The sequence below is a fragment of the Micromonospora sp. NPDC005298 genome (assembly GCF_040607375.1).
GTDB lineage: Bacteria > Actinomycetota > Actinomycetes > Mycobacteriales > Micromonosporaceae > Micromonospora.
In genome coordinates, this window is record NZ_JBEXGP010000009.1 from 57,672 (window position 1) to 115,342 (window position 57,671).

Annotated in this window: 33 protein-coding genes, 1 tRNA gene and 2 pseudogenes (2 of these 36 cut by a window edge); 20 read left to right on the top strand and 16 right to left on the bottom strand. The window is 69.7% G+C overall.

Translation table 11 applies throughout. The annotated features are described in order from the left end of the window. The 4 genes from ABZS77_RS16210 to wrbA all read left to right on the top strand — a co-directional run. Nucleotides 1-123, top strand: the 3' end of a protein-coding gene (locus ABZS77_RS16210; RefSeq protein ID WP_354823197.1) for a TetR/AcrR family transcriptional regulator. The gene continues 468 nt to the left of window position 1, outside the view; 123 of the gene's 591 nt are visible here — the last part of the coding sequence; the start codon falls outside the window, past its left edge; the stop codon is at nucleotides 121-123. Between the two features lie 54 nt (nucleotides 124-177). Then, nucleotides 178-936, top strand: a complete 759-nt coding sequence (locus ABZS77_RS16215; RefSeq protein ID WP_354823199.1) for a HipA family kinase — start codon at nucleotides 178-180, stop codon at nucleotides 934-936. Then, nucleotides 933-1,301 carry a DUF3037 domain-containing protein gene (locus ABZS77_RS16220; RefSeq protein WP_354823201.1) on the top strand — a complete coding sequence of 123 codons (369 nt, stop codon included), beginning with the start codon at nucleotides 933-935 and terminating at the stop codon, nucleotides 1,299-1,301. The genes ABZS77_RS16215 and ABZS77_RS16220 overlap by 4 nt, the downstream gene beginning before the upstream one ends. Nucleotides 1,302-1,608: 307 nt before the next feature. Next, nucleotides 1,609-2,229 (top strand): NAD(P)H:quinone oxidoreductase, encoded by a 621-nt coding sequence (gene wrbA, locus ABZS77_RS16225; RefSeq protein WP_354823203.1) that lies wholly within the window; start codon nucleotides 1,609-1,611, stop codon nucleotides 2,227-2,229. Nucleotides 2,230-2,316: 87 nt separating this feature from the next. Here wrbA and ABZS77_RS16230 read toward each other — a convergent pair whose 3' ends face one another. After that, the gene (locus ABZS77_RS16230; protein WP_354823205.1) at nucleotides 2,317-4,239 is read right to left on the bottom strand and encodes an anthranilate synthase family protein; all 1,923 of its coding nucleotides are present in this window, start codon (nucleotides 4,237-4,239) and stop codon (nucleotides 2,317-2,319) included. A 207-nt stretch (nucleotides 4,240-4,446) separates the two neighbouring features. On the opposite strand from ABZS77_RS16230, the gene ABZS77_RS16235 reads away from it, so the two are divergent. The 3 genes from ABZS77_RS16235 (at nucleotide 4,447) to ABZS77_RS16245 (ending at nucleotide 8,903) form a co-directional block, all read left to right on the top strand. Continuing rightward, entirely contained in the window at nucleotides 4,447-5,859 is a 1,413-nt protein-coding gene (locus ABZS77_RS16235) for an FGGY family carbohydrate kinase (RefSeq protein ID WP_354823207.1), read from the top strand. 99 nt (nucleotides 5,860-5,958) lie between these two features. Next, on the top strand, nucleotides 5,959-8,484 hold the full coding sequence (locus tag ABZS77_RS16240) for a nitrate- and nitrite sensing domain-containing protein (protein ID WP_354823209.1): 2,526 nt from the start codon (nucleotides 5,959-5,961) through the stop codon (nucleotides 8,482-8,484). A gap of 5 nt (nucleotides 8,485-8,489) precedes the next feature. After that, entirely contained in the window at nucleotides 8,490-8,903 is a 414-nt protein-coding gene (locus ABZS77_RS16245; protein ID WP_354823336.1) for a roadblock/LC7 domain-containing protein, read from the top strand. Between the two features lie 85 nt (nucleotides 8,904-8,988). Here the strand turns inward: ABZS77_RS16245 and ABZS77_RS16250 are convergent, their stop codons facing one another. After that, on the bottom strand, nucleotides 8,989-10,332 hold the full coding sequence (locus tag ABZS77_RS16250; protein WP_354823211.1) for a GH1 family beta-glucosidase: 1,344 nt from the start codon (nucleotides 10,330-10,332) through the stop codon (nucleotides 8,989-8,991). A gap of 843 nt (nucleotides 10,333-11,175) precedes the next feature. Between ABZS77_RS16250 and ABZS77_RS16255 the strand changes: the two genes are divergently transcribed. Further along, entirely contained in the window at nucleotides 11,176-14,085 is a 2,910-nt protein-coding gene (locus ABZS77_RS16255; RefSeq protein ID WP_354823213.1) for a glycoside hydrolase family 48 protein, read from the top strand. 310 nt (nucleotides 14,086-14,395) lie between these two features. On the opposite strand, the gene ABZS77_RS16260 is transcribed toward ABZS77_RS16255, so the two are convergent. Next, nucleotides 14,396-15,022 (bottom strand): DUF3159 domain-containing protein, encoded by a 627-nt coding sequence (locus ABZS77_RS16260; RefSeq protein WP_354823338.1) that lies wholly within the window; start codon nucleotides 15,020-15,022, stop codon nucleotides 14,396-14,398. A 181-nt stretch (nucleotides 15,023-15,203) separates the two neighbouring features. Between ABZS77_RS16260 and ABZS77_RS16265 the strand changes: the two genes are divergently transcribed. Further along, on the top strand, nucleotides 15,204-16,091 hold the full coding sequence (locus ABZS77_RS16265; RefSeq protein ID WP_354823215.1) for a phosphatase PAP2 family protein: 888 nt from the start codon (nucleotides 15,204-15,206) through the stop codon (nucleotides 16,089-16,091). A gap of 21 nt (nucleotides 16,092-16,112) precedes the next feature. On the opposite strand, the gene ABZS77_RS16270 is transcribed toward ABZS77_RS16265, so the two are convergent. Both ABZS77_RS16270 and ABZS77_RS16275 read right to left on the bottom strand, forming a co-directional pair. Further along, a complete protein-coding gene (locus tag ABZS77_RS16270; RefSeq protein ID WP_354823217.1) occupies nucleotides 16,113-16,976 on the bottom strand; it encodes a DUF1028 domain-containing protein in 864 nt (287 codons plus the stop codon). Between the two features lie 51 nt (nucleotides 16,977-17,027). After that, on the bottom strand, nucleotides 17,028-18,248 hold the full coding sequence (locus ABZS77_RS16275) for a low temperature requirement protein A (protein ID WP_354823219.1): 1,221 nt from the start codon (nucleotides 18,246-18,248) through the stop codon (nucleotides 17,028-17,030). Between the two features lie 154 nt (nucleotides 18,249-18,402). On the opposite strand from ABZS77_RS16275, the gene ABZS77_RS16280 reads away from it, so the two are divergent. Both ABZS77_RS16280 and ABZS77_RS16285 read left to right on the top strand, forming a co-directional pair. Then, complete coding sequence (locus ABZS77_RS16280; protein ID WP_354823340.1) at nucleotides 18,403-19,386, top strand: LLM class F420-dependent oxidoreductase; 984 nt, start codon at nucleotides 18,403-18,405, stop codon at nucleotides 19,384-19,386. Beyond that, nucleotides 19,383-20,174, top strand: coding sequence for an SDR family oxidoreductase (locus tag ABZS77_RS16285; protein ID WP_354823221.1), 792 nt, complete (start codon nucleotides 19,383-19,385; stop codon nucleotides 20,172-20,174). Before ABZS77_RS16280 ends, ABZS77_RS16285 begins: the two co-directional genes overlap by 4 nt. A gap of 46 nt (nucleotides 20,175-20,220) precedes the next feature. Here the strand turns inward: ABZS77_RS16285 and ABZS77_RS16290 are convergent, their stop codons facing one another. From ABZS77_RS16290 to ABZS77_RS16325, 8 genes and pseudogenes are all read right to left on the bottom strand, one after another. Beyond that, nucleotides 20,221-20,991 carry a MerR family transcriptional regulator gene (locus tag ABZS77_RS16290; protein ID WP_354823223.1) on the bottom strand — a complete coding sequence of 257 codons (771 nt, stop codon included), beginning with the start codon at nucleotides 20,989-20,991 and terminating at the stop codon, nucleotides 20,221-20,223. A gap of 46 nt (nucleotides 20,992-21,037) precedes the next feature. Further along, entirely contained in the window at nucleotides 21,038-21,799 is a 762-nt protein-coding gene (locus ABZS77_RS16295) for an ABC transporter permease (protein WP_354823225.1), read from the bottom strand. Continuing rightward, nucleotides 21,799-22,611 (bottom strand): ATP-binding cassette domain-containing protein, encoded by an 813-nt coding sequence (locus ABZS77_RS16300; protein WP_354823342.1) that lies wholly within the window; start codon nucleotides 22,609-22,611, stop codon nucleotides 21,799-21,801. The genes ABZS77_RS16295 and ABZS77_RS16300 overlap by 1 nt, the downstream gene beginning before the upstream one ends. 45 nt (nucleotides 22,612-22,656) lie before the next feature. Next, nucleotides 22,657-24,961: pseudogene (locus tag ABZS77_RS16305) on the bottom strand (transglutaminaseTgpA domain-containing protein); the annotation flags it as partial. Further along, nucleotides 24,955-26,115: a DUF58 domain-containing protein gene (locus ABZS77_RS16310; protein WP_354823227.1), complete on the bottom strand. Its 1,161-nt coding sequence runs from the start codon at nucleotides 26,113-26,115 to the stop codon at nucleotides 24,955-24,957. The pseudogene ABZS77_RS16305 and the gene ABZS77_RS16310, both read right to left, overlap by 7 nt. A gap of 14 nt (nucleotides 26,116-26,129) precedes the next feature. Further along, on the bottom strand, nucleotides 26,130-27,125 hold the full coding sequence (locus ABZS77_RS16315) for a MoxR family ATPase (protein WP_354823228.1): 996 nt from the start codon (nucleotides 27,123-27,125) through the stop codon (nucleotides 26,130-26,132). A gap of 27 nt (nucleotides 27,126-27,152) precedes the next feature. Then, entirely contained in the window at nucleotides 27,153-29,756 is a 2,604-nt protein-coding gene (locus ABZS77_RS16320; protein ID WP_354823344.1) for a fibronectin type III domain-containing protein, read from the bottom strand. 191 nt (nucleotides 29,757-29,947) lie between these two features. After that, nucleotides 29,948-32,245, bottom strand: coding sequence for a tetratricopeptide repeat protein (locus ABZS77_RS16325; RefSeq protein WP_354823230.1), 2,298 nt, complete (start codon nucleotides 32,243-32,245; stop codon nucleotides 29,948-29,950). A 231-nt stretch (nucleotides 32,246-32,476) separates the two neighbouring features. On the opposite strand from ABZS77_RS16325, the gene ABZS77_RS16330 reads away from it, so the two are divergent. Beyond that, a tRNA-Leu gene (locus tag ABZS77_RS16330) sits at nucleotides 32,477-32,560 on the top strand. A 19-nt stretch (nucleotides 32,561-32,579) separates the two neighbouring features. Here the strand turns inward: ABZS77_RS16330 and ABZS77_RS16335 are convergent. After that, entirely contained in the window at nucleotides 32,580-33,980 is a 1,401-nt protein-coding gene (locus ABZS77_RS16335; protein WP_354823232.1) for a recombinase family protein, read from the bottom strand. Between the two features lie 447 nt (nucleotides 33,981-34,427). Between ABZS77_RS16335 and ABZS77_RS16340 the strand changes: the two genes are divergently transcribed. Then, complete coding sequence (locus tag ABZS77_RS16340) at nucleotides 34,428-35,717, top strand: RelA/SpoT domain-containing protein (protein WP_354823234.1); 1,290 nt, start codon at nucleotides 34,428-34,430, stop codon at nucleotides 35,715-35,717. A 556-nt stretch (nucleotides 35,718-36,273) separates the two neighbouring features. Here the strand turns inward: ABZS77_RS16340 and ABZS77_RS16345 are convergent. Next, a complete protein-coding gene (locus ABZS77_RS16345) occupies nucleotides 36,274-37,149 on the bottom strand; it encodes an integrase core domain-containing protein (protein ID WP_354823236.1) in 876 nt (291 codons plus the stop codon). 562 nt (nucleotides 37,150-37,711) lie between these two features. Here ABZS77_RS16345 and ABZS77_RS16350 point away from each other — a divergent pair. Together ABZS77_RS16350 and ABZS77_RS16355 are read left to right on the top strand one after the other, a co-directional pair. Next, the gene (locus ABZS77_RS16350; protein ID WP_354823345.1) at nucleotides 37,712-39,517 is read left to right on the top strand and encodes a DUF262 domain-containing protein; all 1,806 of its coding nucleotides are present in this window, start codon (nucleotides 37,712-37,714) and stop codon (nucleotides 39,515-39,517) included. Continuing rightward, complete coding sequence (locus tag ABZS77_RS16355) at nucleotides 39,514-40,539, top strand: CBS domain-containing protein (protein WP_354823238.1); 1,026 nt, start codon at nucleotides 39,514-39,516, stop codon at nucleotides 40,537-40,539. Before ABZS77_RS16350 ends, ABZS77_RS16355 begins: the two co-directional genes overlap by 4 nt. A 6-nt stretch (nucleotides 40,540-40,545) precedes the next feature. Here ABZS77_RS16355 and ABZS77_RS16360 read toward each other — a convergent pair. After that, nucleotides 40,546-40,841: pseudogene (locus ABZS77_RS16360) on the bottom strand (IS481 family transposase); the annotation flags it as partial. Nucleotides 40,842-41,144: 303 nt separating this feature from the next. Between ABZS77_RS16360 and ABZS77_RS16365 the strand changes: the two are divergent. The 5 genes in view from ABZS77_RS16365 to ABZS77_RS16385 are tightly spaced (at most 43 nt apart) and all read left to right on the top strand, a layout consistent with a single transcriptional unit that may run on beyond the window. Further along, the gene (locus ABZS77_RS16365; protein ID WP_354823240.1) at nucleotides 41,145-42,212 is read left to right on the top strand and encodes a serine/threonine-protein kinase; all 1,068 of its coding nucleotides are present in this window, start codon (nucleotides 41,145-41,147) and stop codon (nucleotides 42,210-42,212) included. 43 nt (nucleotides 42,213-42,255) lie between these two features. Further along, entirely contained in the window at nucleotides 42,256-45,069 is a 2,814-nt protein-coding gene (locus ABZS77_RS16370) for a DEAD/DEAH box helicase (protein WP_354823242.1), read from the top strand. Next, complete coding sequence (locus tag ABZS77_RS16375) at nucleotides 45,066-50,153, top strand: class I SAM-dependent DNA methyltransferase (RefSeq protein WP_354823244.1); 5,088 nt, start codon at nucleotides 45,066-45,068, stop codon at nucleotides 50,151-50,153. The genes ABZS77_RS16370 and ABZS77_RS16375 overlap by 4 nt, the downstream gene beginning before the upstream one ends. Then, on the top strand, nucleotides 50,141-56,623 hold the full coding sequence (locus ABZS77_RS16380) for a DEAD/DEAH box helicase (RefSeq protein WP_354823246.1): 6,483 nt from the start codon (nucleotides 50,141-50,143) through the stop codon (nucleotides 56,621-56,623). Before ABZS77_RS16375 ends, ABZS77_RS16380 begins: the two co-directional genes overlap by 13 nt. Further along, nucleotides 56,620-57,671, top strand: partial view of a UvrD-helicase domain-containing protein gene (locus ABZS77_RS16385; protein ID WP_354823248.1) — the start only. The gene runs 1,180 nt beyond the window's last position; only the first 1,052 of its 2,232 coding nucleotides appear in the window; its start codon is at nucleotides 56,620-56,622; its stop codon lies off the right edge, out of view. Before ABZS77_RS16380 ends, ABZS77_RS16385 begins: the two co-directional genes overlap by 4 nt.

A 57,671-nucleotide genomic window follows, 5' to 3' on the forward strand; every position in this document is an offset into this window, starting at 1 on the left:
ACGGGTGCCCTCGAACTCATGCGCGGCATCGGCAACCTCTGCATCGGCGGCGACAAGGACCCCCGCTACGACCCCCGCCGCCTGGTCGCCCTGCTCCTGCGCGGCCTCGCCCAACCGCGGTGACCGGTGTCGGCACTCCCGACCGGCACCCGCGGAGATCACAGTAGGGTGGGCGGCGTGCTCCGCCAGGTCACCGCGATCCGCTACGTCACCCCGCTCCGCGAGGGCGGCTCGCTGCCGGGCGTCGTCGAGGCCGACGACCTCGGCACGTACGTGGCGAAGTTCTCCGGCGCCGGCCAGGGGCCCAAGGCGCTCGTCGCCGAGGTGATCTGCGGTGAGCTGGCCCGCCGGCTGGAGCTGCGCGTGCCGCCACTGGTCGTGCTCGACATCGACCCGGTGATCGGGCGTGCCGAGCCCGACCAGGAGGTGCAGGAGCTGCTGCGCAACAGCGGTGGCCCCAACCTGGGGATGGACTTCCTACCCGGGGCGCTGGGCTTCGACCCGGTAGCCCACCCCGTCGACCCGATGCTGGCGTCGCGGGTGCTGTGGTTCGACGCGTACGTGGAGAACGTCGACCGGAGCTGGCGCAACCCGAACCTGCTCGTGTGGCACCGGGAACTGTGGCTCATCGACCACGGCGCCACCCTGTACTTCCACCACAACTGGCCCCGCGCCGAAGCCGCCGTACACCGGCCCTACCGGGCCGACGACCACGTGCTCGCGCCGTACGCCGACCGGCTCGCCGACGCCGACGCCGAACTCGCCCCGCAGGTCACCCCGGAACTGCTCACCGAGGTGCTGGAACTGGTGCCGGCGCGGTGGCTGACCGCCGCCGACTTCGACTCCGCCGACGAGGCGCGGGCCGCGTACGTGGCGCACCTGTCCCGCCGCGTCGCACGGCCGGCGGACTGGCTGCCGACAGGGGGCGTGGCGTGAGGCATCCCTTCGAGTACGCCCTGATCCGGCTGGTGCCCCGCATCGAGCGCGGCGAGCAGATCAACGTCGGGGTGCTGCTCTACTGCCAGCAGCGCGACTTCCTGTCCGCGCGTACCCACCTGGACGTCGACCGGGTCGAGGCGCTGGCGCCCGACGTCGACCTGCCGGCCGTGGCGGCGGTGCTCGACTCGTGGGACCGGACCTGTTCCGGAAACGGGCCGGCGACCCGGATGCGACTCGGCGAGCGGTTCCACTGGCTGGTCGCCCCGCGTAGCACGATGATCCAGACGGGGCCGGTGCACACCGGGCTCACCGCCGACCCGGCGGCCGAGCTGGAACGGCTGATGGCGGTTCTGGTCCGCTGAGCGGACGTGCCGGCTGTGGTCCGCCGAGCGGACGTGCCCGGTTCGGTCTCCCCTGATCGCGCTGCGCCAGCGTCGTTGCCGGCGGAGCGCGATCCCCCGTTCAGGCTTTCGGTGCGGGGCGGCGGATGGCTTCCGTCGGCACCGGTGACATCAGGATCGCTGTCCGCGACGGTGGGGAGGTCCGGGCGACCGGTAACTTGCGGAAAACTTGAGGCCGGAGTGCCCGGGAGCGCCTCCCCGGGCGGCGTTTGCCGCAGCAGGCCACGGGTAGTCGCGGGAGCTGACCCAGACGAGAAGGGGACATCTGATGGCTGCCCAGACGAAGGTAGCGGTGATCTACTACAGCGCCACCGGCATCACCTACCAGATGGCGCAGGCGGTGTGTGAGGCCGCGGGGGACGCCGGTGCCGACGTGCGCCTGCGCAAGGTGCGTGAGCTGGCGCCGGACGAGGCGATCCGCTCCAACTCCGGTTGGCAGGCGCACCACCTGGAGACCCAGGACGTGCCCGAGGCGATGGTCGACGACCTGGCCTGGGCCGACGTGGTGATCCTCGGTGCGCCCACCCGGTACGGCATGGTGGCCGCCCAGCTGAAGCAGTTCATCGACACCACCGGTCCCCTCTGGGCGCAGGGTGCGCTGGCCAACAAGGTCTACTCCGCCTTCACCTCGACGGCGACCTCGCACGGCGGCCAGGAGACCACGCTGACCTCGCTCTTCAACGTCTTCTACCACTGGGGTGGCGTCGTGGTCACCCCCGGATACACCGACACCAGCCAGTTCATCGCCGGTAACCCCTACGGCCCCTCGCACACGAGCAACAACGGGGAGGTCGCCCCGGACGCCGTCGCGCTGGGCGCGTGCGCGCTCACCGCCCGCCGTGCCGTCCAGATGGGCGCCGCGCTGAAGGCGGGCCTGGCCGCCGGCTGACCACTGCCGGGGACCGGCGACGCGGACGGGGGCTCTCGACCCGTCCCCGCCGCCGGTCCATCCAGCCGTACCCGCCCGGAGGGCTGACTACGCCCGACCGCCGGCCGTGGGCAACTCGTCCGGCCGGGGCGCCGGCAGCAGGCCGCCCAGCAGTTCGGCCAGGACGGTGAGGCCGTCCGGGCTGAGCACCGACTCCGGGTGGAACTGCACACCTGCGAAATCCCGCCCGCGCAGCGCGTGCACGGCGCCGTCGCGTACGTCCCGGGCCAGCTCCACCGGCCCGTACGGGGTGTCCAGCCGATCCGCCGTCGCCTGGGCGGTGAACGTCGAGTAGAAGCCCACCCGCCGGGCCCGGCCGAACAGCGACACCTCCCGCTGCAACCCCTGGTAGGGGGCGTCCCGGCGGTGCAGTGGCAGCCCCAGCAGCCCGGCCAGCACCTGGTGGCCGAGGCAGACCGCGAGGGTCGGCCGGCCCTCGGCGAGCAGCCCGGTCAGCAACTCGCGCAGCGCCACCATCTTCGGCTCGTCCCGGCTGCCCGGGTCACCCGGCCCGGGGCCGGCCACCACCAGGTCGTAGTCGTCGACCGGGCCGCCGTCGTGCCACGGCCGCAGGGTGACAGTGAGACCCAGCGCGGCCAACTGGTGGGCCAGCATGCCGGTGAAGGTGTCCTCGGCGTCCACGATCAACGCCCGGCGGCCCACCAGCCCGGGCAGGCCCGGCGCGTCCGGCGCCCGCTGGTCCAGCCAGAACCGTGCCAGCGGCGCGTTACGCGCGGCCAGCGCGTCGCGTACCGCCGGGTCGTCGGCCAGCCGCGCGACCGCCCGCCGGTCGCCGGCGGGCGCCGCCGGGCCGAGACCGAGCGCGGCCAGCACCCCGGCGGCCTTGGCGTGCGTCTCGGCCACCTCGCCGGCCGCCGTCGAATGCCGCACCAGGGTGGCGCCGACCGGCACGCGCAGCTCGCCGGTGGGGGAGATCTCGGCGGTACGGATCAGGATCGGCGCGTCGAGCGTCTGCCGGCCGGCCTCGTCGTGACCGAGCAGGGCGAGTACGCCCGCGTAGTAGCCCCGACCGCGACGCTCGTGGCGGGCGATCACCCGGCAGGCGTTCTCCATGGGGCTTCCGGTCACCGTCGGCGCGAACATCGTCTCGCGCAACACCTCCCGCACGTCGCGGGTGCCGCGCCCGGCGAGCAGGTACTCGGTGTGCGCGAGGTGCGACATCTCCTTGAGGTACGGGCCGATCACCTGGCCGCCGTGCTCGGCCACGGTGGCCATCATCTTCAGTTCCTCGTCGAGCACCATGTACAGCTCCTCGACCTCCTTGGGGTCGGCGAGGAAGCGCAGCAGGGCCGCCCGGTCCGGCACGCCGCCGGCGGGCCGGAAGGTGCCGCTGATCGGGTTCATCATCACCAGCCCGTCGTCGACGCTGACGTGCCGTTCCGGGCTGGCGCCGACGAGCGTCCGGGTGCCGGTGTGCACCACGAACGTCCAGTACGCGCCGCGTTCGGCGACCAGCAGCCGGCGCAGCGCGGCCAGCGCGGCCACCAGCGGCGGGCCCTGCACGGTGGCGTGCAGGGTGCGGTGGATGACGAAGTTGGCGCCCTCGCCGCGGCCGATCTCCTCGGCCAGCACCCGGCCCACGATCCGCGCGTACTCCTCGTCGGTCACGTCGAACGCGGCGTCGACGGCGCGGACCGGCTCGTCGGGCAGGTCGGCCAGGACGTCGGCCAGCGGAATCCGGTGGTGCTCGCGGACCTGGAGGCACTCCAGCGGGGCGCCGTCGTCGACGCAGGCGAAGCCGCGTTCGGCGATCTGCCGGAACGGCACCACGGCCAGCGTCCGCGCCCCCGGCGTGCCCTGCGGCAGGGGAATGTCCGCCAGCCGGTCGACGGTGTCGACGGGGCCGGTGAACAGCTCCAGCTCGTCCGCGCCGTCGCGGCGCAGCAGCGCGAAGGGGCCTGGATCGGCGCCACGGGTCACGGCGGCGAGCAGGTCGGTCAGGTGGGTCATCGGAGTCTCCGTCAGGCCGGGCGCCGCCCTCTCGGGGTGGCCGTCGGGGCCGGAGATCCGGCGGCCGCCTCAAGTGGCGGCCGCGTGGATGGTGCTACGCGCGGAGGGTGGCCGCCGGGTCGGCGGGCCACCAGCAGGTCGGATGCGCGAGCATGGATCCACCCTACGCGCCCGCGGTCGCGTTGGCACCGGGTAACTTGACCGGCGATGAACATTCTCGCGCTCGACCTGGGCACCTCCTCGGTACGCGGGCTGGTGCTGGACGCCGACACCCAGCCGCTGCCCGGTGCCCTGGCCCGGCGCAAGGTCAGCCTCGCCATCGGCGACGACGGCACCGGCACGCTGTCCGGTCCCGGCTACCTCGCGTGCCTGGTCGAGTGCCTCGACGAGCTGGCCGGCGGGGGGCACCTGCGCGACGTCGACCTCGTGGCGGTCTCCGCCCAGTGGCACTCGGTGCTTCCGCTGGGCCGCGACGGCACGCCGCTGGGCCCGGTGCTCACCTGGCTGGACACCCGGCCGGCGCCGCCCGCCGGGGCGACCGGGCCGGCCGACGCGGACGACTTCCACCAGCGCACCGGGTGCTGGTGGCACCGCTCCTACTGGTCGGTGCGGCTGCCGTGGCTGCGGGAGGGGTCCGGCAGCCCGATCGCCCGGTTCGTCGGCCTGCCCGAGTACGTGCTGGGCGAGCTGTTGGAGACAGCGCCCATGTCGGTTTCCCAGGCCTCCGGCACCGGCCTGCTGGACCTGGGCAGCCTGCGGTGGGACGAGGAGGCGCTGGCGCTGGCCGGGGCGCGACCGCAGGATCTTCCGCCGCTGGGAGAGCTGGACTGGCACGGCCGCCTGCGACCCGAGATGGCCCGCCGCTGGCCGCAACTGGCGGGCGCCCGGTGGTCGCCGCCGGTGGGCGACGGCGCGGCCTCGAACGTCGGCTCGGGCTGCGTCGACCCGAGCCGGGCCGCCGTCACGGTGGGCACCTCCGCGGCGGTACGACTGATGCAGCGGGTCCCCGCCGGTGAGCCGCTGCCCCGGCTGCCCGAACAGCTCTGGCGCTACCGGGTCGACCACGACCACGTGGTGACCGGTGCGGCGTACTCCAGCGGCGGCAACCTGTTCGCCTGGGCCGACCGGGAGCTGCGGCTGCCCCGGGGCGCGGAGCTGGACGCGGCGCTGGCGCTGGTGCCGGCCGGTGGTGGCCGGCCGGCCGACCCGCGTTTCGGCGGCGACCGGCCTCCCGGGCTGGCCCCGGCGGGCTCCGGCGAGCTGCGCGGCCTCAGCTTCAGCACCACCGGAGTGGACATTCTGGCCGGCCTGATGCAGGGGCTGTGCATGCTCGTCGCGGACGACCTGGCGGTGCTGGAGTCCACGATCGACGAATCGGTGGCGGTGGTGCTCGGCGGAGGCGCGGTGGCCGCGTCGGTGTGGTGGCGGCAGGCGTTCGCCGCCGCGCTCGCGCCGCGACCCGTGTCGCACCAACGCAACCCGGAGATCGGTGCCACCGGAGCGGCGTTGGTGGCGCTCGGCCGGTTCGGGGACGCGGTGGAGCTGGCCGACATCGGCCGGACGGACGAACTGACGTCACCGACGACGGCAGGACGATCCCACCCGCAGTATCCTTCCTGAACTTCCCCCATGTTCGGGCCGTTGACAGCGCTCCCGAGCCTGGTTGGATGGACTGCGCTCCCCGGACCGCGGTGGACGCGGTAGGACGGAGGAGGCAGGGTGGCGGCAGGTCCCGACCCGGCGAACGGCACGGTGTCGAACCATCGCCGGCGTCGCTTCGACGTCCGCGTCGTTCCCCATCGGCGTCGGTCCCCGTTCCGGCTGCGGGACTGGCGGATGAGCACCAAGCTGGCCACCGTGCTGGTGGTGCCGTCGGTGGCGTTCCTGGTGCTCGCGGGTGTGCAGACCAGCACGCTGGTGGGGCGGACGACGGCGTTGAACGACTTCGCCCGGCAGGTCGGCATCGGCCGGCAGATCACCGCGGCGGTGCACCAGCTCCAGCAGGAGCGGGACCGTGCGGCGGGGGAGTTGGGCGAGCTGCGCCGAGGCGCCGACCGGGAGGCCGCGGCCAGCACCCTCAAGCCGTTGCAGACTGCCGCCGACCGGGCGATGGCCGACCTGAGTCGGGCGGCGCAGCCGCTGGCCGACGCCGACGCGTCCTGGCGGGTGGCCTTCTCCGAGGCGCAGGAGGCGTACGACCAGGTGATCGACATCCGTCCGGCGATCCCGCCGGCGGTGCTCAGCAACGACACCATCCTGAGCAACTACCACCGTGCGGTGGGCGCGCTGCTCGACCTGCTCGCCGAGCCGACGCCGGGGCAGGGCCAGGCGGCGTTGAACGACTCGGTGCTGCGCTACGTGCAGTTGGCGCGGGTCAAGGAGCTGTCCTCCCGGGTCCGGTCCCAGCTGTACGCGGCGTCCCGCGCCGGCAGGTACGGCACCGAGGACCGGGTGATCCTCGCCGACCTGCGCGCCCAGCAGCTGACCGCCCTCGGCGCGTTCCGGGTGGCCGCGACGACCGACCAGATCCGGCGGTACGACGAGACGTCGGTGGACCCGGTCTTCGTGGTCGCCACCCAGTTGGAGGAGCGCAGCCTTCCCGTCGGGAGCGCGGCGCCCGACGTGTTGCCGTCCGAGCAGTGGTGGTCGGCCAGCCAGCAGCGCCAGGAGTTGTTGCGGCAGGTCGAGGCCGGGGTGCTGGACGACGCCGTACGGCAGGCCGACGAGGCGAGTTCCGGGCAACTGCGGACCACTCTGCTGGTCGTCGGCGGGGTCGTCGCGGTGCTTCTGGTCGCCCTGCTGATCTCACTGCTCGTCGGGCGGTCGGTGGCCCGGTCGATGCGGCTGCTGCGCAGCCAGGCGTTGCGGATCGCGCAGGTCGAGCTGCCGGACGCACTGGACCGGCTGCGGACCGTCACCGGCGGGGTGCCGCCCATCGACGTCGCACCGGCGGTGGTCCGGTCGCTCGACGAGATCGGCGAGCTGGCCGAGGCGTTCGTGGCGGTGCACCGCAGCGCGGTCACGGTCGCCGTCGAGCAGGCGATGATGCGCCGCAACGTCAACGCGATGTTCGTCAACCTGGCCCGGCGCAGCCAGGTGCTGGTGGAGCGCCAACTGGAGCTGCTGGACGACCTGGAGCGCGAGGAGAGCGACCCGGACCAGCTGGAGAACCTGTTCAAGCTGGACCACCTGGCGGCTCGTATGCGCCGTAACGACGAGAGCCTGCTGGTGTTGGCCGGCACCGACTCCACCCGCCGCTGGAACCGTCCGGTCGGCCTGGGCGCGGTGCTGCTCGCCGCGGCCGCCGAGATCGAGCAGTACCGGCGGGTGCGGATCGAGCCGGTGGGCGACGTGTACGTGGTCGGGCACGCGGTCGGTGAGCTGGTGCACATGCTCGCCGAGCTGCTGGAGAACGCCACAGCCTTCTCCCGGCCGGACACGGTGGTCGTGGTGGACGTGCGGCTCGAGGCCGCCGGTGCGCTGATCGAGATCGTCGACCGGGGCCTGGGCATGAGTCCGGCGGCGCTGGCCGAGGCGAACGAGGTGCTGGCCAGCCCGCCGGCCGCGGACGTCGCGGCGGTCGAGCGGATGGGCCTGTTCGTGGTGAGCCACCTGGCGGCCCGTCTGGGTGTGCGGGTGCGGCTCGCCGGGGGGCAGGACGGTCTCGTCGCCCGGCTCGCGTTGCCGGCCGCGTTGCTGGCGCCGGCGGGCGGGGTGGAGCTGGATCCGCCGGCCCCGGCCCGGATGGTGGCCGCGGGCGCCGCCCGGCGGGTGGGGGCGCAGCGCCAGCCGGCGAACCAGGCGCCGGTCATGGCCTCTCTGGACCTGCCGGTGGCCGGTCGGCCGCCGGCGAGCGCGGTTCCCCGTCAGACCCGCCCGGTGCCGGTACGGGCCGAGGATGTGCTCACCCCGGCCGCCGCGCCCGGTGCCGGGGGCGGCTGGTGGTCCCGGGAGGGCCCGTCCGCGCCCGCGTCGTCCGGGCCGGCCGTGCCGCCGGCCACTCCGCTGATCGGTGGCACGAGCGAGCGGGGCCTGCCGATGCGGGTGCCCATGGCGCAGCTCTCCGCGGTGACCCGCCCGGCCCGACCCGGTTCGGCCCCGGCGCGTGACGACCTGGACCCGGACGCGGTCGGTGGCATGCTTTCCCGGCTCTACAGCGGGGTACGGCGTGCCGAGGCCGAGGACACCACTGAGATACCCGTGCCACCGTCCATGGGGCACGACGAAGGGGGACGACGACAGTGACGACGTTGAGTCAGGAGGCGCGGGACCTGAGCTGGCTGGTGAGCGCCTTCGCGGACCGGGTGCCGGGTGTGGCGCACGCCGTGGTGGTCTCCTCCGACGGGCTGCTGGTGGCGATCTCCGATCACCTGCCGCGCGACCACGCCGACAAGCTCGCCGCGGTGACCTCCGGGCTGATGAGCATCACCGCGGGCGCGGCCCAGATGTTCGACGGTGACGTCGTCAAGCAGACGGTGGTCGAGATGGGTCGGGGGTACTTCCTGGTGATGCAGGTGCGGGACGGGTCGATCCTGGCGACCCTCGCCGCCGGGGACGCGGACATCGGCGTGGTGGGTTACGAGATGGCGCGGCTGGCCAAGCAGGCGGGGGAGATGCTGACCCCGGCGCTGCGGGCGGAGTTGCAGCAGGCGTTGCCGCGCTGACGAGGTCGACCGCTGCCCGGACGGTCACGGCTCCGCGCCGGAGCCGAGCCGTCCGGGCCCGGCCGTCCGTCCGGGTTGCCTGCCTTCAGAAGCCGCCGTCGGCGATGACGGACCGATACCAGTGGGCGCTGCGCTTGAGCACCCGCCGCTGGCTGGGGTAGTCCACGTAGACGAGCCCCCAGCGCTGGTCGTACCCCTCGGCCCACTCGAAGTTGTCGAGCATCGACCAGACGTGGAAGCTCTCCAGCGGCACGCCGGCGCTGATCGCGCGGTGCGCGGCGGCGAGGTGGTCGCGCAGGAAGCTGATTCGGCCGCTGTCGTCGACGGTGTCGTCGGCGGCCAGGGTGTCGGGGGTGGGCAGGCCGTTCTCGGTGACGGTGAGCGGGATCGGGCCGTAGTCGCGGGTGACCCGGGTCAGGATGTCGTACATCCCGTCGGGGTAGATCTGCTGCCACTCGGCCTCGGAGGTCGGCCAGCGGTGTTCGGTGCCGCCGTCGGCGGTGACGTAGATGGGCGTGTAGTACTGCACGGCCAGCAGGTCGACAGGCGAGGAGATCACCGCCAGGTCGCCGTCCCGGATGCCCCGGACCATCCGGCTCTCGGGGCCTAGGTCGGCCAGGACGTCCTCGGGGTAGCTGCCCTTGAGCAGGGAGTCCAGGTAGAGGCGGTTCTCGTAGCCGTCGTACAGCCGGGCGGCGGCGGCCGCCTGCGGTGAGTCGTCGGCGGGGTAGCAGGGGTGCAGGTTGAGCGCGGGGCCGATCCGGGCGGTGCCGTCGGCGGCGCGCAGCGCGCGTACGGCGAGCCCGTGGGCGAGCTGGAGGTGGTGGGCGACCAGGTACGCGGCGTCCGGGTCCTGCCGGCCGGGGGCGTGGTGGCCGATGAGGTAGCCGTTCTGCACCACGGTCTTGGGTTCGTTGATGGTGAGCCAGACGGGCACCCGGTCGCCGAGGGCGGTGAAGACGGCGTCGGCGTAGTCGGCGAAGCGCAGGGCGGTGTCGCGCGACTCCCAGCCGTCGGCGTCCTGCAACGCCTGGGGCAGGTCCCAGTGGAACAGGGTGGCCATGGGGGAGATGCCGCGGTCGTGCAGTCCGTCCAGGAGGCGTCGGTAGAAGTCGAGGCCGCGCTGGTTCGGTGCTCCGGTGCCGTCGGGTTGGATCCGTGGCCAGGAGATGGAGAAGCGGTAGCTGCGCAGCCCGAGGTCGCGCATCAGGTCGAGGTCCTCGGCGTAGCGGTGGTAGTGGTCGGCGGCGACGTCGCCGGTGTCGCCGTTGCGGGTGCGCCCGGGAGCGCGGCTGAACGTGTCCCAGATCGACTCGCCGCGGCCGTCCTCCTTGGCGGCGCCCTCAATCTGGTACGCGGAGGTGGCCGCGCCCCATCCGAAGTCGTCGGGGAAGCGCAGCGGGCCGGCGGGCCCGGTGGGTATCGACATGGATTCTCCTCGTGGATACGGGGCCACCGCCGAGATTCGGGAGCGCTCCCAGGATAGGGCAGGAGCGGCCGTCCCGGTCAGCCGGCCGTCATGGCGGCCGACGATGTCGGGTTGAGGCGGGTGAGGGCCCCGGACAGCGAACGAGGCCGACCGGGCGGCGCGGTGCGCCTGTCCCGTCGGCCTCTTTTCCCATCGTGTACGGGGGTTTAGTGTGGGGACGGGGGAGGGCAACCCCCGTCCCCACCGTAACTGCACACACACGGGCGGAATTTGGGTCCTGCCGTGCGTGTCGCGCGGGAGCCGGGCCACGCGAGTGGCTCTGGTTCCACCTCCCTCCGTGTGGCGGGACGATGGCTGACGGCGGCGTCCGGGCTGGCCCGCCGTCGGCCTTCGGGTTGGTTCCCCGGGGCCGTCCAGAGACGATCCCGGCGATCTTCTAGTTGGAACCTTGTCGATGGAAGCGCTCCCATCGACCGATGTTGCGACTGTAACGCCCGTCACGCCTTTGTGAAAGACCCAAAACGAGATCGAAACACGGAGCTGATTCGATCCGCTGTGCGCTTGTCGTGGGAGCGCTTCCATGGCACACTGTCGATTCGACGCGACAGGAGCCACATCGCGTGAGCGCGGGTCCGCCGAGGGCAGCCGGCAGCACGACTTCCGGTCACGGCACCCCGAACGCGGCCGACGGGACGCCCTCCCGTGCGACTCGCACCGCCGTACCCCGGCCGGGCCCGGGGGAGACCACCTTCCCGGCGCCTCGAAACCCCCGCGCACCACCACCATCGCGGGCAGGCGCCCCGCCGGGACCATCCCGGCCTGGCCCGAGGAGACACCGCGCACATGAGACAACTGGCACGACGCCGCCGCGTGGCGATCATCGCCGCCGTCGCGCTCGCCGTCGGCGGGGTGACCCTGCCCGCCGGCGCCGCGCAGGCCGCACCCGCCTGCGACGTGGTCTACGCGACCAACGACTGGAACAACGGCTTCACCGCGAACGTCACAATCAAGAACCTGGGCGACGCGGTCAGCAACTGGACCCTCAAGTGGACCTTCCCGAACAGCGGCCAGCGGGTCACCCAGGGCTGGTCTGCCAGGTTCAGCCAGACCGGCAGCGAGGTCACCGCGACCAACGAGTCGTACAACGGCAACCTCGGCACCGGGGCGTCCACCACCATCGGCTTCAACGGCTCCCACACGGGCAGCAACCCGAAGCCCACCTCGTTCACCCTCAACGGGACCACCTGCAACGGCACCGCCGCCAACCAGCCGCCGACGGTCTCCCTCGGCGTGCCGTCCGGGCCGTTCACCGCGCCCGCCGACGTGCCGCTGACCGCCACCGCGAGCGACCCGGACGGGACGATCAGCAAGGTCGAGTTCTACCGCAACGGCCTGCTGATCAACACCGACACCTCCGCGCCGTACGCCTACACGCAGGAGGACCTGCCGGCGGGCAACTACACCGTGCAGGCCAAGGCGTACGACAACGCCAACGGCATCGGGGTCGACGAGAAGGCGTTCACCGTCGGCGCCGCCACCGGCCCGACGCTCGTCGCCACCCCGTCCGCGGTGAGCGTGAGCGAGGGTGGCACCTCCACCTTCAACCTCAAGCTCAGCGCCGCTCCGACGGCGAACGTGCCGGTCACCCTCACCCGCACCGGCGACGCCGACATCACGGTCTCGCCGGCCACCGTCACGCTGACGCCCAGCAACTGGAACACCGGGGTCACCGTCACGGTCGCCGCGGCGGAGGACACCGACACCGCCGGTGGCGCCGCCACCATCACCGCCGCCGCCACCGGCCTGGCCTCGCTGGCGGTCGCCGCCACCGAGATCGACAACGACACACCGGGCGGCGGGGACAACGCCTACATCAAGAAGTTCCTCGACCAGTACGGCAAGATCAAGAACTCGGGCTACTTCAGCCCCGAGGGCGTGCCCTACCACTCGGTCGAGACGCTGATCGTCGAGGCGCCCGACCACGGCCACGAGACGACCTCCGAGGCGTTCAGCTTCTGGCTGTGGCTGGAGGCCTACTACGGACGGGTCACCCAGAACTGGGCCCCGTTCAACAACGCCTGGACGGTGATGGAGAAGTACATCATCCCGACGCACGCCGACCAGCCGACCGCCGGATCCGCCGGCACCCCGCAGTACGCCGCGGAGTACAACCTGCCCAGCCAGTACCCCTCGGCGCTGAACCCCAACATCCCGGTCGGACAGGACCCGCTGCGCTCGGAGCTCCAGTCCACCTACGGCACCGGCGACATCTACGGCATGCACTGGCTGATGGACGTCGACAACACCTACGGCTTCGGCCGCTGCGGTGACGGCACCACCAAGCCCGCGTACATCAACACCTTCCAGCGGGGCACGCAGGAGTCGGTGTGGGAGACCGTCCCGCAGCCGTCCTGTGACACCTTCAAGCACGGCGGTCAGTACGGCTACCTCGACCTGTTCGTCAAGGACACCGGCGCCCCCGCCAAGCAGTGGAAGTACACCAACGCCCCGGACGCCGACGCCCGCGCCGTGCAGGCCGCCTACTGGGCGCTGACCTGGGCCAAGGCCCAGGGCAAGCAGGCCGACGTCGCGGCCACCATCACCAAGGCCGCCAAGATGGGCGACTACCTGCGGTACGCGATGTTCGACAAGTACTTCAAGAAGATCGGCAACTGTGTCGGGGCCAGCACCTGCCCCGCCGGCAGTGGCAAGGACTCGGCGCACTACCTGCTGTCCTGGTACTACGCCTGGGGTGGCGCGTACGACGCCAGCCAGAACTGGTCCTGGCGGATCGGCTCCAGCCACAACCACTTCGGCTACCAGAACCCGTTCGCGGCCTGGGCGCTGACCAACACCCCGGAACTCAAGCCGCAGTCCGCGACCGCCGTCGCCGACTGGACCAAGAGCTTCGAGCGGCAGCTGGAGTTCTACACCTGGCTCCAGTCCGCCGAGGGCGGCATCGCCGGTGGCGCCACCAACAGCTGGGACGGCAGCTACGCCCAGCCGCCGGCCGGCACCAGCACCTTCTACGGCATGTTCTACGACGTCGACCCGGTCTACAACGACCCGCCGTCGAACCAGTGGTTCGGCATGCAGGCGTGGTCGATGCAGCGGATCGCCGAGCTGTACCTCCAGACCGGCAACGCGAAGGCCAAGGCGCTGCTGGACAAGTGGGTGCCCTGGGCGATCGCGAACACCACCCTCGGCGCCAACTGGTCGATCCCCTCGGACATGAAGTGGACCGGCCAGCCGACCACCTGGAACCCGAGCAGCCCGCAGCCCAACACCAACCTGCACGTCGAGGTCACGGTCAAGGGCCAGGACGTCGGCGTCACCGCCGCCTACGCCCGCACCCTGATCGCGTACGCGGCCAAGTCGGGCAACACGGCTGCCAAGGACACCGCGAAGGGTCTGCTCGACGCGCTGTCCGCCGCCAGTGACGCCAAGGGTGTCTCCACCACCGAGTCGCGGGGTGACTACCGGCGCTTCGACGACACCTACGACGCGTCCACCGGGCAGGGCCTCTACGTCCCGCCGGGCTGGACCGGGAAGATGCCCAACGGCGACGCCATCGCCGCGGGCAAGAGCTTCCTGGACATCCGTTCCTTCTACAAGAACGACCCGGACTGGCCCAAGGTGCAGGCGTACCTGAACGGCGGCCCGGAACCCACCTTCAACTACCACCGCTTCTGGGCGCAGGCCGACGTCGCCATGGCGTACGCCGACTACGGCAACCTGTTCCCGAACGGCTGACAACGACCCGGGGTGGGCGGCGCCCCCGCCCACCCCGGGGGTTCGGCCGGGTCCGGGGGAACGACGGGACCCGGCCGGCGGACGGCCTGACACCCACGGTCAGGCCGGGGTGGGCCGGCCATCCGGACAACGCAGCGGAGCGGTCGGCCCGCCCCACCCGCCCGGACTGGAGGAAGCCGCGAAAAAGCCCAGAAATTCGGGCCCTGGCGGGATCACACCAACGACTGTGACGGAGTAACGTACGTCACCGGAGAGGCCGCTCCCCCCGTGGCGGCCTCTCCACTTTTATGCCCCCGGACCGGCGCCCGGCTCACCCTTCGGCAGGGTCCCCAGTGACCGGATGACGCAGCCCCGGATGCCCGGCCGGCAGCGACCGGCGCAGCACCACCCAGCTCACCGCGAGCGCCGCCGCGACCAGCGGCCACGTCAACGCCACCCGCGCCACTACCAGCCCGAGGACCTGCCCGCCCAGGTACAGCGGCACGAACACCGCCACCCGTAACGCGTACGTCGCCGTCCACACCCAACTCGCCCGGCCGTACCCGCGCAGCAGCACCGGGTCGCGCCGCCAGCGGGTCCGCTGACCCAGCGCCGCGCCGACCAGCACCCCGAGCAGCGGCCAGCGCACCACGATGCTCACCGTCCACACCAGCGCGCTCGCGGCGTTGGAGAGCAACTGGATGACAAAGAAGTTCTCCGCCCGGCCGGTCCGCACGGCGACCAACGCCGCGACGCAGACCGCCAGGAGTCCGATCAGTACCGAGCGCGGCCTGCCGCCCCGACGCAGGCGTACGACGGCCACGACCGCGCCGACGCCCAGCGCCGCGCCCACCCCGGCCCACAACGACTCGCCGCCGAGCAGCCAACCCACGGCGAACGCCACCGGCGGCAGCGTGGCGTCGACGGCCCCGCCCCGGCCGCCCAGCAGGTCCGCCAGCGACTCGACCCGCGCCGGACCGCCACCCGGCTCGCCACCGACCGGCTGCCGATCGTCGTGCCCGACCCGGCCGACGTCGCGCTCAGGTGTGTCGCCCACCGCCACCTCCTCGCCTCCGTACCACCTAACCATCGACAGGCGGCGGCCCACCGCCCGGCCGACCGACCCAGGCCGCTACGGTGTGCGGATGCGCGCGACGGCACGGGGTTGGACTGCGGTCTGGTTGGTCGTACTGGCCCTCGTCCAGGCGGCCGCCTTCCTCGCCGTCTGGCGGGTGGCCGTGCACACCGAGATCGGCCAGTGGGTGGACACCGTCGCCCTGACCGGCAACCGGATCGGGCAGGACCGCATCGACGGTCCGGTCGACCGGATCCTCAACGCGATGTCGGTGGTGTCCCTGCTGGCCGCCACCGCCGTGATCGGCTTCATCGCGCTCATCCGGGGCCGGATCGCGCTGGCCATCACCGCGACGCTGCTGATCGCCGGCGCGAACGTCTCCACCCAGCTGCTCAAGTACGGGCTGAGCCGGCCGGACTACGGCGTCGACCCGGAGCGCGCTGCCGTCGGCAACAGTCTGCCCAGCGGACACACGGCGGTCGCCGCGTCGGTGGCGGTCGCGCTGGTGCTCGTGCTCCCCCGCAAGGTACGCGCGGTCGGCGCCTTCCTGGGCGCCGGCTACGCCGCCCTCGCCGGGGTGGCCACCCTCTCCGCCGGCTGGCACCGACCCAGCGACGCGGTCGCCGCGTACCTGGTGGTGGGTGTGTGGGCGGCGCTGGGCGGGCTGCTCCTGCTGATCACCCAACGGGAACAGGCCGAGGTGGCCCCCGGCGACGCGCACCGGGTCGCGGCGCTGGTGCTCGGCGTTGCCGGCGTCCTCGCCCTGATCGCCAGCGGGCTGGCGCTGTCCTGGCTCGTCGACCTGCGCGGCACCGGGCCGGGCGAGCTGAGCCGTCGTCCGCTCTTCGTCGGGTACGCGGGCAGCGCCGCCGGCATCGCCGGCACGATGGCGGTGGTGATGGCGCTGGTGCTGACCGTCGTGCACCGACTCGTCCCCCGGGTCAAGGGCTGAACCCTCGACCGGGGCGCGGGGTCAGCTCGCGGAGCGGGGTGCGGGAACGTGCGGGGCGACGCGGCGCAGGTGCGTCAACACCACCGGGTCGATCCGCCCCGGCACCAGACGCTCCTCCAGGTTCTCCAGCCCCGCCCAGGAATTCAGCGCCCCCTCGGGCCCGTCGCCGGTCACCGGGTGGCCGAGCGCGCTGAGCAGAGCCGCCACCTCGTCGGCGACCGCGCCACTCAGGTCGAGCAGGGTGGCCGGGTCGGGCCGGCTGAACAGCATGGTGTGCACGGCCAGCAGTCGACCCAGCTCGGTGACCGGGTCGGGGTGGTCGTCCACCCGCAGGTCGACGAGGACGTCGCTGCCGCCGCCGTACCCGCCGCCGCGCTCGACCACCAGCAGCCCGGCGCTCTGCCGGCCGCGCCGGTCCCCGCCGGCCTCGTCGCCGGCGCGTAGCGCGGCGACCAGCCGCTCGGCGAACGGCAGCGTCGACCCGGCCAGCCACGCGTCGGCCAACGCGTCGACCACCTCGGGGCCGGCGAGGATGTTGCCCTGCGCGGCCCAGCCGTCGCCGGTCCGCCCGCCGGCCCACGGGTGGCAGGCCGACCCGGTCCAACTCGCGCCCGGACCGGTGGCGGCCACCACCCCGAGCTGGCGGTGCTCCCGTTCGGGGTCGGCGGCGGTCAGGCCGGCCACCACGTCCTCGGCGGCCACCCCGGTGCGCAGCAGCGTCAGACCCTGGGGACGGTAGGCCAGGTTGACGTGCGCCTGGGCGGCGAGCGCGCCGACCTCGGCCTCCGCCGCGGGCACCAGCGCACCGGCGGCGAGGAACTTGCTGGCCACGACGACACCGTGCAGGCGGCCGTCGGCGGAGCGTGCGACGAGGGAGAAGGTCACCCGCCGAGACTAGCTGGCCCGGCCGGCATCGAATCGACCTGCGCGGATGGGTCAGAACGGTGGCGCGGCGGGCTCCGGCGGTGCCCCGCGCGCCCTGCGGGCGTCGGCGACCGCGACGGCGCCGAGTGCCAGCGCCGCCACGGCGGCGGCGGCCAGGCCGGGCAGACGCAGCAGCGGTACGGCCGCCGCCGCCAGCACCAGCACGGCGATCCACCGCGACGGGGAGACCCGGCCGAACACCTCGTACTCGAAGCGGGCGCGACCGGCCAGGAACAGCGCCGGCCCACCGAGCACCACGGCCAGCCACGCCGGTGGGAACCGTTCCGCCGGATGCTCGATGAGCAGCTCGTAGCCGATCGCGGTGGCGGAGAGGCCGACCACCATGACCAGGTGGGTGTCGGCGGCCGAGCGGCCGATGGTGGCCGGGTGGCGGGCCTTCGTCACCGCCTCGCCCAGGATCCGACCGGCGCGCTGGACGTAGATCCGCCACAGCAGGATCGACGTCGCCAGGGCCAGCGCGAACGCCCACCCGTGCCGCGACCCGTAGGCCCCCCTGCTGTACGCGAAGCCGGCCACCAGGATCGTCTCACCCAGCGCGACGAGGAAGAACTGCTGGTACCGCTCGGCCAGATGCTCCCCGGCGATCTCCCACTTCGAGATCGTCGACCTGCCCAGCCCCGGCACCGGCCAACCGCACCGGGCGGCCAGATACTCGATGGCAAGCGCCGCCGCCCAGAGCACCACCTGCGGGTTGGTCGGCAACATCGCCCCACCGATCCACAACACCCCGGTGAGGGCGAAGATCACCGCCATGCGGACCTTCAACCGGCGGTACGGGTGCGGGCCCAGCGCCAACGACAGGATCACCGGCCGGGACACCTGCGCCACCACGTACGCCAACGCGAACATCAGGCCGGCCTGGCTGAACGCCCGCGGGATCGCCACCCCCATCACCATCCCGCACACCAGCGCGGTCAGGACGACCGTCTGGAGCGGGATCTTGTACGGGTCGTACCTGCTTGTCGTCCACGCCGTGCCCTGCCAGACGGACCAGAGCGCCAGCAGCAACAGCAGCGTCTTGCCGCCTCCGGTGACCGCCGCCCAACTGTGCTCACGGGCCGGCGCGCTGGTCAGGTCCTCGAACGCCCGCGCGGAGATCCGGGTGAGCGCGAAGACGTACGCCAGGTCGAAGAAGAGCTCCAGGAAGGTGGCCCGGCCGGGCGCAGCCGCCGCCGGGACCGGCTCCAGGCGGCCCGCCGCCCTGGAACCCATGCTCAGCGGCCTGCGCCGGTGGTCCGTTCCACGTCGAAGTCGTAGCACCCTTCGCCGGCGCGACAGCCGGAAACCGGCGATTCTGCCCAGTACGAAGATCTTGCTCGGGTACCCCGTCAACGGGCACGATCGATCGGTGACGAATCGATGGGGCATGACCGTGCCGTTGGGCGGGATCCCGCTGAGCGACCATGAGGCGGCGTACGCCGCCCTCGACCGGGCCGGGTTCACCGACGTGTGGTCGTCCGAGGTCGCCGGGGCGGACGCGTTCACCCCGCTGGCGCTCGCCGCCGCCTGGCAACCCCGGCTGCGGTTGGGCACCGCCATCACCCCGGTCTTCACCCGTGGCCCCGGGCTGCTGGCGATGAGCGCGGCGGCGCTTGCCGAGGCCGCCCCGGGCCGGTTCGCGCTGGGCATCGGCGCGTCCTCGCCGGTGCTCGTCCGGGACTGGAACGCGCTGCGCTTCGACGAGCCGTTCCGGCGTACCCGGGACGTCCTGCGCTTCCTGCGCGCCGCGCTGCGCGGCGAAACCGTCGACGAGGTCTACGACACCTTCACCGTGCGGCGGTTCACCCTCGAACGGCCGCCCGCCGTGCCGCCGCCGATCGTGCTCGCCGCGCTGCGTCCCGGGATGCTCCGGCTGGCCGGCGCCGAGGCCGACGGGGTCATCCTCAACTGGCTCAGCGCCGACGACGTGCCACGTGCCCTCGGCGAGCTGGGTGAGCGCCGCGCCGGCTTCGAGGTGGCCGCCCGGATCTTCGTGTGCCCCACCGAGGACGCCACGTACGCCCGCGCGCTGGGCCGCCGGCTGATCACCAGCTACCTCACCGTCCCCGCGTACGCCGAGTTCCACCGCTGGCTGGGCCGCGACGAGGTGCTGGCGCCGATGTGGCAGGCGTGGGCCGCCGGTGACCGGCGCGGAGCCAGCGCTTCGGTACCGGACGAGGTGGTCGACGCGTTGGTGCTGCACGGCACTCCGGACCGGTGTCGTGCCCAGGTGCGCCGCTACGCCGACGCCGGCGTGGACGTACCGGTGATCGCGCTGCTGCCCACTCCTGAGGTGACCGCCGGCGGCGCGACGGCGCTGCTCACCCTCATCGCCCAGCTGGGCACGGACACGGCGGGAGCATCCGCGTGAACCTCACCGACCGGATCGTGGTGGTCACCGGCGGCGCCGGTGGCATCGGAGCGGCCCTGTCCCGCCGCTTCGCCGCCGAGGGCGCCGCCGCCGTGGTGATCGCCGACCTGGACGCCGACGCGGCGGACGCGGTGGCCGAGGGCATCGGCCCGGTCGCGCACCCCATCGCCCTCGACGTCACCGACGAGGAGCAGGTCCGCGACCTGGTCGCCGACACCGAGGAGCGCTACGGCCGCATCGACCTGTTCTGCGCCAACGCGGGTGTGACCACCGGCGGGGGAGTGGAGGTCGACGACGTCGGCTGGGACCGGGCGTGGCGGGTCAACGTGCTCGCGCACGTCTACTCGGCCCGGGCGGTGCTGCCCGGGATGCTCGACCGTGGTGGCGGGCACCTGCTGCACACCTGCTCGGCGGCGGGCGTGCTCACGGCGGTGGGCGACGCCGCGTACACCGCGACGAAACACGCCTCGGTGGGGTTCGCCGAGTGGCTCGCCATCACCTACCGGGACCGGGGCATCCGGGTCAGCGCGCTCTGCCCGCAGGGCGTGGACACGCCGATGCTCGCCGAGGGGATCCGCGACGGCCACCTCGGCGCCCGGGTGATCGCCGCTTCCGGTGCGGTGCTGACCCCGGACCAGGTCGCCGACGCGGCCGTCGCCGGGCTCGCCGAGGAGCGTTTCCTGATCCTGCCGCACCCCGAGGTCGCCGACTACGCGCGCCGCCGTGCCGAAGACCCCGACGGCTGGCAGGCCGGCATGCGCAAGCTCGTCCGCCGCCTGACCCGCTGACAGGCTCGTGCCTGGTCCGGCCGAGCCGGACCAGGCACCCGATTGCCTAGGGCGGGTCGGCCAGCCGCTCCATCCGGGTCCAACCGGACCAGCCCCGTTCGCGCATCAGGTCCCGCATTCGCTCCGCCCGCGGGTCGGTCTCGACGGCGAGCGCGTCCAGCAGGTCAGGCAGATCGCCCTGCGTCTCGTCGTCGAGGACGTCACCGGAACGGTGGGCCTGCTCGGCCAGGGCCGCCATGATGTCGGCGGCCTCCTCCAGCAGCCCGTCCTCGGTCACGTCACTGTCGAAGATCTCCGACAGGACCAGGTAGAGCCGCACCATCCGCGGGTCGTCGAGCTGCGCGAGCTTCGCCGGCATCCACTCGACGAGACGATCGGGCCAGCGGGCCGCGACCAGGATCCACCCGTCCCTCTCCGCCTCCACCATCCGCTTCGACACCCCGAGGTCGCGGAGCCGGTCGAGGTAGGAGACCACCTGCGGGGAGAGCGCCAGACTGTCCCCGGCGGTGAGCTGCGCGATCTGTTTGCGGCTGGTCTCCAGCCGTTCGATCTCGTCGAGCAGATGGCTGTCGATGCCCCGGATCGCCTCGGCGAAGGTCGACGCGTCGGCCTCCAACATCTCCGCGATCCGGGACAGCGGAACGCCGGCGCTGGCGAGGGTACGGATCTTGATGAGGGAGACGACCGTCCTCGCGCCGTACCGCCGGTAACCCGACGCGTCCCGTTCCGGCTCGGGCAGGAGCCCGACCTGGTGGTAGTGCCGCACCGCCCGCACCGTGACACCCGCGTACGCGGCCAGTTGACCGATCGTCAGCATGCTCTGATCCTGCCCCCCAACACCTCGGGATCCGACCCGACCCGGCTCAGGAGATCCGGCGACGGTAGGACACGGTGGCGAACAGATAGGCGACGACGAGGATCCCGACGCACCAGGCGAGGGCGGTCCAGACGCCGGAGCCCACCGGCTGCTCGGTGAACAGGTCCCGGATCGTGTTGACGATGGACGTGACCGGCTGGTTCTCGGCGAAGGCGCGTACCGGGCCGGGCATGGTGTCGGTGGGCACGAAGGCCGAACTGATGAACGGTAGGAACACCAGCGGGTACGAGAACGCGCTCGCGCCGTCGACGGACTTCGCGGTGAGGCCGGGGATCACGGCGATCCACGTCAGCGCCAGGGTGAACAGCATGAGGATGCCGGCCACCGCGAGCCAGGCCAGCACTCCGGCACCCGAGCGGAAACCCATGGCGAGGGCGACGAGGACGACGACGACCAACGAGATCAGGTTGGCGACCAGCGAGGTCAGGACGTGCGCCCACAGCACGGCCGGTCGGGCGATCGGCATGGACTGGAAGCGTTCGAAGATCCCACCCTGCATGTCCAGGAAGAGCCGGAACGCGGTGTAGCTGATGCCCGAGGCGATCGTGATCAGCAGGATGCCGGGCAGCAGGTAGTTAACGTACGAGTCGGTGCCGGTCTCGATCGCGCCGCCGAAGACGTACACGAACAGCAGCATGAAGGCGATCGGCATGACGGCGGTTGTGATGATGGTGTCGGGGCTGCGGGCGATGTGCCGCAGCGAACGACCCAGCAGGACGGTGGTGTCGCCGAGGAAGTGCTTGTTCATCACTGTTCCTTGTCTGCTCTGCTACCGACGTCTGCTCTGCTACCGACGAGGGTGAGGAACACGTCCTCCAGGGTCGGCTGCTTCTCGACGTACTGGACCTCGGCCGGCGGGAGGAGCCGCTTCAACTCGTCGAGGGTGCCGTCGACGATGATCCGGCCCTCGTGCAGGATCGCGATCCGGTCGGCGAGCTGCTCGGCCTCGTCGAGGTACTGGGTCGTGAGCAGCACAGTCGTGCCGCCCGCGGCGAGCTCCCTGACGGCCTGCCACACCTCGAGGCGCGCCTGGGGGTCCAGACCGGTCGTCGGCTCGTCGAGGAAGATGACCGGGGGATTCCCGATGAGGCTCATCGCGATGTCCAGACGACGGCGCATCCCACCGGAGTACGTCGCCACCCGTCGGGCGGCCGCGTCGGTCAGCGAGAAGCGCCTCAGCAGGTTGTCCGCGATGGCGCCGGCATTCTTGAGGTGCCTCAGCCGCGCCACCAGGACGAGGTTCTCCCGCCCGGTGAGGATCTCGTCGACCGCCGCGAACTGGCCGGTGAGACTGACCGACTCGCGTACCGAGGCGGCCTGCGTGGTCACATCGAAGCCGTCGACCCGGGCCGTCCCGGCGTCGGCCCTGAGCAGCGTGGCCAGGATCTTCACCACGGTGGTCTTGCCGGCGCCGTTCGAGCCGAGCAGGGCGAAGATGCTGCCCCGGGCCACGGTGAGGTCCACGCCGCGCAGCACACGCAGCTCCTTGTACGACTTCTCCAGCCCCTGCACGAGGATCGCGGGCTCCGGGCCCGGACTGGTTGTTGGCGGGTTGCTCATGGCAGCCAGCATGGAGGGTTGACGCAGCGTCAAGGTCAAGCCGCTGACGCGGGAATGTCGGTGCCGGACCGCTGCGGGGTCAGCGCCGGCGCAGCGGGCCGGGGTGCACGGACCAGAGCAGCCGCCGCCACCAGGGCCGGGCGGCACGCAACCCGTCCACGTACGCGGTGGCCACCACCCCGGCCCGCTCGGCCTGGGCGGCGGTGGCCGCACCGGGCGCGAAGGCCACCTCGTTGACCAGGGCGGCCAGCTCGTCGACCTCGGGAACACCCGCACCGGACGGTCCGCCGGGAGCCTCGAGCAGGGCTTGCCGCGCCCGCCCGGCCACCTCGGTGGCCGCCAGGTCGTCGCCGACCGGCCGCCCGGCCAGCCGGAGCGCGTCGGTGACCTCCCGCCAGGCGCCGGCGATGCGCTGACCGGGGTCGCCCCGCACGAGCCGGCCGCGGGTGAGGGAGCGGCGCATCGCCACCAGGGCGAGCAGGAGCGCCCCCACCACCAGGACCAGACCACCGCTGCCGCCGGCGACCAGCACCGGCGTGGAAACCCCGCCCCCGCCGGGCGGCCCGTCGGCGGCCGCCACCGGCTCGGGCGACGCCGTCGGCTCCACGGTCGGCGCCGGGGCCTCCGACGGGGGAGGGTCCTCCGGCGTCGGCCGGAAATCCTCCTCCACCGGCCTCGGCTCCTCGTTCGGGCGGGGCAGCGGGTCGAACGGCACCCAACCCAGCCCGTCGAAGAGCACCTCCGGCCAGGCGTACGCGTCACCGGCCCGTACCGTTCCCTGCCCGCCCGACCGGAAGCCCACCACCACCCGGGTCGGCAGCCCGCTCAGCCGGCCGAGCACCGCGAACGCCGCCGCGAACTGCTCCGAGGTGCCCTCCTGCCCGCCGCCGTTGCGGGGGCCGAAGAGGAAGAACCCCAGATTCGGGTACGCGTGCCCGCTCGGCGCGTCGGCCACCACCCGGTAGTGCTCGGCCAGGAACTGCTCGATCGCCGACGCGCGCGCGTACGGGGCGCCGTTCTCCTCGGCGAGCTGGGTGGCGAGCCGCCGCAGCGTGTCGGGTACGCCGTCGGCGACCCGCAGCACCCGGGCCACCTCGTCACCGGCGGGCACGTTCGCGGTGGTCAGCAGGTTGGTGTCCGGCAGTTCCCGGACCGAGGTCACCGTGTAGCGCAGCCCCGGTGCCAGCCCCTCCGGCCGGATCAGCGTCCCGGTCGCCGGGTCGTACGCCACCCGCGCGCCGCTCACCTCGCGGGGCGTCGCCACGGCGGGCAGCAGCCGACCGCTCAGGTCCGCCACGGTGATCTGTTGCCGGACGGTCCGCGCCGTGCCGTCCCTCGCCGGCGCGGTGGCCGGCAGGATCCGCCCCGCGTTGCGGTACGTCGCGCCGACCCGCCAGGTCACCCCGTCGTAGTCGCTGAGCACCGCCAACCGGATCCGCGGGCTGTCGCTGCCGTCACCGGCCGGCGTGGCATCCCCGCCCGGACCGTCCGACGGCAGCGTGCTCACGTCGAGGAGCTTCTGCTCCGGGTGCAACGCCCAACCGGAGATCCGGATCAGCGGGTTCTCGTCGAGGGACTGCACCTGCGGCGGCTCCACGTACCGGCGCGGATCCACCGGTCGGCCGTCGACCTGCGCGGCGACCACCGGGCCGAGCAGCGCCACGAGCCCGACCACCAGGGCCACCCCCAGTGTCGACGTGACGGCGAGGCGCAGCCGCACCGCCGCGCGTACCCCGGGGGTCAGGTCGGCGCTCGGATCGCCGCCGGGCTGCGCCGCGCCCGACGGTACCGCCAGACCGACCGCCGCGACCGCGACGAACGCCAGCGTCGGCCCGACCGCCGGTTCCGCGTTCGGGCCGACCACGTAGAGCGCGGCGGCGTACAGCCCCGCCGCCGGCAGGTAGCCCAGCAGCACCCGACCGGTACGCAGCGCCACCTCCGCGCCGGCCAGCCCGGCCAGCCAGGCGGCGACCACCGGCACCAGCACCGTGTCCGGTGTGGGCTCCACCGGGATCATCGCGGTGAGCAGCCGGGGGATGCCGTTGCGCGCGGCGTCCGAGCTGACCTCCAGCAGGCTGCCCGGCAGGTTGGCGCCGGACGCCGCGAGCCGCAACGACAGCAACGTCCACCCGGCCATCGCGGCCACCGACACCGGCGCCACCAGCCAGGACGGCAGCCGCCGGGCGGCCACGCTGACCAGCACCGACCCGACCGCCGCGCCGACGACCAGCCGGGTCAGCAGGTCACCGGCGTACACCCGACCGAGCACCACCCCGGCGAGCGCGGTCAACCCGATCAGCGCCAGGGGGACCACGGCCGCCCGCAACGCCCGCGCGAGCCACGTCACCACCGGCGTACCCCGTCCCACTCGGCGGCGAACTGCGCGCCGTCGGCCGCGTCGACCACCACCAGGCCAGCCGCGCCCGGCGGCGTCGGCTCGGCCGCGCCGAACACCCCGACCACCACCGACGGGTACGCGCCGCGCAGCGCCCCGACGTGCCCCAGCTCGTCCCGGCCACCGGGCCCGGTCAGCACGACCAGCGTGTCACCGAGCCGGTCCTGGCGCAGCCGGGTGGTGGCCGCGCGCAGCGCGTCACCGTCGCCGGAGAGCTCGACGGCGGCGAGCCGGTCCAACGGTCCGAGCACCCCGTCGCCGTCCCCGCGCCCGGCCGACTCCGGGTCGACCAGCAGCAACAGCACCGGCAGGTCGGCGCGGTGCGCGGCGGTGACGACCGACGCCGCCGCCTCGCAGGCCGACTCGAACGACTCCGCCACACCGTCCACCCGCTGCGGGTGCGCGACCGCCCGGTTGTCCAGCAGGACGACCAGACGCGGCAGGCTGGTGTCCACGTTCTCCCGCACCATCAGCTCACCGACGCGGGCGCTGGTCCGCCAGTGCACCCGGCGCAACTCGTCACCCACCACGTACTCCCGCAACGAGTCGAAGGTGATCGACCCGTGCGGCACCCCGTCGACCCGACCGTCGAGGCTGCGCCCCGCACCGGTCGGCACCGCCGTCAACGGATGGACGCGCGGGTGCACCCACACCGGGGTCGTGCCGCCGTACGGGCGGGCCAACGCCACCAGACCCAACGGGTCGCGCCGCGTCACCCGCAGCGGCCCCACCGGCACCACCCCACGACGCTGGGTCGGCACCTCGTAGCGCACCTCGGTGTCCTGGCCGGGCCGCACCCGCAGCAGCGGCACCGGCACGACCCGCCTGCCGCACCGGTCCTCGGCCAGCAGGTTCGCCGACCGCAGCCGCCCGGTGTTGCGGACGGTCACCGTCATGCTCGCCGGCTCACCCCGCGCCACCCGGTCCGGGTCGGCCCGCCGCGTCACCGTCAGCCGCGGCCGCCAGGCCGCGACCAGCGCCGCGTAGCCGACCGCCGCGCCGGCCGCCGCCCCGAGCAGCGTCAACTCGGGGTACGCGAACCGGAAACCGGCACCCAGCAGGACGACGGCGGCGACGAGCAGCCCGACCCCTCGGGCGGTGATCCCCATACCGCTGCTGCCGGTCAGCCCTGCACCGGAGCCGGTTGCCCCGACGGCAGCGGCACCGGCACCGACGCGATGGCCTGGCGCAGCACCTCCGCAGCGGTCACCCCGCGCACCTGGGCGTCCGGGGTGAGCAGCAGCCGATGCGCGAACACCGCCTCGGCGAGCGCCTTCAGATCCTCCGGCATGATCCAGCCGCGCCCGTCGATCAGCGCGTACGCGCACGCCGCCCGGGTCAACGCGATGACACCCCGGGGACTGACGCCGACCCGCACCTGCGGATGGGTACGCGTGGCGGCGGCCAACCGGACCGCGTACGCGTAGAGCGGCTCGGCGATGTGCACCCGGCGGGCCATCCGGACCATCTCCCCGACCGTGGTCGTGTCGGTGACCGGGGTGAGCGCCTCGGGGGAGCGCACCGTCGCACCACGCAGCACCTCCACCTCGACCGCCTCGTCCGGGTACCCGACGGAGAGCTTCACCAGGAACCGGTCCAACTGCGCCTCGGGCAGCCGGTAGGTGCCGTCCATCTCCACCGGGTTCTGGGTGGCCACCACGAGGAACGGCGACGGCACCGGATGCCGGACACCGTCCACGGTGACCGTCCGTTCCTCCATCACCTCCAGCAGCGCCGACTGGGTCTTCGGCGACGCCCGGTTGATCTCGTCGGCGATGACGATGTTGGCGAAGACCGGCCCCGGGTGGAACTCGAAGTCCCTGCTCGCCTGGTTGAAGATCGTCACACCGGACACGTCCGAGGGGAGCAGGTCGGGAGTGAACTGGATGCGACGCCACTCACCCTTCACGGTGGCGGCGATGGCCCGCGCCAGGGTCGTCTTACCGACCCCGGGCACGTCCTCCAGCAGCACGTGCCCCTGGGCGAACAGCGCCGTCAACGCCAGCCGCACCACCTGCGGCTTGCCGAGCACCACCGCGTTGACGTTCTCGGCCAGCCGGGCGGCCAGGGCGGCGAAGCCCTGCACCTCCGGCTGGGTGAGCGGCTCGTGGATGTTCACGGTCGGCGGTGCTCCTTGCCTGGTGGTTCAGCAGGTGGGCAGGACGTTGATGTTGTCGCCGCCCTCCAGGTTGAGCCAGGCCCAGGGAATGTAGTTCTTCCCGCTGTACTCGACCTGCACCCACCAGGTGCTCTGCTTCTGGTTGTTGTAGATCCACGAGTCGACGTTCTCGCCGGACTTCTTGCAGTACGCCTTGAGCCGGGTGCCGGGCTTCGCCCAACCGGCCTGCTGGTCGTTGTCCTGACGGGTGACCTTGAAGATCTCGTTGCCGTTGCGGCCGTCGACGTCCCTGTTGCAGTAGGTGCGCTGGTCGCCGTCCGGGCCGTTGTTGCACGTCGCGATCCCGTACAGCGGCGCCGTCTGCTGCGCCCGGGCGGCCGTGCCCTTACCGGCGGCGTTGCTCGCCGTCACCGTGAACGTGTACTTCGTGCCCGGCGTCAACCCCGGCACCGTGATGCTGGAACACGGCCCGGCCTTCGCCGGCTCACCCGGCGTACTCACCGAGCAGGTGGCCCGTCCGCCGCCCGCGTCCACGGTGAACGTCACGGTCGCCGAGGTCGCGGTCGCCGACGAGCCGGTCACCGTGACCCGCGGCTCGGCGACCGTACGCGCCGTCGTGGTGGCCTCCGGGCCGGCCCCCGCCTCGTTGACCGCCTTCACCTTCACCGCGACGTTCTGGCCGTTGCCCAGCCCGGTGACCGTGGCACTGGTGTCCGTCGCCTCGCTGACCCGCCCACCGACGTCCACCAGGTACTTCGTCACCGGCCGGCCGTTCGCCTCGGCAGGCGCCCACTGCACGCTCACCGCGCCCGGCTGGTCGGCGACCGTACCGGCGCGCAGGTCGAGCGGCTTGCCCGGGGCCGCGAACGGCACCACCGTGTTGCTCACCGGTGAGGCCGCCGAACCGGCCCCCTTGCTGTTGACCGCCACCACCGCGAACGCGTACTGGGTGCCGAACTCCAACTCCCCGGCGGGCACCACCAGCTCGGTCTTCGTGGACTCACCGGCCGGCGCGTTCGTACCCGCCGAGCTGGCCGTCACCGCGTACTTCGCGATCTTGTTGCCCTGCCCGTTCGCCGCCGGCCACCGCACCAGGACCGTGCCGTCGGGTCGCGCCTGCGCGGTGACGCTCGCCGGCGGATCGGGCACGGCCGCGGTCGGGGTCACCGGATTGCTGCTGCGCGAGGGACCCGCACCCTTGGCGTTGACGGCGTGCACCGCGAACCGGTACGTCGCACCGTTGGTCAGGCCCTTGACCTCCACCGCACGCTGGTTGGCGCCCACCTCCAGGCGCTGGCCGGCGCCCTCCACCACATACCTCATGATCTCGGCGCCGTTCGCGGCGGCCGGCCGCCAGCTCACCCGGGCCTGGGCGTTGCCGGCGGCGGCGGTGACACTGCGCGGCGCGCTCGGCTTACCCACCCGGGGCTTCTTCGGCGGTGGCGGCGGCGGAGGAACCGGCGGCGAGTCACCGCCGAGCACGTCGTTGGCGTACTTGTCGACCTCGCGCACCTGATGCTTGTCGTCCACCACCCGGGCGGTCGCCGCGTCGGGGGAGTTGATGAACAGGTGGTTCTCGCGGACCTCCAGCTCCAACGGGCCGTTCGCCCGGCCACGGATGGTGTCGACCAACTGGCCGCCCGCGTCGAAGGAGTAGATCGTGCCGATGGCCTCGTCGGCGCAGTAGAACCTGTCCGCCCACGCCACCGCCGGGCTGAGCCGCTCACCACTGCCCGGGACCGTGAACGCCCGCTCCTGCCCACCGTCACCCACCACCAGCACCCGCCGCTCCCCGGTCACGGTGACCGGGACGCGCGGCCCACTGGTGCGCGCGGGCAGCGCCGCCGGCCCGGAGAGCGTCAACGGCGTGGGGTGCACCTCACCACGCTGCACCCGCACCAGCTTGCCCGCCGTACGGTCGAGCACCGCCACCCCGTCGTCCAGGGTGGAGATCACCAGCTCGTGGCTGGCCTCCGCGACGTCGTACGTCTCGACCCGCTCCGGGCTGAGCCCACCACCGGCGGGCGGGCCCGACGCTGGCGCGGACGGCAGCTTCGCCGGGCTCACCGCCGACACGGTGCCCTCGCTGGGCACCGCGATCCACAGTCGCCCCTCGCCGTCGAACGTGCCACCGGTGATGCCCGGCGGGTAGCGCACCGGCTCGCCGACCGGCGTCAGGGAGCGCGGATCGAGCTGCCGGACGATGCCCTGCACGGCGTCGACGACGAACGCCGCGTCCTCGTGCAGGGCGACACTCACGCCGAGGCCCGGCGTGGTCGGTGTGGTCGCGGTGAGTTGCAGGGTGGCCAGGTCCAGAGAACTGACCTGCCCGCTCTGCAGGTCACGCAGGATGAGCAGCCGATCGGTCTGGGTGACCTGCATCGGGTGCCGGCGCGCACCGGCGACCTCGGTGCGGGTGTCGACCCGGGCGGTGACCCCGTTGACCCGGGCCAGCTCGCTGCGCGCCGCACTCCACAACCAGGAACTCGCGTCGTAGTTCGCCACCGCGTTGTCCGCCGCCCCCAACCCGAGGACGGTCAACCCCATGGCCGCCAGCAGCGCCGTCACCGTGCCGACTGTCACCAGCCCACCGCGCAGCCGGGACCGTGAGCGGGGGGCGTCGGTCCGCATGGCGTCGTCGATGCTGGCCACAGCCGGCTGCCTCCCCTGAGTCGTGGCAGGTGGCGCGCCTCGCGGCAACCCCTCCCCTGAGCCGGCTGCCATCATATGGCCCGGCCGGGGCGGGGGGAACCCGCACCGTCACCCCTGTGGATACCCAGCGTGTGCGTTGTGGACGACCAGGTCAGCTCGGACGCGGGCGGTCAGCTCCGCGGGGTGGAGCGTTCCCGCGCCGTGCAGACCTGGCCCGAGGTCGCGAAGTTGTCAGTGGAGTAGACCGCCAACACCGTGAAGCAGTAGTCCACCCGAGGGCTCAACCCGTTGACCGTGTAGCTGGTCCGGCCCGGGTCCACCGTGGCCATCACGCCCAACGCCGACCCGGCCCGACCGCCGGCCACCATGAACGGCACCGCCCCACCGGTCGGATCCGTCCAGCTCAACGTGATCGTGACCGAGTCGTCGCGCAACTTCAGGTCACCCGGCGGCGGCCCGGCCGCCGTCACCGCGACCGTCGGCGTGGGAACGGCGGTCCCGGCCGGCGGCGGGTCGTCGCGGGTCAACACCACCGCACCCAGGCCCACCAGCGCCACCGCGGCCACCCCGCTCGCCACGACCGCGCCGATCAGCGTCGCCCGGTTCCGGCCCGTCGACCCGTCGCCGTGCGCCTGCGGGTACTGCCCCGGCTGGTACGGATACGGCTGCTGGACGGGGTACGGGTGGCGCTCGGCCGGCGCGTCCGCCCGGAGGTCGCCCCCGGGCGGGCCGCTGCTCACCGGCTGGACAGCCGACATCACCACAGTCGCGTCGGACATCGCCACGTCGGTCAAGTGAGGTGGGGTCACGTTCCCGTCGGCTGGTCCGGCCGGCTCACCGCTCACCGGGGACTGCGCCTGCGACGCGGTGCCGCTGCCGCGCCACGACGGTGCGGTCAACCCCCACGGAGGTACGGGCGGCGCGCTCACCGGCGGCGCGGAGACCGGGTGGCGGTACGGCGGCCCGGAGGTGGGGTGGGCCTGTGCGGGTGGTGCGGAGGCGGGGTGGGCCGGTGGCCCGGAGACCGGATGGGCGGGGTAGGGCGGCCCGGAGACGGGGTGGGGGTGCGCCGGTGGACCGGACGCCGGGTGGGCTGGTGACCCCGACGTCGGCTGCGGGACGGCGGACGGGGTGCCGACCGTGGGGGAGGGCGCTCCGCCGGTCGGCTGCGCCAGCCCGGTGCCGCGCCGCGCCCGGTCGGCTTCGCTTCCGCTGACGGATCCGCTCGTGCCGTCGGGCGTGCTCGCTCCGTCCGGGCTGACCGCAGTGCGGGCGGCCTCCTCGGCGAGCAGCGGTTCGATCTGCCGTACCTGGACCGTCGGGTTGTCCCAGCGGGGCGCCGGTTCCGTCGGTACGGGTGCCGGCGGGGTCGACGGTTTGGGTGGCACCACGGCGGCCGGGCGGGGCGCCGGTTCCCCGACGCGTGGGCGTGGCGGGACGGCCGGCCCGGACGGCCGGTGCTGCGTCGGCTGGCCCCCGACCTGGTCTGGAACTGCCGGGCCGACCGCTGGCCGCGTGGACGCGCTTTCGGGACCGCGTTGCCGTGGCGGCAGCCCGGGTGCGGTGTGCCGCTGCGGGACAGGGGCGGACCGCAGCTGCGCCGCAACGGTGGGCTGGCTTGGCGCGGGGGTCTGCGCCGGGGCGGTGGGCTGGGCTGGCGCGGTGGGCTGGGCCGGGGCGGTGGTGTGCGCTCGGACGGTGGGCTGCGCCGGGGTGGTGGGCCGCGCCGACGCGGGGGTGGTGGTCTGCGGAGGTGCGGTGGGCTGCGTCGAGGCGGGCGTCGGCCGGACGGGTGCTGGTGTCGGCGGTGCGGTTGCGCCGGGACGCGCGGCGGGCACGGTGGGTGCGCGTACCCCCTGAGGTGTTGGCGCGGACGTGGCCGCCGGCTGCGGGGGAGCCCACGGTGCCGCGGACGCCGGGGTGCCGCCCGCCGTCGGCCGCATCGCGGCCAAGGTCGCCAGGGAGAGCGTCGGGCCCGAGAGCGCCGACTGGCCGCCCGCCTCCACCGGGACCCCGCTCGCCGCCGCCGGCCGGCCGGGCGCGGCGTCGCCCAGGTAGGCGCGGGCGGCCCGCACGACGGGGTGATGCTCACCGAGCGCGGCGGGCCCGGCGGTGGCGACACGGGTGTAGTTGCGGCGCGCCTCGTGCCGGTTGCCCAGTTCCTCCGCCACCTCGGCCAGCTCGAAGGCGAGGGCGAGCAGCATCGGGTCCGAGTGCTCCCACCGCCGCTCACCCGCCGCGAACGCCTCCTCCAACACCCGGCGGGCCGCGAGCGGGTCGTCCGCCTCACGGTGCAGGCGGGCCAGCAGATGCCCGGTGTGCAGCATCTCCGGGTGGTCCTCGCCGAACATCGGGCGCGCCGATTCGACGGCCTCAGCCAGCAACTGCCGGGCGGTGCTCAGATCGCCCGCGGCACGCACGGCGAGGGCCCGGTGCTGGGCGGCTGCCAGGGGAGAGGGTTGGGGCACGAGCCAATGCTGCCGGCAGAGGGCGGCCGACCGCTACCCGGACACGCCTGCGGTCGGCGTCGGCGGCTTGATGAGGCCCTCTGAGCAGCGGCGGGAGCGGTCAGGCGAGACGGTTGTATGGCGATGTGCATGATCCACGAGCGCCGTGTACAGTAACTCCCCGTGCGGCCCGCTGGGCCGGCCCTCCGATGCAAAGATCATCTGGGTCGGCGAGGTAGGCTGAACGTGTAGGTCCGGGTGGCGGAATGGCAGACGCGCTAGCTTGAGGTGCTAGTGCCCGTATAGGGCGTGGGGGTTCAAGTCCCCCCTCGGACACATCATTACCACATATCGATCATGGTCCGCGCAGGGTGCCCTGCGCGGATTTTTCTGTGGTTGGTGTGCAGTGTTCCTGGTCGCAGACGATGGTGATCTTGCTGCTGCGCAGGAGCGTGACCAGGTCGTGTGGGCTCTGGATGGCGCTGGCGAGGCGGGGATGGTCGGCGAGTCTCGCGATGATGTGGTCTTCTCTGAGGTAGAGGATCTTGCGCCGGTGATTAGAGGGCTGTTGGGTGCTGGTGTGGCCGTGGCGGCATCGGTAGCCGGGGCGTTGGTTGATCCAGTGAGATTCCAATCTTCGGCCGCATGGTCCGCAGCGCAGTAGGCCGGTGAAGAGGTAGTGGCGGGTGGTGCCGTCGTGGGTGCTGCGGTGGGAGCGGATGGTTTGGGCGGCGACGAAGTCCTGTTCGCTGACCAGCGCGGTGTGGGCCTGTTGCTTGGAGACCACCCAGTCCACGGTGGGGTTCCGTCGGATCGGTTCTCGCGCCGAGCGGCTAGCGTCGGCGTCGTTGTGCGCGGGTTGCCGGTTCCAGACCTGCCGACCCGTGTAGCGAGGGTTGGCGAGTATCGCCGCGACTGTTCGTAGGGTCCACCGGTCGCCACTGCGGTGTGGATTGCGGTCGGGATCGATGCCCGATGGGGGCGGTATCCCGGCATCGTTGAGGGCGCGCGCCATGCTGGCGAGGCTCTGGCCAGCCAGGCGTTGAGCGAACATCCACCGCACGTGTACGGCCGTGGCCGGATCCGGTTCGAGGCGTTGAAGCCGGCGACCCCAGCGCGCCTGCGCGGCGTTCGGATGAGGGCCAGCGTCGGTGAGTCGGTATCCGTAGGGCGGCCGGCCTCCGAGATACCGTCCCTGCTCCCGAGCTTGGGCCCGCATCGCCGTGACGACCCGGAACCGGGCGCGCTGCACCTCACGTTTCGACTGGGTGCCCAGCATCATGATCAGCGCCTGGTGGGTCGGGTTGTGGTGATCGACAGGCCCGTCCGTCTCGGGCAGCCACAGCTGCACAGCGTGCTGTTCGAGCACGGGAGTCAGGTGCTGCAGCTGATTGGCGGAGAACGCCCGCTCGTACTCGCCGACCACAATCGCGTCGAACCCGCGATCTGGATCGTCGAGCGCGGCCAGCAGCGCGGCGGCCTGCGGACGCTGCCGCCAACCGCGGCGTCGAGAGCAGCCGACGTCGAAAAACTCGGCGACGATCACCCCGTGAGCGGCGACGAGCTCAGTGGCGCAGTCCCGTTGCCAGTGCCGGGACGTCACCCGGTCCTGGTGCTCGACGGTCGACATCCGACCGTAGAACGCAAACCGCAGACCACGCCGCCGTTCGGTAGGCAGCTGCGGGCCGGCCTGCGGCTGCCCGTTGAGCCATCGAGTCAGGGGATCCTCGAGATCGTCACGCTGGTTATCCGACACGCCGATATTCCTACGAAGGATCTTCACAGTCGAGTCGGACAAGCAGTCCGCTGGCGCTGGTCGAAGGACCGTCAGGCCGGCGTCGGTGGCAGTCAGTTTGTGCACTTTGTTGGCATACCGAACATCCGCTCGACCGCCGGGACAATGCGTGATGCGCCGTTAGCGGCTTATCCGCGCACGTCAGCCGGCGGTGCGCGAGCTCACCACCCGACCAAAAGATGTGATCGTCTGGCGTGCCAACCATGAGCAAAATTACGCCAGAGGGGTCTGAACGGCAGCCTGGAGCGCGAGGAGCCTTCTGTTTTCGCAACTGGCCTACCTGGTGCAGCCCGTGATCGTCCCGCGCGCGGCTTACCACCAGCCGCCATGCGGGCTTCCTAGTCGATGGCGTGACAGTTAAGCTACACAACGTCAAGTCCCCCGCCAGACGCCAGGTGAGCCGCCACCATGGACCTCATATCTCAGTTCATCGCTAGGTACACCAAAGAATACGACTTCTACGACCAGGCTGGACGCCTCGCGGCCAGGGAGCTTGAGGCCACCCTGCAGGCTGCGGGCATTAGATCCCTGGTGACCTATCGCGCCAAGTCCATTGCCCGCCTGCGCGACAAGTGCCTCAAGCGCGAGCAGCAAAATCCTTATACAACAGTAGACGAGATTTTTGACGATATCGTCGATCTTGTTGGCATCCGCGTCGCACTTTACTTCCCGGCCGAGCACAAGCAGGTTGACGGGATCGTGAACAGACTGTTTGCGGTGTTCAAGATGAAGCACTTTCCAGACGATGCCGAGCCGCGTAAAGACAAACGCTTCAGCGGATATGCTGCCACCCATTACCGGGTGCAGCTCAAAGAACAGGACTTAGGCGACACCGAAAAGCGCTACGCCATTGCCAAGATCGAGATTCAAGTTGCATCAGTGCTCATGCACGCATGGTCGGAGGTGGAGCACGATCTTGTGTACAAGCCCCTCGCAGGCGAACTGTCCGAGGATGAGCTCGCTATTCTCGATCAGCTCAACGGTCTAGTGCTTGCAGGTGAAATCGCCCTGGAGCGGCTGCAAAAAGCAGGCGAGCGTCGGGTTGCACATAGCGGCCGGACGTTTGTCAACCATTATGACTTGGCGGTACACCTGCTTAGCAGGGTACCGTCACGTTTAGATCAGCCTGTCAACGAGGAAGGGCTCGGGCGCGTTGATCTGCTCTTTGACTTAATAACCCGACTGCAATTGGACACCCCCGACAAGCTCCTGCCGTATCTGGAGGCGCTGGACGACGACCTAGAACGCCGTCCCCTGGCACAACAGGTTATTGACGCGATGCTTGCCGAAGACCCATCGCGCTATGAGCTGTTTGCCAGGCTGCGCGAACGACGGCAGGGCACCCTTTTGAACTCAATCGCGGGGTGGGAGGACACCGCTACCCACATGGGTGCGTTCCTTATGTACTGGGTTGAGTTTGAGAAGCTGTTAAGAAGCAGCGGTGTGATGCGCGGGCGCAGCAAATATATGCTGCCCAGGGGCCACGACTTGCTTGAAGCAGGCTTACTCCCCCCTAAGATGGCGATGGAGTATGACCGGATCCGCCAGTTGCGGAACCGCCTGGTGCACGGCTTGGAGCCGCCATCCAAGATGGATGTCACCGACTCAGTGCAGCGCCTGAAGGAGGTAGCCGCTGAGATCCTGCGGCGACTCAAGCGTCGCAGCAACAGTGATGCCGATTACCGCGAGGAAGAATAGCCGGGTTAGGCGACAATAGCAGTCGGTTGCACAATACAGGGTACTGAATCCAGGGTCGCGGCAATAGTGGTTCTAGTTGTTGGCCGCGCGACGGCTGGTATAGGCGATGCGGTCGGTAATGGCCGCGGCAAGAGCCCGTAGGCCAGTTCATCGTGCTGCCCGCCGCAGCGATATCGGCGAGCCTGTTGCTGATGTGTCGGACGATCTCCAGCGCATATTCACCGATCAGTTGAACGACGAACGGAGCGATGCACTCTTCGGCAAGGGGCAGAAGTCCTATCGACCTGCCTTCGGCGGACGTGGCCGTCGTGATGCCTGGTGTAGACGCAGTGCAGCCACGGTCTGCTGGACCGTCGTTAACCGTCGGTGCGTCTCGGCGGCGGGTTCGTGGCGTAGACTCGGACGCCGCTTCGTCTGGCGGGATGACGTGATCACTAACGCCGATCGGACCTAGGTAGCAGCGAGCTAAGCGCTCCTACGCTGCTGCATGGCATAGGCTCAGGCCGCAGCCTCACCAGCGCGGACTTGTACCTGCCGAGAATGTCATCCGGGCAGGTCAGGCCGCATGGTCGTACTCGTGCAGGATGCCGCCGAGGCGGTCACGACGACGGATGTTCAGGCGGTCGAGCCTGTGCGGGTCGGTGATCGGTTCGGGTAGCGGTCTGAGTGGTCGGACGTTGGCTATGCCCTGATGCGGGCGGTGCTCGTTGTAGAAGATCTCGTACCCGCGCAGCGCATGCAGTAGGTGCCGCTGGTTAAGGATCAGTGTCCAGTCGAGGAGTTCGCGGCGGCAGGTCCGTACCCAGCGTTCCATGATCGCATTCATCCGAGGTATCCGGACACCGGTGCGTACCATGGTGATGCCGGCGTCGTCGAGAATCGTGTCGAACGCGGCGGGGTACTTGCCGTCCCTGTCGCGGATCAGGTACTTCACCGGGCAGCCCGCGTCTTCGAGGTCCATGACCAGGTCGCGGGCGATCTGGGCCACCCACGCCGCGGTCGGGTGCCCGGTCGCACCGAGGAACCGGACCCGGCATAAGGCATGGTCGATGACCGCGAGGACGTAGAGACGGGCGCCGGTCAGCGTGGTCGTCTCGAAGAAGTCGGCGGCGATGACGGCCTGCGCCCGGGTGCGCAGGAACGTGGCCCACGTGCTGGTGGTGCGCTCGGGCGCCGGATCGACACCCGTCTCGTGGAGGATCTCCCAGACGGTGGACGCGGCGACCTTGACGCCCAGCACGAGCAGTTCGCCGTGGATCCTGCGGTATCCCCAGGTGCTGTTCTCCCGGGCCAGGCGCAGGACCAGCCGGCGGACCGACCGGACGGTTCGTGGCCGTCCGGCCTGGTGAGATCGGGAACGCCGGGCGTGCCGGCGAGCGATCAGATCCCGGTGCCGGCGCCGGTCCGTCCGGGCGGCTTCGTACCGCAGCACAAGGGCAGGCCTCCACCTCGGGCGCTTCGGTCTGCGCGACGCCTTTGGGCCGTATCGCCGCTCGCAGGCACGGTCGGTCGTCTCGTCGCTCGCCGAGCGTGACGGTGACGCGACGCGCTGACGGCTGGCCAAGCCGGCAAAGGGCCCGGCCCTCCCGACGGCGTGCACGTCGGGGCCATGCACCGCTTCAAGGGTCTCCCATACCAGCGGCTCATCATCGCCGGCCAGCGACGGGCTCGTCCCCCGACACGGCATCCATCGCCTTCAGGGTAGCGACCCAAGCGCTATCAGCAGGAACGAGCCCGAGACCGGCCCCGACCCCGACTCTTCGTCGCGGCCACCCCCGCACGGGAACACCTCCTCGTCGTCTTCTGGCACGGCAACCGCGGACCCTCATCCCGGCGCCTCTTGCAGGGGTTGACGACAGGCCTTGGTGGTCATACTCCAACATGGACTTGTGCGTTGACATCTGGTCTAGATCGTCGATACCTTCGAGGGCTGCTCGCCATATGATTGCCAGGGGGAACGCTCGGTGGCTCTTGATAGTCCGAAGTTGCAGACGGTGTTGGCAGACATCGGGTCGGGAGTGCTTCAACTTCCGGATTTCCAGCGTGAATGGAAGTGGGACGACCAGCGCATCCGAGAGCTGATCGCGACGGTCACCCTCGACTATCCGCTCGGGGTCGTCATGACTCTCGAAACCGGTGGCAAGAAGCCGTTCAGGCCGCGCGCGCTCACCGGTGCGGAGTCCGGTCGGTCCACCGCCCCTGACCTCTTGCTGCTGGACGGTCAACAGCGGCTCACCTCTCTGTTCCAGGCTCTGCACCTCGACCAGCCGGTGCGGACCACCGACGAGCGCGGTCGAGAACTTGAGCGCTGGTACTACGTCGACATTGTTAAGGCCGTCGGCTCATCCACGGACCGGGACGAGGCCATCGTGTCCGTACCGAAGGATCGGGTTCTGCGTTCGGACTTCGCCCGTCGGGTGGAACTCGACCTCAGCAGCCGGACACTGGAATGCCAGGCAAGGCATTTTCCTCTGAGTATCGTCTTCGACAGCAGTAAGGTCACCGCCTGGCAGCGCGAATTCGTCCTGATGGACGAGGCCAACTGGGATCTGTGGCCCAAGTTCGAGCATGAAATTCTGCATAACGTCCGCTCCTTCCAGATCCCCATGATCAAACTTGCCGCTTCAACCACTAAGGACGCAGTGTGCTCTGTGTTCGAGCGGGTCAACACCGGCGGTGTTCCGCTGAACGTATTCGAGCTGCTGACCGCTACCTATGCCGGCGACGGCGAGTACGAGCGGACCCACGGCGACTACTACCGGCTGCCGGACGCCTGGCACGACATCAAGAAGAGCCTGACCACCTCCTATCCGGTGTTCGGACGTACCGAGCAGGGTGTTGACGACGGGCTGAGCAGCAGTGATTTCCTTCAAGCGGTCACGCTCGTCAGTACCTGGGAACGCAAGCGGGAGAAACCGTCCATGGCGGTTTCCTGCAAGCGGCGCGAACTTCTGAACCTGCCGCTGGCGGACTTCATCAGGATCGCGCCCCGGGTCGCGAGTGCGTTCGAGTGGGTTGGTGAGTTCCTCAGCGAGCAGTTGATCGTGCGCCATGCCGACCTGCCCTACCGGACCCAACTTGTACCGATGGCCGCGGTGCGGGCGATCCTCCTCGACGGTGAGGCGGAGGATCCGGGCACCCGTGAACTGCTCACCCGCTGGTACTGGTGCGGCGTGCTGGGCGAGATGTATGGCGGGGCCACGGAGAGTCGTTTCACCCGCGACGTCGAGCAGCTCATCGCGGCGGTGAGAGGCGAATCGCACGGATCGTCCATGTCTTCCACGCGGACCGGCCTGCCTGACACGATCATTGAGGCGGCCTTCCTGGCTGACCGGCTGGACACCCTGACCACCCGCAACAGCGCCGCCTACAAGGGAATCTATGCGCTCCTCGTCAAGCAGGGGGCGGTCGACTGGTACCACAGCGAGGGGCCACTGACCGCCAGCGCTCTCATCCAGCACGCTGTAGCGATCCGGCAGGTGTTCCCGAAGCACTGGCTCACCCGAAACTGTCCCGACGACAACCGCGGCAACTCGATCGTGAACAAGACCCCGCTGTCCTACCGGGCGAGCAAAAGCCTCATCGGGTCACCGTCGAGCTACCTCAAGGTGCTACCCCGAGAGGCCGGCACACGGCCCGAATGGTTCGACGATGTTGTCGCCACCCACGTCATCGATCCAGCCACACTGCACAAGGACGACTTCGACGCTTTCTACGCCGACCGGTCCGCTCGCTTGGTTGAACTGGTGAACGAGGCGATGGGTAAGCGCACAGTCTTCCGTGCCGAGTCGGACCGATGAGCATGGTTCATTTGCACCGTCCCACCCACGAAGAACTCCTCGCGCTCAAGGGCAAGACCCTGCGAACCTCCGACCTCCTCGCCATGTTCGGCACGCGAGTGCGCAACCACCAAACCGTGCCGATGATTCAGGAGGCACTGCACGAGGTCGGGCTGGACACCCGCCCGTCGTTCACGACATGCGGACTTTCGACCGAGATGCTGGTCGTTGCGAAGAGCCTGTTCGCCGCAATCGAGGATGAACCCGAAGAGGAGGTGCTCCCCGGCACGCTGCCTCAGCAGTCCTTCAAAATCGGCGATGTTCCCTCGGCTCGCAACGGGGTGGAATCGGTAAATTCCGGCGATCTGCTCAGCACCGCGACCCACAGGATGCGCCAGAAGAACTACTCGCAACTGCCAGTGATCGACGGCCTTGCCGACCTCAAGGGCGTCATCACGTGGGATTCGATCGCCGCTCGCTACGAAAAGGGCGAGGTGCCGACCCTGGCCAGCGCGATGGTCCGGGACGACCTGCCGCTCGCCGAGGTGCACCACGACCTCTTCACGCGTCTGCCTGAACTCCAGCGGTGCGGATACCTTCTAGTGCGGGAGAATAACGGCACCTTCGCCGGGATCATCACGGGTGCTGACATCACGGCACGCTTCCACACCCTCGCCCAACCGTTCTTCCTCGTCGGCGAGATCGAGTTTCGCATCCGGCGGTGTCTCGGACCCAAGCTGGCGGGCGATCCGGTCCGAGCGCTGGGCAGGAGGTATCAGTCCGGCGATTTCTCGCAACTGATGTTCGGCGACTACTTCAAGTTGCTGGCCGCCGATCAGCAGGACGCACGGCTGGCTCAGCTCGCCGACACCAACTGGACGACACTGGGATGGACCGGGGTGGACCGGGTTCAGTTCGTAGCCCAACTCGACCGAGTTAGAATTATTCGCAACAAGATCGCGCATTTCGACGAGCAGCCGCTGAGCGAGCAGCAGACCGACGAGCTGTACCAGTTTTCGGGTCTGCTCAAACAACTTCTCTGACGAACGACGCGGCTTGCCTGCGGTGGCGTTGCGGTTCTTCTGGCCCTTGGCGCGGTCGACGTAGCGCCAGCCGCTGCCGTCGGAGATGTTCCCCGAGCTTCTTGACGTCGACGTGCAGCAACGACCCGGGAGTCGGGTGCTCGTAGCGACGCACGGGTTCGCCGGTGACCCGGTCGATGAGAGAGCCGGTTGAGCCGGCACCGCGTCAGCACTGCATGCACTGTCGATGAGGCCATGTCGAGGCGGTCGGTGATCGCCTCCGGTCCCAGGCGGTGTTTCCACCGTAGGCGCACCACTTTGCGGTCCTCGCAATCAAGATCCGCCAAGTCGTGTCGTCACACAACCTCACCCAACGTGCCTGGGCAGTGCAGCTAGCTCTCGCCGCGCACCATCTGCTGCAACTGCTTGGCCTCACCGCCGGCTGACGCCCTCAGTTCGACCTCGACTCAACAAGCCGGGAAGGCAAACGATCATTCGGTGCAATAAGGAAAGAAGGCTCCTGGTGCGTGTACCGCTGCGAACCGGGGCACGGAATCCGTAGTGACCGTCCGTGATGGTCCATGATACGTTTCGACCTCCGGTGAGCACGGACTCGGGGCGGTGGCATGGAAGCGTTGCTGGCTGCGGATCCGAAGCAGATCGGCCCGTACCGGATTGTGGGCCGGCTAGGAGCCGGTGGCATGGGGCAGGTCTTCCTTGGTCTCTCGCCGACGGCGGACGGGGTGGCCGTGAAGGTGATTAAGAGCCCGCTGCTCGACGACGCGGACTTCCGGGAGCGTTTCGCTCTGGAGGTTGTCAATCTCAAGACTGTGTACGGTGCCCGAGTAGCTCGGTTCGAGGGCGCTGGCCTGGACGATGAGCCGCCCTGGCTGGCGGTGGAGTACATCGAAGGGCCGACACTGCGGCAGTACGTGGAGTGTTCAGGGCCGCTCGAAGTTGCCTTGGCCGCTGTGCTCGGGGCCCAGTTGGCTGACGGGCTGAGCAAGATCCACGAGGCTGGTGTGCTGCACCGGGATCTCAAGCCGCAGAACATTCTGCTGAGCAAGGACGGGCCGAAGGTGATCGACTTCGGGCTCGCAAAGGTACTACTGGATCGCGATCATCAGGTGACCGAACCTGGCCGCATGGTCGGCACGTTGGCTTACATGGCACCGGAGCAGGTACGGGCCGAGCAGGACCTGCAGGCGTCCACGGATGTCTACGCCTTGGGTGCGACGCTCGCGTATGCGGTCACCGGCCGTCCGCTGTACCCGGGGCCGGGCGGTATCGTGCTGGCTCATCGCATCAGTGACCCCGTAGTCCAGCCCGACCTGACCGGCGTACCGAAGGAGCTAGTGACACTGGTAGGTCTGATGCTTGCCCACGAGCCGACCGCGCGGCCTGGCGTGAAGGTGGTTCACGACCAGCTCATCGCACTGGCCAAGGCGAGCGGCCAGACCATCGCCACTATCCGTCGACGTCTGATTAAGGCGACTTCCGCCCCTCCACCACCGATCGCTGTTCCGCCCGAACTGGCGGATCCCCTTGCCGACCCGGAGAACGTCAAAGATCGACCCGATCCGGTACCGGAAGCGCCGAAGTCGGCTCCGGCTTCCGCCGCGCCACCGGAGCTGGACGTGCGCTGGCTGGCGGACGAACTGCGGACCAAGTACGCCCGGGACGCCGGCTTCTGACGAGCCCGACGGACGCCAACCAGAGATCACGGGTGTGAGAGATATGAGCACGGAACACCGGTCACCTTTTCCGCCGGGGGCGCGGATCCTCGTAAGAGACGAGGAGTGGCTGGTCAAGCGAGCGGTTTCTACAGATAACGATGGGACGAAGATCGAGGCGATCGGGGTCTCCGAATACGTCCGGGACATGCCAGCCACGTTCTTCACGAAGATCGACACCGTCGAGGTTCTCCGCCCGGAGGACACCGTGCTGGTGACCGACAACTCGCCACAGTTCCGGCGTAGCCGCCTCTTCCTGGAGGCGGTCCTGCGCCGGACGCCGCTGCCGCGGTCGGAGCCCGGCCTGGCGTTGTCCGGAGGGTTCGTCGCCGACCCGCTGGTTTACCAGCAGCGGCCGGCCGAGTTGGCGCTGTCGGGGTTGCGTCCGCGGATCCTGCTCGCGGACGTGGTGGGTCTGGGCAAGACGCTGGAGATTGGCATGATTCTCGCTGAGCTGATGCGCCGCGGCCGAGGCGAGCGCATGCTGGTGGTCACCCCGCAGCACATCCTGGACCAGTTCCAGCGGGAGATGTGGACGCGGTTCTCAATCCCGCTGGTGCGGCTCGACTCCACTGGCTTGGAGCGGATCCAGCGCGAGATCCCGGCCGGCCGGAACCCCTTCACGTACTTCCGGCGGATCATCATCTCGATCGACACGTTGAAGCGAGTCGCCGAGTACGAGCACCATCTAAAGAACGTCTATTGGGATGCAGTCGTCATCGACGAGTCGCACAATCTGATCGGTGGAACCAGCTTGCGTAGCCGGCTTGCCCGGCTGCTCGCCTCACGCAGTGATGCTCTGCTGTTGGCCAGCGCGACACCGCACAACGGCGACAAGCATTCGTTCGCTGACCTCATCCGACTTCTTGATCCCGCCGCCATCGCCGACAAAGACAACTACAGCGCTGCCGACATCGCCCACGTCTATCTGCGTCGGACCAAAGTCAGCCCTGAAGTTCGTGACCAGATCGGCGAGCAGTGGGCCGACAGGGGCCCATCGGTGCCGACGCACTGCGCGGCCACCCTGGCGGAGGAAGCGATCTTCCAGGAGCTGACGACTACATGGCTGGCAAAGGATGGGGTGAGCGCAGGGGCTGGACGACGATTGCTGCCGTACACGCTGATCAAGTCGTTCCTGTCCTCGCATCGAGCCTTGGCCGACACCGTCCGTAACCGGCTCGGCTCGCAACATTGCACCGATCCCGGTGAACGCGCCGCGCTGACCCGCCTGCGGGACCTAGCCCGCGTCATGTCGGACGGTGACTCGGCGAAGTTGGCCGCTCTGATTACTCTGCTTACCGACATCGGCGTCGGGGCCAGGAGCGACAGACGCGTGGTTGTCTTCTCGGAGCGGGTGTCCACCCTTGAATGGCTCGCCGAGGTTGTTCCCGGGCGACTCGGGCTGTCCAAGGCCGCCGTGCGCGTCATGCACGGCGGCCGTACGGACAGAGAGCAGGAGCAGATCGTCGAGGAGTTTTCTTTGGCCGGCAGCAACGTCCGGCTGCTGCTCACCGGCGATATCGCATCCGAGGGCGTCAACCTGCATACGCAGTGCCACCATCTGATCCACTACGACCTGCCGTGGAGTCTGATCCGCATCGAGCAGCGTAACGGCCGGATCGACCGGTACGGGCAGCAACATCAGCCGCAGTTCGACGCGCTGATCCTCACGTCGTCGGTCGACGGCGCTCTCGACGACCGGTCTGTCGCCGAGCACCTGCTCAAGCGGGAGGAGGAGGCCCATCGCAGCCTGGGCAGCGCCGAGGCGGTCACCGGCGAGTACCTGCCGGAGCGGGAAGAACGTCGGCTCGTCCAGGACTTGCTGGCAGGCAAAACTGTCGAGCAATCACTGAACGCGGCCGAGGAACGCGACGTGCTGGCCGACCTGCTGGGTGGCGTGGGTGAGACTCCCAGCAGTCCGGTGCCCGAGAAGGCGACCGTCCCGACGTTGTTCGAGAGCACGGAAGCCTTCGTCGACCAGGCGCTGAACGAGGTCTTCGACGCAGCCGAGGACACCATCGGACTGCGCCGGGAACCAGGACTGCTCAGTTTCGACGTACCGCCGGACCTCTCCCCACGCCTCTCCGACCTGCCGCGCTCCTATCTGGCGTCGCAGCGCACCGACCGAGGGCTGCGGTTGCGGGTTACCTTCGACCGGGACGTGGCCCAAGGAAAGTTGGCGCAGGCACGGCGGCTCAGCAAGACCGCATGGCCGGACGTCACGTTCGTCAGCGACGTTCACCCGATGGTCGAGTGGCTGGTCGACAAGGTCCTCCTCCGGCTCGGACGACAGCAGGCGCCGGTGCTCCTGGCCGAGGTGATCGAGCCGACCTACCTGGTCCAAGGCGTCTACTGCAACCGTCTCGGCCAGCCGACCGTGGTCGACTGGATGGCCGTGAGCGGTCTTACCGGGCAACCCGTCGTCACGTCGTTGTCCGACGCGCTTGCGGCAGCCCGGGTCGGTCCGGACATGACCAATCCGCTGGCGCTGCTCGACCTGGAATCGCTGCAGAAGTGGGTTCCCGCGGCGATCGACGTCGCCCGCAGCCATCTGGCGGCGGAGCGGCAGCACTGGGACGAGATCGTCGAGCAGCCGATTCGCGACTACCGCCGGCAACTTCAGCGATGGGAGCAGGCCAGCCTCTTCGACGAGGACCAGAGCAGCGCCGGGCAACGCAGTCGCCGCCGACGCGCGGTCGAAACGACGGTCGCCGAGCAGGAGGAACTGGTCGGGCGGCTCGCCACCGATGGGGAACCGTTGCTGCGGCTGCTCGCCGTACTCGTCGCCCGAATCGATGAAGGGGCGCAAGGACGATGACGTTCGACGCGATCGCCAATCGCGGCGAATACCTGTCCGCCTACTACCTCGCCGAAGTTCTGCCGCGCGACCTGAAGAAGAAGGACGAGGGCCTGCTCGCGCGGTGGGGGAAGGAGGAGACCGATGGCCGGTCGACCCCGCGTGTCGGTATCCGGGCGTTGCGCCGCGACTACCTTGACGCGAAGACTGACCTGGCCGACCTCGGCGACGCGGAGAAACGCCGCGCCATTCTGCACGACTTGCACACGACCGTTTTGACCCGGCTCGGCTACCTGGAACCCGGCTCGACACACCGCGAACCGCAGTCGATCACCATGGAGCGCGCCGGCCGCGAACACGAGGTCGTCGTCGCGCACGCCGAGCCGGGCATCGCGGTCATCGAGTGCGGCTGGGCCACCGACCCGGACGAAGTGGTCGATCCCGGCGAGGACGCCGGTCGGCTCCGTTACCCGGTCGAGCTGGACCGGCGGGAACGCATCGAGGGCGGGTTCGCCCTGGCCGGCTGGCTGTTCGGAGCCGAACAACAGCCGCCCCGCTACGTGCTCATCCTCTGCGGAGGGGTGCTGGTTCTCACCGACCGGCTCACCTGGGGCGAGGGCCGCTACCTCGCCGCCGGGCTGGACGCCGCGTACGCTCGCAACGACACCCGCGCCGCCGGGGAACTCGACGTCATCGCCGCATTGTTCAGCGCCGACGCTCTGCGTCCTCCGCCCGAAGGCGGCGCCGAACCTCTTGCCGGTCTGGTCGCCGGCTCACGCCAGAACGCCGTCGGCGTCTCCACGGAACTGCGCGAAGGCATCCGATCGTCCGTCGAGCACATCGCGAACGAGGTTCTGGCCCGGATCGCCCAGGCCGGAGTCCGCCCCGAAGCGCTCATGGACGCGACCGATCTCGGACGTTCCCTGGCCAAGGAAGCCCTGCGGTACCTCTACCGGATCCTGTTCCTGCTCTACGCCGAGGCCCGCCCCGACCTCGGTGTGCTGCCGGTCGACTATCCCGAGTACATGGAGGGCTACAGCCTCACCCGGCTCGGCGACCTGGTCACCCGGCCACTCGTCGGCGAGGCCGCCGCCAACGGCTTCCACCTGTACGAGTCGCTCGACCTGCTGTTCCACAAGGTCAACGGCGGCTACCACGAGCGCGGCGGCACCGAGGTCACTGACGGGACGAGCGAGGGCGAGGGCATCCGGTTCGAGCCGCTGCAGTCCAACCTGTTCCTGGACGGCACCATCAAACACATCGGGCCCAAGGCGTTCATTCACCCCGATGACGACCCCGACGAGCCCGACGCGCGGACGATCGACACCAGGCTGCGCAACGCCACCCTGCATACCGTCCTGCGACTGCTCATGCTCACCCGCGGCAGCAAGAAGCAACGCGGCGGCTTCATCTCGTACGCCCAACTCGGCATCAACCAGCTCGGCGCCGTGTACGAGGGGCTGATGTCGTATACCGGCTTCATCGCCGACGAGGAGCTGTACGAGGTTGCAAAGGGCGGCGACGCGAGCGACGGCAGTTGGATGATCCGAGCCTCCGCCGTCGATGCGTTCCCCGACGAAGTCTTCGTCACCCGCTCCGATGAGGAGACCGGCCGCCGTGATCGGGTCCGCTACCCGGCCGGTTCATTCGTTTACCGACTCGCCGGCCGGGACCGGCAGACCAGCGCCTCCTACTACACCCCACCCTCGCTGACCGAGGTCACCGTCAACCTCGCTCTCAAGCAACTGATCAAGGAGCGCCCGCCGCAGCGCGCGCAGGACCTACTCACCTGGACGATCTGCGAACCGGCTCTCGGCTCCGGCGCCTTCCTCAACGAGGCGATCAACCAGGTTGCGGCCGAGTACCTGCGCCGCGCGCAGGAGGAGACCGGGAAGTCCCTGGACCCCGAGCAGTACGCCATCGAGTTACAAAAGACAAAGGCGTACATCGCGCTGCATAACTGCTACGGCGTCGACCTCAACCCCATGGCGGTCGAGTTGGCCGACGTGTCGATCTGGCTCAACGTCATGCACGCGGGCCTGCAGGCACCGTGGTTCGGTCTGCACCTGCGGCACGGCAACTCGCTCATCGGCGCTGGCCGCCGCACGTACCCCAAGAAGGCCCTGGCCAAGCGCGCCTGGCTAACCACCGCGCCGGAAGACCGGCCCTTCCGCGACGGCCAGCTGCCCGACGACGAGATCCACCACTTCCTGCTACCCGCCGACGGATGGGGAGCCGTCGCCAAGGAGAAGGAAGCCCGCACCTGGGCACCCGACGACGCCGCCCGACTCCGCGACTGGCGCCGGGGCATCCTGCACCAACCTGGAACCAAGGGATCGCCATCCCAGCTCCGACGGCTTCAGAACCTCGCCGGTCGAGTGGAGCTGTTCTGGGACCTAGTCCGGCAACGCATCAAATTGTCCGAGGACATGGTCCGCCGCCACATCGACGTCTGGGGCGCGACCGGCCTGCCGGACGCCGACGACTCGGCTCCGCGTGAAGAGATCCTCGCCGCCCTCGAAGCCATCGGCGCGCCTTACTGGCGCCTCAAGACCCTGATGAACGCCTGGTGTGCGCTCTGGTTCTGGCCGCTCGACCGCGTCGGCCTGCTCGACGGCAGCGCACCCGAGTACGAACAGGCGGCGACATCGGTGTCGCGCATCGAGGAACGTGTGGTCCTTGAAGACCCACCGGCCTTCACCGGATGGGGCGATGACGGTCTGTTCAGCCTCGCCGACCTCGGGCAACCCGAGCAGCTCACGATCGCTGCCCCCACCCAGCCCTCGAACAAGAAGATCAGCAAAGAGCGGATCACCGTACGGCTCGCCCGCAAGGTGCCGCTCGCGAGTCTGGACGACTGGCTCGCCTTCTGCGAGGCGCTCCTCGGCACCAGCGACATCCCGGCCGACTCCTTCGTCGCCACGTTCCACGACCTCGAAACCCTCGAACAGTACGAGGAAGAGCTGCTTCGCTGGACCGGCATGGAGCCACCCACGAGGATCGCTGAACGCTTCCCGTGGGTCAGCACGGTCGAGGAGATCGCCGATCAGCAGGGCTTCTTCCACTGGGAGCTGCAGTTCGCCCAGGTCTTCGCCAACGGCGGATTCGACCTGCAGGTCGGCAACCCGCCCTGGGTGCGCCCAGATTGGGATGACGACGCTATTCTGGCCGAGAATGACCCTTGGTTCAAATTGGCGAAAGATCGCACGCTTGAGGAGCGAGAAAGGCGTAAGTCGCGAGTCCTGGGCGCCCACGCTCAACGCCTAGAGTACCTGGCATTCCTTGCGTCGAGTTCCGCGACATCATCCTTCCTGGGATCGATTTCTTCGTATCCGCTATTGGCTGGCACTCAACCCGATCTCTATCGAGCGTTTATGTGCCAGGCGTGGGTCAATTCTGGGCAAATCGGTGTCTCGGCTCTAATCCACCAGGACAGTCATCTTACCGGTGTCAGAGAGGGCGTCTTTCGCTCGGCCACGTATCGTCACCTTCGACTTCATGCTCACTTCATCAACAGGCGCCTAATCTTTGCTGATGTCGACTGGAACCGTCCTTTCTCTATCAACGTTTACGGGCCCCCCCGTGACAGTATCGGGTTTTACCACTTGTGCTGGCTGTTCGACCCCGGAGTGTTGATTCCATCGTTGGATCATGATGGCTCTGGGGATGTGCCGGGGTTGAAGTTTAAGGGTGTCTGGGATCTTCGCCCGCATCGAAAGCGGGTAATCCAAGTGGATATCGAAGTTCTCAGGAACTGGCAGCACATTACTGGCGACCCGGCCCAAGATGTTAGTCAGACAAAACTGCTATACCCGGTCTCGAGTCTGGAGCAGGCTGCCATCTCTGCGCTGGCGACGCGGGGTACCCGACTCGGGGCGCTTTCGCCCAGCATCACGAGCGGTTTCCATGAGTCAGGCGCGAAGCGCGATGGCCTTATGCGTTCCGAGACGCGCCAGTCAACTCGATGGGATGAGGTTGTACTTCGTGGTCCTCAGATTGCAATCTCGAATCCTTTTGCGAAGCAGCCTCCTCGCACTCTGCACACTGACAAAGCGGTCGATCTGGCGACGATTACTGATGACGCGGTCCCATCGACGGACTACGTGATGGCGCGCGGTGCGAGATCCATCTCTTCTCGTGATCACTGGATTGATCAGAGTAGGTTAGGTGATCTCTCTTCCTCTGTCGCTGCTAGGCGTCATGCAGTTTTCGAGTTGCGCGGGAAAAATTCAGTCGAGCCGACCGAAACGGCTATCCTGGACTACTTCCGCTCGGCTGCAAGCCGGCCATACAGCGACTTTTACAGGGTTGCCTGGCGCGAAATGATTCCTGCTTCAACGGAGCGCAGTCTTTTTCCTGCGCTTATACCGCCGGGTCCAACTCATGTTGATGCAGTTAGGTCGATGGCTCTACGTGACAACAGGGCGACGGTATTGGTAGTCGGGTTCTGGTCGTCCCTCTTGTTGGACTATGCGCTCAGAGTTTCAGGCCGATCGCACCTCAAATCAACCGACGCGAAGATGCTTCCTGCCCCCGAATCCGGCCACCCGCTATCAAGTGCCTTGCTTTTGCGTACGTTGCGCCTTAATTGCGTGACATCTAACTATGCGCCAGTGTGGTCGGAACTCTTTGATAATTCGTGGTCCGATGACGAGAGCTGGGCCGTTAAATGGGTTGGGCTGCCGCCGTTGCAGAAGGTAGGTCCGACCTGGGACAGAGCAACGCTGTTGCGCTCTGAGCGGGAGCGGCGTGCGGCGCTGGTTGAAATGGATGCACTAGTTGCGGTTTGGTTAGGCGTTGGTGCAGACGAACTTGTCTCTATCTACCTGTCGAGGTTCCCGCAGTTGGTCGACTACGAGACTCAGATGTGGTTCGACGCGAACGGCAGGAAGATCGCAGGGAACTTCAACCAATACGGGACCGGCCAGACGAAGGAGCACTTCGTGCAGTTGATGGCCCACCTGGAAGACCCTGCGCAGGCACCGCCCCCGGAGGGATACTCCGCGCCGTTCTTCAAGGCGGACCGACCGACGGAGATGCGGCAGGCGCATGCGGTTTTCAGCGGGCGGCTGCAGGCGGCCAAGGATGCGGGGTGGCGGCCGTGAGGCCAACGCTTGCCGCGGAGAGCCTGCGGCATACGTTGACGCAGTACCTGACGACCACGTTCGCGCTTGCGGACACCGGCGTCCGGGAGGCACTCGCGGGGTTCCTCAACCACCCGGAGCAGGGCATCTTCCGCGGGCCGTATCTCCACGTCCGGATGCCGTTCCGGCGGGTCGGCAAGAAGTGGCGGTCGCCGCTGGACTGGCTGCCGACCGGGTTCTCACCATACGAGCATCAGGCGAAGGCATTCGCCCGGCTGAGTACCGTCACCGGTCCCGCGCAGCCGACTCTGGTCACCACCGGCACAGGGTCGGGCAAGACTGAGTCGTTCCTCTACCCGATCCTCGACCACTGTCGGCGCGCCCGAAGGGCCGGACAGACCGGGGTCAAAGCCGTCTTGCTCTACCCGATGAACGCCCTCGCGACCGACCAGACCCAGCGGATCAACGGGCTCCTCGTCAATGAGCCGGCGCTGGCGGGGCTGACCGCTGGGTTGTACATCGGTGATGTCGCCGAGGTGACCTATCCGCGGGTGATGACAAGCCGGCACGAGATCCGCGACAACCCGCCCGACATCCTGATCACGAACTACAAGATGCTCGACCTGCTGCTGCAGCGGTCAGACGACAAGAAACTGTGGGAGGACGCCGAACTTGCGTTCGTGGTGCTCGACGAGTTCCATACCTACGACGGCGCTCAGGGCACTGATGTCGCGATGCTCCTTCGCCGGCTGGCCGCAGTGACCGGGCAAGCCCGGGAGGGTCAACCGCTGGGGGACATTTGCCCGGTCGCGACGTCGGCGACCCTAGGGTATGCAGGGTCGGCCGACGTCGTCGAGGATCTGCGCCGGGTCGCGGCACAGGTGTTCGCCACCGAGTTCGACAAGCATTCGGTAATCGGCGAGTCTCGGGCCGGCGCGGACGAGGTTCTGAAGGAGATCGACTTCTCGTTCCCCTTGCCGGAGCCGGCGGAACTCGCGGCGTTCCCGGATCCGTCTCGGGAACCAGAGTCGATGCGCTCGATCGCCGAGGCGGTGCTCGGCAGCGACGACCTGACGCCGATCGCCCTCGGTGCCGGCCTGCGGAAGCACATCCTGACCCAGGCGGTGCTGCGAGTGCTGGGTGACCGGCCACAGACCTTCGCGGAAGTTTTGGAGCTGGTGCCGCGCGAGGGGGCGTACTCGTGGGGTCGGGCATTCCGCGTCGAGCCTGAGTTGGCAGCGACCGCGCTGGCCCGCTTCGTGGCGTTGCTGTCGATGGCGCGCCTGCCCGAGGAGCCCGACCTGCCGCTGTTGGCGGTCGAGACCCACATGTGGGTGCGCGTCGTGTCGCGGCTGCTGCGTGCGGTCGCTGTGGCTCCGGCGTTCGGATGGTTCGGTGAGCTGCCGCGGGGAGCCGAGGTGGAGACCTCGGACATGGACTCTGTGGTTGCCGACCGGCGGCACGCGCTCCTGCCGGCGATTTATTGCCGACACTGCGGCCGGTCGGGCTGGTCGGCGATCTCGCCAGAGCGTGACCCCGAGGAGCTAGTCGGCGAGCCGGAGAAGATCTACCGGGCCAGCGTCGGACGTGACAAGAGGCGAGTACGGTCCCTGATAGCCGCGACTGGCGAGGAGATTCAAGGCGGCACCGGAGCCGGGCTCCTGGTGCTCGAAGCATCCGGTACGCGGATCCGTCCGTTCAACCCCGGAGCCGACCGTGCGGGCGTGCCCAACGGTGGGGTGGTTGTTCTGGGCGATCTGTACCGGGATCGCGATGCCGAGAACGACCGATGCCCGGCGTGCGGGCTCGATGCCGGCATCCGGTTCCTCGGCGCGGGCCTGGCCAGCCTTGCTTCAGTAGCGGTGACCCAGTTGTTCACCGGTGGCGAGCTGGTCGGCAACGAACGCAAGACGCTGCTGTTCAACGACTCGGTGCAGGACGCGGCGCATCGCGCGGGATTCGTCGCCAACCGGTCTTACAGTTTCTCGCTCCGGGCGTTGCTGGCCAACCAGTTGACGCCGGGCGTGCCGGTGCGCCTCAACGAGGTCATCGCGGACGTGATTCAGGCCGCGAGCGACCCGGCGACGCTGGCCGCGGTGGTCCCGCCGGATCTGCACGACGATCCGGGCGTCGACGCGCTGCTCTCCGGTGGCATGGCTGATCGAGACACCTGGCGGCTGATCGGGGAACGCCTGGCGTTCGCTGCGGTGATGGAAGTCGGCCTGCGGTCACGGCAGGGCCGGACGCTGGAGTTGACCCGCACGGCCTCCGTCGAGGTCGTGATCGACGACCTGCCCAAGATTGTCGCGCTGTGCCGAGACGTCTTGTTGGATGGACCGCAGCGCACGCTTGATTCGCTGCCCGACGGTGCTGCCTTCGCCACCATGGTTCGCGGGCTGCTCGAACGGCTGCGGATCCGCGGAGGCGTCCGGCACACCTGGCTGCAGCCGTACGTGCAGCAGGGTGGCCGCCGCTGGCAGGTGTGGGGCGGCCGACCCGACGGCATGCCCGCCTTCCCGCACGGCCTGTCGGCGCCGTCGTTCGCAATGACCGGGCCGAAGAGCCGTACGGAGTTCGACATCCTCTCCGCGGCGAACAACTGGTACCAGGACTGGGTGATGCGCTGCCTCGGCCTCTCCCGCACCGAAGCCGACCGCTATCTTCCGCAGTTGCTCGCGGTCCTGGCTCGGGAAGGGGTGCTTGCATCTCGGACGATCGTGGATGGCTCGACAATCGTCTATGGATTGCAGCCAGGGCACATCGACGTGGTCCGGCTCAGCGATGACGAGGCCGCCGCGGCCGGTGTGCGCTGTGACTCCTGCGCGTGGGAGCAGACCGTGCCGCCGACCCGCGTACCCGATTGGGTAGGGCAGCGGTGCCTTCGATACCGATGCGGCGGACGGTTCGTCGTGGCGCACGATGCGACTGCGGCGGGTGACTACTACCGGCGTCTCTACCTCGACGGCGGCGTCTTCCGGGTGGTGACCGCCGAGCACACCGGCATGCTCACCCGAGGGCAGCGCGAAACCGTCGAGGAAGCGTTCCGCAAGAACGAACGGTACACCGACCCGAACGTGCTTTCCTGTACGCCGACGCTGGAACTGGGCATCAACATCGGCGACCTGTCAGCGGTGATCCTCGGTTCACTGCCGCGCGGGCCGGCCAACTACGTGCAGCGCGCGGGCCGCGCGGGCCGCACCAGCGGTAATTCCCTGGTGCTCACCTTCGTCGGGCGACGGGAGCGCGACCGCTACTACCTGAACGAACCGCGCGACATGATCGCGGGCCAGATCCGCCCACCAGGTTGCTACCTGTCGGCGGTCGCTATTCTGCGCCGGCAGTACCTGGCGTATCTGATCGACCTCGCCGCCCGGGACCAGCTCACCGACGTCGCCCCGATGCCGCGATTGGCGTCCGTGCTGTTCGGCGACACAGGCTGGCTCAATGACCTGGTGGCCACGGCTACTGCCGAGGGCGAGCGGCTGGTCGCGGACTTCCTGAACCTGTTCGCCGGGGCCGTCGACGAAGGCGCGGCCAGCGAGCTGACCGCCTTCGCCACCGACGGGATCGCCGCGGCTATCGCCGACTTCGTCGCGAGCTGGGAGGAACGCCTCGCCGGGTTGCGCCGACGCAAGGAGGCCATCAACGCGGCGATGGCCAATCTGATCCAGTCCGATCCGTCGCAGGCGCGCGAGCTGCGCGCGCTCAAGGCTGAGCGGAAAGCCGTTGGCGACCGCCTCGGCGACATCGGCGGTGCGAGCGCGCACACCACCATGGTCGAGTTCGGGCTGCTGCCGAACTACTCGCTGATTGATTCCCGGATCCTGCTGGACGCCACCCTGACCTGGGAGGAGCCGACCGACGACGGAGATCGCCGGTACGGGGGTGAGCTGCGCGAATACTCGCGGCCCGCCCGTACCGCGCTGGTCGAGTTGGCACCGGGCAACACCTACTACGTGCGCGGCTACCGGCACACCATCGACGGCCTGGAGATTGGGAGGCCGGACCGGCCGCTGTACGAGCGCTGGCGTGTCTGCCCGTCCTGCGGCTACGTCCGCACCGCCAATGCGGTGGCTGACACCAGCAACTGTCCGCGCTGTAAGACGCCGGCCATCGCCGACGCGGGCTGCCTGCACTACGTTCTGCGCCCGACGGTCGTGCGCTCCCGGGACCGGCGTGACGACGCGCGAATCCGCGATGACTCCGACGAGCGGGCCCAGCGGCGGTACACGACCACCTTCGCCGTGGACATCACCGCGATCGAGAATCCGTGGCGCCACAAGAAAGTCACCTTCGGCGTCGACTACACCAGACACGCGAAGATCCGCGAGTTCAACCTCGGCACAGCCCGTTTCGACCGACCTGCCGCCGACGCCTTCGCCGGGTCGCTGGTGCGGCTCAACCCCTTCTACACCTGCGTGGACTGTGGCGGCACCACCGCAGACGGTCCGCCGCCGACCGCTACCAGCATCCCGGGCACCGACCCGCACTCCGGGGCCAGCCCTGCGCCCAGCGGCAACGCGCCCGGAACCGAGCACCACCAGCCCTGGTGCCGGCACCGCCGTTCGCCCTACACCGCCACCCACACACCGCTGCTGCTTGTGCACGAGTTGGAGACCGAGGCGCTGCGGATCCTCATCCCGGCCGCGACCGCCCTCGTCGACGAACGCGTGGTGTCCTTCGCTGCCGCGCTCATGCTGGGCATAACCGTCAAGTACGGCGGCGAACCGGACCACCTTCGGGTCGTTAGGGCCCCTATGGCCGACAGCAGCAGTGACAATGTCCGTCAGTTCCTGGTCGTGTACGACACCCAGCCCTCCGGAACCGGGTACCTGCACCGCTTGTCGGCCAGCAAAGAGTTCCACGAGGTGCTGAGGACGGCCGTCGAGACAATCACCACCTGCGAGTGCAACCGTGAGGGACGCAAGGCATGCCACCGGTGCCTGCTGCGGTTCGCCCGTGACGAAGATTTCCCGCTGATGAGCCGCGACGAGGCGCTGGAGATCCTGCGCCAACTCCTCGACGACTGGCAGATCTCCACGGACGCCGGGCCGGCCGACCAGATCTCGCTGACGCCTCTGGTCGAGAGCGAGTTGGAGCGTAAGTTCCTGCACAAACTCATCGCTTGGGCCGAGCAAGACCCGACCGTACGGTTGACCCGGCGAGCCGACACGGACGGCGCTCGCTTTGCCGACCTGCGACTGGAAGCACCTGACGGCCGCGTCGTGCACTGGCGGATGAAGTTGCAGAACACGATCACCGGCACCCGGCCGGACGTGCACTTCAAACGCCTCGATGCCGCCGCGCAGGAGGTCGCCGTTTACCTTGACGGCTACCAGTACCACGCGAGCCCGCCACCCGGACTGAACCGGTTGGCCGACGATACCGTCAAACGCACCCGGCTCCGGGCTCACGACCTGCACGTTTTCGCAATCACCTGGGACGACGTTCAGTCCTGGCGTAACGAAGGCCTCCGTCAGGAGCCGGTATGGCCGCCCTACCAGGGCCTCGCTCAGCAAGCCGCGCGCGACCTCTACCGTCAGCGGACGGGCAACGATCCACAGCAACTCAACAATCTCGTTTGGGGCAACCCGATCGACCTGCTCCTGCAATTCCTGCGCGACCCCGACCTCGACCTCTGGCGCAACCGAGCCGAAGCCACCTTGGCCGGCTTGCTCCGCCAGCCCGACAATCAGCGCATCATCACCGACTCGAGCGTCCTCGCCGCCAGCGTGAGTGCGGCGGTCTACGGCGAACCGATGCCGCCTCCTGTGGCCGGCGGCCGGATCACCGTTGTCCGCGCCGACGACGCCAACGGCTGCCCGCTTGTACTAGTACTCGACCAGCGGACCGACCCCCGACGTCCGATTTGGTCCGCCTTCACCGTCGTTGATGACCGTGCCGCGACGGTAAGTGCCGATTTACGGCACAAGCGCCGGTGGGCGGCGTGGCTCTGGTGGGGCAACGTCATCCAGTTCCTAGCGCATGGCGACGGCGATGCCGCGCAACTGGCCCAGACCATCCTCGATTCGTTCGATCCGACGCTGCTAGCCGCAGCGGAGGGCACCGGCCTCATCGCGGCCCACCGCCCGGAACCGCTGGACGAGCAGACCGCCACCTGGCTCGGTCGCAGCGCCGAATCAGCCCCACCCGCGACGGCACCTACCGACGAGGTCGATTCCGCCTGGCAACGTGTCGTCGACCTGGCAGACCTGGAGGAATCCGGCGTGGAAGCGCTGCTGCATGGCCTGATCAGCCGTCAGGTACCGGCCCCCGTGGCCGGCTACGAACTGAATGAGGACGGCTGGCAGGCCGACTTTGCCTGGCCCAACCTGCGGGTAGCCGTCGTTCAACGGCTTCACGGCCCAGCGGCCGAGATCGAAGAGCAGGACCGCGACGCCGCCTTCGCTGCCGCAGGATGGCACGTCCGCCCGGCCAAGGAATGGGATATCGACGAACTTGCCGCCCTGGTCACCGGAGGAGACGCATGACTGACACCAGCCGACGCCCGGTTATCTTGCAGATTTTGGACCGCGCGGACAAGGAGATCCTCGCGTTGTCCCGGGCTGATGCCGGAGCCGTTTACAACTTCCAGTCGAAGTTCCGGCAGAACCCCCAAGCCCACGGCCTGCGGCTCAAGCAACTCAAAGGCTCACGCCTGTACTCCGCGCGCGTCACCGACGCGCACCGCGCCATCCTGCTAAACGTCGGTGAGCGGCACTTTTTGCTCGTGTCAGTTCGGCATCGCAGCGATGTCTACGACGATCTCGACCGGTATTCGTATCAGATCAACCGCGTCACCGGCGGCATCGAGGTCATCGACCTTGCCGCAGTCGGCGACAGCATCGTTGGCCGACTCTTGCCCGCCGACGACCCGGCAGCTGTTCCCGAGAAGCCTGTCAAGGCTCCCGCTCTGTTCGACCCATACACCGATCAGCAACTGACCGACCTGGGCGTGGCGGAGCCTCTGCTCCCCAGTATCCGTCGCCTTCATACCGATGACGACCTGCTGCGCTTCGCCGACTGTGTGCCCGCCCTTACCGCCGACATTCTGCTCGCCCTGCACGACGGGAAGACCTATGACGAGGTGCTCGACCTCGTTACCACTCCGGTCAGGGCCGACGAGCCCGTCGACACCGACGACTGGGCGGCAGCCTCGAACAACCCGGCCACCCAGGTCACCACCGACGACTCCGCGTTGCAGGCGATCCTGGCGGAATCTTTCGCTCGCTGGCAGGTGTTCTTGCACCCCACCCAAAGGAAGGTCGCTAACCACCCCTACCCGGGGTCCGCGCGGGTCAGCGGTGGACCCGGCACCGGCAAGACCATCGTTGCCCTGCACCGCGTCAAATGCCTTGCCGAGCGTCTCGAACCTGGCAAGGACAAGCCGATCCTGCTGACCACCTTCAACCGGAACCTCGCCGCTGACCTGCGCTCCCGCCTGCTCGACCTGGCCGGAGCGGATCTCAGCGCCCGCGTCGACATCGTGAACATCGACAAACTCGCCAGCCGCATCGTCAACGAGGCCGGCTCCGATGC

Bases quoted from the DNA above. Each gene is read 5' to 3' on its own strand.
- wrbA (WP_354823203.1), top strand. From the start codon at position 1,609: ATGGCTGCCCAGACGAAGGTAGCGGTGATCTACTACAGCGCCACCGGC.
- ABZS77_RS16230 (WP_354823205.1), bottom strand. From the start codon at position 4,239: ATGACCCACCTGACCGACCTGCTCGCCGCCGTGACCCGTGGCGCCGAT.
- ABZS77_RS16235 (WP_354823207.1), top strand. From the start codon at position 4,447: ATGAACATTCTCGCGCTCGACCTGGGCACCTCCTCGGTACGCGGGCTG.
- ABZS77_RS16250 (WP_354823211.1), bottom strand. From the start codon at position 10,332: ATGTCGATACCCACCGGGCCCGCCGGCCCGCTGCGCTTCCCCGACGAC.
- ABZS77_RS16255 (WP_354823213.1), top strand. From the start codon at position 11,176: ATGAGACAACTGGCACGACGCCGCCGCGTGGCGATCATCGCCGCCGTC.
- ABZS77_RS16275 (WP_354823219.1), bottom strand. From the start codon at position 18,248: ATGGGTTCCAGGGCGGCGGGCCGCCTGGAGCCGGTCCCGGCGGCGGCT.
- ABZS77_RS16280 (WP_354823340.1), top strand. From the start codon at position 18,403: ATGACCGTGCCGTTGGGCGGGATCCCGCTGAGCGACCATGAGGCGGCG.
- ABZS77_RS16290 (WP_354823223.1), bottom strand. From the start codon at position 20,991: ATGCTGACGATCGGTCAACTGGCCGCGTACGCGGGTGTCACGGTGCGG.
- ABZS77_RS16295 (WP_354823225.1), bottom strand. From the start codon at position 21,799: ATGAACAAGCACTTCCTCGGCGACACCACCGTCCTGCTGGGTCGTTCG.
- ABZS77_RS16300 (WP_354823342.1), bottom strand. From the start codon at position 22,611: ATGAGCAACCCGCCAACAACCAGTCCGGGCCCGGAGCCCGCGATCCTC.
- ABZS77_RS16310 (WP_354823227.1), bottom strand. From the start codon at position 26,115: ATGGGGATCACCGCCCGAGGGGTCGGGCTGCTCGTCGCCGCCGTCGTC.
- ABZS77_RS16320 (WP_354823344.1), bottom strand. From the start codon at position 29,756: ATGCGGACCGACGCCCCCCGCTCACGGTCCCGGCTGCGCGGTGGGCTG.
- ABZS77_RS16340 (WP_354823234.1), top strand. From the start codon at position 34,428: ATGGACCTCATATCTCAGTTCATCGCTAGGTACACCAAAGAATACGAC.
- ABZS77_RS16355 (WP_354823238.1), top strand. From the start codon at position 39,514: ATGAGCATGGTTCATTTGCACCGTCCCACCCACGAAGAACTCCTCGCG.
- ABZS77_RS16365 (WP_354823240.1), top strand. From the start codon at position 41,145: ATGGAAGCGTTGCTGGCTGCGGATCCGAAGCAGATCGGCCCGTACCGG.
- ABZS77_RS16370 (WP_354823242.1), top strand. From the start codon at position 42,256: ATGAGCACGGAACACCGGTCACCTTTTCCGCCGGGGGCGCGGATCCTC.
- ABZS77_RS16375 (WP_354823244.1), top strand. From the start codon at position 45,066: ATGACGTTCGACGCGATCGCCAATCGCGGCGAATACCTGTCCGCCTAC.